General features: G+C 34.5%; 49 protein-coding genes and 1 riboswitch (1 of these 50 running past the window's edge). Of the genes, 28 read left to right on the forward strand and 21 right to left on the reverse strand.

The features are described 5' to 3' along the window. Together IQ05_RS07260 and IQ05_RS07265 are read left to right on the forward strand one after the other, a co-directional pair. Positions 1-1,316, forward strand: the 3' portion of a protein-coding gene (locus IQ05_RS07260; protein WP_144891498.1) for a carboxy terminal-processing peptidase. The gene continues 862 nt to the left of window position 1, outside the view; the window shows 1,316 of its 2,178 coding nt (coding positions 863-2,178); the start codon falls outside the window, past its left edge; it ends in the stop codon at positions 1,314-1,316. 117 nt (positions 1,317-1,433) lie between these two features. Next, positions 1,434-2,291, forward strand: a complete 858-nt coding sequence (locus IQ05_RS07265; RefSeq protein WP_244289541.1) for a DNA/RNA non-specific endonuclease — start codon at positions 1,434-1,436, stop codon at positions 2,289-2,291. Positions 2,292-2,348: 57 nt separating this feature from the next. Here IQ05_RS07265 and rodA read toward each other — a convergent pair whose 3' ends face one another. From rodA to purH, 6 genes are all read right to left on the reverse strand, one after another. Further along, the gene (gene rodA / locus IQ05_RS07270) at positions 2,349-3,584 is read right to left on the reverse strand and encodes a rod shape-determining protein RodA (protein ID WP_144891500.1); all 1,236 of its coding nucleotides are present in this window, start codon (positions 3,582-3,584) and stop codon (positions 2,349-2,351) included. Beyond that, positions 3,559-5,544 carry a penicillin-binding protein 2 gene (gene mrdA / locus IQ05_RS07275; protein ID WP_144891502.1) on the reverse strand — a complete coding sequence of 662 codons (1,986 nt, stop codon included), beginning with the start codon at positions 5,542-5,544 and terminating at the stop codon, positions 3,559-3,561. Before mrdA ends, rodA begins: the two co-directional genes overlap by 26 nt. After that, positions 5,541-6,047, reverse strand: a complete 507-nt coding sequence (mreD, locus tag IQ05_RS07280) for a rod shape-determining protein MreD (protein WP_144891504.1) — start codon at positions 6,045-6,047, stop codon at positions 5,541-5,543. The genes mrdA and mreD overlap by 4 nt, the downstream gene beginning before the upstream one ends. Beyond that, positions 6,040-6,864, reverse strand: a complete 825-nt coding sequence (gene mreC, locus IQ05_RS07285) for a rod shape-determining protein MreC (protein WP_144891506.1) — start codon at positions 6,862-6,864, stop codon at positions 6,040-6,042. The genes mreD and mreC overlap by 8 nt, the downstream gene beginning before the upstream one ends. A 102-nt stretch (positions 6,865-6,966) precedes the next feature. Beyond that, positions 6,967-7,995: a rod shape-determining protein gene (locus IQ05_RS07290; RefSeq protein WP_086454445.1), complete on the reverse strand. Its 1,029-nt coding sequence runs from the start codon at positions 7,993-7,995 to the stop codon at positions 6,967-6,969. A gap of 53 nt (positions 7,996-8,048) precedes the next feature. Further along, entirely contained in the window at positions 8,049-9,575 is a 1,527-nt protein-coding gene (purH, locus tag IQ05_RS07295) for a bifunctional phosphoribosylaminoimidazolecarboxamide formyltransferase/IMP cyclohydrolase (RefSeq protein ID WP_144891508.1), read from the reverse strand. Between the two features lie 196 nt (positions 9,576-9,771). Between purH and IQ05_RS07300 the strand changes: the two genes are divergently transcribed. Then, positions 9,772-11,022, forward strand: a complete 1,251-nt coding sequence (locus tag IQ05_RS07300; protein WP_144891510.1) for an ABC transporter permease — start codon at positions 9,772-9,774, stop codon at positions 11,020-11,022. Positions 11,023-11,154: 132 nt separating this feature from the next. On the opposite strand, the gene accD is transcribed toward IQ05_RS07300, so the two are convergent. From accD to tamL, 3 genes are all read right to left on the reverse strand, one after another. Beyond that, a complete protein-coding gene (accD, locus tag IQ05_RS07305; protein WP_086454725.1) occupies positions 11,155-12,009 on the reverse strand; it encodes an acetyl-CoA carboxylase, carboxyltransferase subunit beta in 855 nt (284 codons plus the stop codon). A 74-nt stretch (positions 12,010-12,083) separates the two neighbouring features. After that, a complete protein-coding gene (gene fbaA / locus IQ05_RS07310; RefSeq protein WP_144891512.1) occupies positions 12,084-13,151 on the reverse strand; it encodes a class II fructose-bisphosphate aldolase in 1,068 nt (355 codons plus the stop codon). Between the two features lie 61 nt (positions 13,152-13,212). Further along, complete coding sequence (gene tamL / locus IQ05_RS07315; RefSeq protein ID WP_144891514.1) at positions 13,213-15,780, reverse strand: translocation and assembly module lipoprotein TamL; 2,568 nt, start codon at positions 15,778-15,780, stop codon at positions 13,213-13,215. 38 nt (positions 15,781-15,818) lie between these two features. Between tamL and IQ05_RS07320 the strand changes: the two genes are divergently transcribed. Next, positions 15,819-16,544, forward strand: a complete 726-nt coding sequence (locus IQ05_RS07320) for a TrmH family RNA methyltransferase (RefSeq protein WP_144891516.1) — start codon at positions 15,819-15,821, stop codon at positions 16,542-16,544. Positions 16,545-16,571: 27 nt separating this feature from the next. Here the strand turns inward: IQ05_RS07320 and porT are convergent, their stop codons facing one another. Together porT and ubiE are read right to left on the reverse strand one after the other, a co-directional pair. After that, on the reverse strand, positions 16,572-17,276 hold the full coding sequence (gene porT / locus IQ05_RS07325) for a type IX secretion/gliding motility protein PorT/SprT (RefSeq protein WP_144891518.1): 705 nt from the start codon (positions 17,274-17,276) through the stop codon (positions 16,572-16,574). Between the two features lies 1 nt (position 17,277). After that, entirely contained in the window at positions 17,278-18,009 is a 732-nt protein-coding gene (gene ubiE, locus IQ05_RS07330) for a bifunctional demethylmenaquinone methyltransferase/2-methoxy-6-polyprenyl-1,4-benzoquinol methylase UbiE (protein ID WP_144891520.1), read from the reverse strand. A gap of 880 nt (positions 18,010-18,889) precedes the next feature. Between ubiE and IQ05_RS07340 the strand changes: the two genes are divergently transcribed. Together IQ05_RS07340 and IQ05_RS07345 are read left to right on the forward strand one after the other, a co-directional pair. Beyond that, on the forward strand, positions 18,890-19,993 hold the full coding sequence (locus tag IQ05_RS07340; RefSeq protein WP_144891522.1) for a hypothetical protein: 1,104 nt from the start codon (positions 18,890-18,892) through the stop codon (positions 19,991-19,993). Between the two features lie 14 nt (positions 19,994-20,007). Next, complete coding sequence (locus tag IQ05_RS07345) at positions 20,008-20,580, forward strand: DUF6705 family protein (protein WP_144891524.1); 573 nt, start codon at positions 20,008-20,010, stop codon at positions 20,578-20,580. Between the two features lie 128 nt (positions 20,581-20,708). Here the strand turns inward: IQ05_RS07345 and IQ05_RS07350 are convergent, their stop codons facing one another. Together IQ05_RS07350 and IQ05_RS07355 are read right to left on the reverse strand one after the other, a co-directional pair. After that, entirely contained in the window at positions 20,709-21,191 is a 483-nt protein-coding gene (locus IQ05_RS07350; protein ID WP_144891526.1) for a dihydrofolate reductase, read from the reverse strand. Positions 21,192-21,206: 15 nt separating this feature from the next. After that, positions 21,207-21,536 carry a 2TM domain-containing protein gene (locus IQ05_RS07355; protein WP_144891528.1) on the reverse strand — a complete coding sequence of 110 codons (330 nt, stop codon included), beginning with the start codon at positions 21,534-21,536 and terminating at the stop codon, positions 21,207-21,209. Positions 21,537-21,776: 240 nt separating this feature from the next. On the opposite strand from IQ05_RS07355, the gene IQ05_RS07360 reads away from it, so the two are divergent. Next, positions 21,777-22,073, forward strand: coding sequence for an isoamylase early set domain-containing protein (locus IQ05_RS07360; protein WP_144891530.1), 297 nt, complete (start codon positions 21,777-21,779; stop codon positions 22,071-22,073). Between the two features lie 18 nt (positions 22,074-22,091). Here IQ05_RS07360 and IQ05_RS07365 read toward each other — a convergent pair whose 3' ends face one another. From IQ05_RS07365 to IQ05_RS07385, 5 genes are all read right to left on the reverse strand, one after another. Continuing rightward, positions 22,092-22,916: a thymidylate synthase gene (locus tag IQ05_RS07365; RefSeq protein ID WP_144891532.1), complete on the reverse strand. Its 825-nt coding sequence runs from the start codon at positions 22,914-22,916 to the stop codon at positions 22,092-22,094. 18 nt (positions 22,917-22,934) lie between these two features. Next, a complete protein-coding gene (locus IQ05_RS07370) occupies positions 22,935-24,218 on the reverse strand; it encodes a metal-dependent hydrolase family protein (protein WP_144891534.1) in 1,284 nt (427 codons plus the stop codon). A 122-nt stretch (positions 24,219-24,340) separates the two neighbouring features. After that, complete coding sequence (locus tag IQ05_RS07375; RefSeq protein ID WP_144891536.1) at positions 24,341-24,964, reverse strand: bifunctional nuclease family protein; 624 nt, start codon at positions 24,962-24,964, stop codon at positions 24,341-24,343. 149 nt (positions 24,965-25,113) lie between these two features. Next, positions 25,114-26,079 carry an electron transfer flavoprotein subunit alpha/FixB family protein gene (locus IQ05_RS07380; protein ID WP_144891538.1) on the reverse strand — a complete coding sequence of 322 codons (966 nt, stop codon included), beginning with the start codon at positions 26,077-26,079 and terminating at the stop codon, positions 25,114-25,116. Between the two features lie 101 nt (positions 26,080-26,180). After that, on the reverse strand, positions 26,181-26,927 hold the full coding sequence (locus tag IQ05_RS07385) for an electron transfer flavoprotein subunit beta/FixA family protein (protein WP_144891541.1): 747 nt from the start codon (positions 26,925-26,927) through the stop codon (positions 26,181-26,183). A gap of 291 nt (positions 26,928-27,218) precedes the next feature. On the opposite strand from IQ05_RS07385, the gene IQ05_RS07390 reads away from it, so the two are divergent. From IQ05_RS07390 to IQ05_RS07410, 5 genes are all read left to right on the forward strand, one after another. Next, on the forward strand, positions 27,219-28,196 hold the full coding sequence (locus tag IQ05_RS07390; protein WP_144891543.1) for a pyruvate dehydrogenase complex E1 component subunit beta: 978 nt from the start codon (positions 27,219-27,221) through the stop codon (positions 28,194-28,196). Between the two features lie 99 nt (positions 28,197-28,295). Continuing rightward, entirely contained in the window at positions 28,296-30,782 is a 2,487-nt protein-coding gene (locus IQ05_RS07395; RefSeq protein WP_144891545.1) for a DUF5686 and carboxypeptidase-like regulatory domain-containing protein, read from the forward strand. Positions 30,783-30,920: 138 nt separating this feature from the next. Further along, positions 30,921-31,523: a DNA-3-methyladenine glycosylase family protein gene (locus IQ05_RS07400; RefSeq protein ID WP_144891546.1), complete on the forward strand. Its 603-nt coding sequence runs from the start codon at positions 30,921-30,923 to the stop codon at positions 31,521-31,523. A 106-nt stretch (positions 31,524-31,629) separates the two neighbouring features. Next, positions 31,630-32,160, forward strand: coding sequence for an inorganic diphosphatase (locus tag IQ05_RS07405; protein ID WP_144891548.1), 531 nt, complete (start codon positions 31,630-31,632; stop codon positions 32,158-32,160). A gap of 111 nt (positions 32,161-32,271) precedes the next feature. Further along, on the forward strand, positions 32,272-34,827 hold the full coding sequence (locus IQ05_RS07410; RefSeq protein ID WP_144891550.1) for a sodium-translocating pyrophosphatase: 2,556 nt from the start codon (positions 32,272-32,274) through the stop codon (positions 34,825-34,827). Between the two features lie 86 nt (positions 34,828-34,913). Here the strand turns inward: IQ05_RS07410 and IQ05_RS07415 are convergent, their stop codons facing one another. Both IQ05_RS07415 and IQ05_RS07420 read right to left on the reverse strand, forming a co-directional pair. Then, positions 34,914-35,528, reverse strand: coding sequence for a deoxynucleoside kinase (locus IQ05_RS07415; protein WP_086453323.1), 615 nt, complete (start codon positions 35,526-35,528; stop codon positions 34,914-34,916). After that, positions 35,528-36,319 (reverse strand): hypothetical protein, encoded by a 792-nt coding sequence (locus tag IQ05_RS07420; protein ID WP_144891552.1) that lies wholly within the window; start codon positions 36,317-36,319, stop codon positions 35,528-35,530. The genes IQ05_RS07415 and IQ05_RS07420 overlap by 1 nt, the downstream gene beginning before the upstream one ends. 114 nt (positions 36,320-36,433) lie before the next feature. Here IQ05_RS07420 and IQ05_RS07425 point away from each other — a divergent pair, with 114 nt between their 5' ends. Both IQ05_RS07425 and IQ05_RS07430 read left to right on the forward strand, forming a co-directional pair. Beyond that, positions 36,434-37,324, forward strand: coding sequence for a GLPGLI family protein (locus IQ05_RS07425; RefSeq protein WP_144891554.1), 891 nt, complete (start codon positions 36,434-36,436; stop codon positions 37,322-37,324). 31 nt (positions 37,325-37,355) lie between these two features. Then, entirely contained in the window at positions 37,356-40,106 is a 2,751-nt protein-coding gene (locus IQ05_RS07430; RefSeq protein ID WP_158634579.1) for a carboxypeptidase regulatory-like domain-containing protein, read from the forward strand. Between the two features lie 76 nt (positions 40,107-40,182). On the opposite strand, the gene metK is transcribed toward IQ05_RS07430, so the two are convergent. Further along, a complete protein-coding gene (gene metK / locus IQ05_RS07435; protein WP_144891558.1) occupies positions 40,183-41,433 on the reverse strand; it encodes a methionine adenosyltransferase in 1,251 nt (416 codons plus the stop codon). A gap of 806 nt (positions 41,434-42,239) precedes the next feature. Here metK and IQ05_RS07440 point away from each other — a divergent pair. The 14 genes from IQ05_RS07440 (at position 42,240) to IQ05_RS07505 (ending at position 57,528) form a co-directional block, all read left to right on the forward strand. After that, positions 42,240-42,452, forward strand: a complete 213-nt coding sequence (locus IQ05_RS07440; RefSeq protein ID WP_086453330.1) for a hypothetical protein — start codon at positions 42,240-42,242, stop codon at positions 42,450-42,452. Between the two features lie 226 nt (positions 42,453-42,678). Next, positions 42,679-42,786, forward strand: a riboswitch (SAM riboswitch). A gap of 77 nt (positions 42,787-42,863) precedes the next feature. Beyond that, positions 42,864-43,826: an alpha/beta fold hydrolase gene (locus tag IQ05_RS07445; protein ID WP_244289542.1), complete on the forward strand. Its 963-nt coding sequence runs from the start codon at positions 42,864-42,866 to the stop codon at positions 43,824-43,826. A 19-nt stretch (positions 43,827-43,845) separates the two neighbouring features. Beyond that, complete coding sequence (gene thrA, locus IQ05_RS07450) at positions 43,846-46,260, forward strand: bifunctional aspartate kinase/homoserine dehydrogenase I (protein WP_144891562.1); 2,415 nt, start codon at positions 43,846-43,848, stop codon at positions 46,258-46,260. Positions 46,261-46,369: 109 nt separating this feature from the next. Further along, positions 46,370-46,819: an OsmC family protein gene (locus tag IQ05_RS07455; RefSeq protein WP_144891564.1), complete on the forward strand. Its 450-nt coding sequence runs from the start codon at positions 46,370-46,372 to the stop codon at positions 46,817-46,819. A gap of 83 nt (positions 46,820-46,902) precedes the next feature. Further along, positions 46,903-48,075, forward strand: a complete 1,173-nt coding sequence (locus IQ05_RS07460) for a trans-sulfuration enzyme family protein (protein WP_144891576.1) — start codon at positions 46,903-46,905, stop codon at positions 48,073-48,075. A gap of 101 nt (positions 48,076-48,176) precedes the next feature. Then, positions 48,177-48,587, forward strand: a complete 411-nt coding sequence (locus IQ05_RS07465; protein WP_144891578.1) for an RrF2 family transcriptional regulator — start codon at positions 48,177-48,179, stop codon at positions 48,585-48,587. A gap of 114 nt (positions 48,588-48,701) precedes the next feature. Then, positions 48,702-49,604: a sulfite exporter TauE/SafE family protein gene (locus tag IQ05_RS07470; RefSeq protein ID WP_144891581.1), complete on the forward strand. Its 903-nt coding sequence runs from the start codon at positions 48,702-48,704 to the stop codon at positions 49,602-49,604. An 11-nt stretch (positions 49,605-49,615) separates the two neighbouring features. Further along, positions 49,616-50,356 carry a phosphoadenylyl-sulfate reductase gene (locus IQ05_RS07475; protein WP_262711536.1) on the forward strand — a complete coding sequence of 247 codons (741 nt, stop codon included), beginning with the start codon at positions 49,616-49,618 and terminating at the stop codon, positions 50,354-50,356. Between the two features lie 58 nt (positions 50,357-50,414). Then, positions 50,415-51,314 (forward strand): sulfate adenylyltransferase subunit CysD, encoded by a 900-nt coding sequence (cysD, locus tag IQ05_RS07480; protein ID WP_144891585.1) that lies wholly within the window; start codon positions 50,415-50,417, stop codon positions 51,312-51,314. Between the two features lie 153 nt (positions 51,315-51,467). Continuing rightward, the gene (locus IQ05_RS07485) at positions 51,468-52,712 is read left to right on the forward strand and encodes a sulfate adenylyltransferase subunit 1 (protein WP_144891586.1); all 1,245 of its coding nucleotides are present in this window, start codon (positions 51,468-51,470) and stop codon (positions 52,710-52,712) included. 95 nt (positions 52,713-52,807) lie between these two features. Next, the gene (locus IQ05_RS07490; RefSeq protein ID WP_144891588.1) at positions 52,808-54,898 is read left to right on the forward strand and encodes a HEPN domain-containing protein; all 2,091 of its coding nucleotides are present in this window, start codon (positions 52,808-52,810) and stop codon (positions 54,896-54,898) included. After that, positions 54,891-55,664 (forward strand): uroporphyrinogen-III C-methyltransferase, encoded by a 774-nt coding sequence (cobA, locus tag IQ05_RS07495; protein WP_144891590.1) that lies wholly within the window; start codon positions 54,891-54,893, stop codon positions 55,662-55,664. Before IQ05_RS07490 ends, cobA begins: the two co-directional genes overlap by 8 nt. Positions 55,665-55,666: 2 nt before the next feature. Next, on the forward strand, positions 55,667-56,245 hold the full coding sequence (locus IQ05_RS07500) for a precorrin-2 dehydrogenase/sirohydrochlorin ferrochelatase family protein (protein ID WP_144891592.1): 579 nt from the start codon (positions 55,667-55,669) through the stop codon (positions 56,243-56,245). 230 nt (positions 56,246-56,475) lie between these two features. Beyond that, on the forward strand, positions 56,476-57,528 hold the full coding sequence (locus tag IQ05_RS07505) for an NAD(P)/FAD-dependent oxidoreductase (protein WP_144891594.1): 1,053 nt from the start codon (positions 56,476-56,478) through the stop codon (positions 57,526-57,528). Positions 57,529-57,671 lie beyond the last annotated feature (143 nt).

Below are 57,671 nucleotides of genomic sequence, written 5' to 3' on the forward strand. Positions count from 1 at the left end.
GGCCTGCTTGGAGAGGAAAACAATTAGAATCAGGTGATCTAATTATGAAAGTTGCTCAAGGTGATGGCGAGGCAGTTGATGTTGTAGGAATGCGTCTTGATGATGTGGTTAAAAAAATTAAAGGACCAAAAGGTTCTGAAGTGCGTCTTACGATTAAAAAAGTGGACGGAACTATTAAAATTGTTTCTATCATTCGTGATATCGTTGAAATTGAAGAAACATACGCGAAGTCAAGTGTAGTTGAGAAAAATGGATTAAAATATGGTGTTATTTATTTGCCGAAATTTTATATCGATTTTGAAAATCCAGATGGTAGAGATGCTGGTAAAGATATAGCTCTTGAAGTAGACCGTTTGAAAAATGCAGGTGTTAGCGGAATCGTATTAGATGTTAGAGATGATGGAGGTGGATCGCTATCTACGGTTGTTGATATTGCAGGATTATTTATTGAGCAAGGTCCAATTGTTCAAATTAAATCGGCTGGACGTAAAAAAGAGGTTTTGTATGATAAGGATCCTAAAATTGAATGGGATGGTCCTCTTGTAATTATGGTGAATAGCTTTTCTGCTTCGGCTTCTGAGATTCTTGCTGCTGCAATTCAAGATTACAAACGAGGAATTGTAATAGGAAGTAAACAAACGTATGGTAAAGGTACTGTTCAAAATGTATATGATTTGAATACGCTTGTTCGTAATAGCGCAGTGGGAGATTTAGGAGCTATTAAAACTACTACTCAAAAATTTTATAGAATTAATGGAGGATCTACGCAACTAGAGGGTGTACATAGTGATATTGTAATGCCGGATCGCTATTCTTATTTAAAAATGGGTGAAAGGGATATTGACAACGCTATGCCTTGGGATAAAATTGACCAAACTAGTTATCAATTATGGAGTGATAATTCTAATTTTGGCCAAGTAATAATGAATAGTAAAAATAGAATTACTCAAAGCCCACAATTTCAATTGATCGAAGATAATGCAAAATGGATCGATGGCCGTAGTGAGGAAAATATTTATAGTTTAAATATTACTAAATTTAAAATTGCTCAAGCTCAAATTGAGGAAAAAGCAAAAAAGTATAAATCAATTGTTGATTACAAGAATGATTTAAGATTCAGTTCTTTACCACATGAAATAGAAGCTATGAATCAAGATAGTTCTTTGAAAGAAAAAAGAGCGAGATGGCATGAAGCATTGTCGAAAGATATCTATGTAGAAGAAGCTTTGAATGTATTAGATGATTTACAATCTAAAGCTTTTACTAACAAAGTGTTACCAGTTAAGGTAAAAAAAGATAAGCTTGTAAAGTCATAATTTGATGATAACCATTCCAAAACGCTCAAAAGTAATTTTGAGCGTTTTTTTTTATGTTCTCTTTTTAATATTTCCCTATCTTTATTTCAATAATTTTTTTAACGTTATCTAAGTTATATGAGTTTTAATAGAAGCAAAATAGTAGTAGGGTGTACTGTAATGATTGCAACACTTTTTTCTTGTAAAAAGGATATATCAAATACCCAAAAAGGTTTTGTGCCAATCGCAAATGAAAAGAGCGAATATGTAAACGGGAGTATACCTGAGGGTAGAAACCAAACAGAATTGCGTCTTACTACAAATGATTTATTACCAATATCGACGACGAATACAATTGTAAAGCACAATTATTATTCTCTTTCTTATAATGAAAATTATGAACAAGCAGAGTGGGTGGCTTATGAATTAAAGAAAGATTACATAAAGAACAATAACTTTAAACGCCCCTATTTTATTGAGGATGCTAAGGTTATAACAGGTTCTGCTGATTGGAGGAATTACAAGAATTCTAATTATGATAAAGGGCATCTGTGCCCAGCAGGAGACATGGAATTTTCAATGTCAGCGTACAATGATACTTTTTTGACCTCAAATATAGCTCCTCAGGATAAGAAATTCAATAACGGTATTTGGAATAGATTAGAGCAAAAAGTTAGGTATTGGGCAGTGAAAGAGAATGGTGTGTATGTAGTGACAAGAGGAGTTTTAAACAATTCCTTAAAAACTATTGGAAAAGAAAAGGTCGCTGTGCCTCAATATTTTTATAAAATATTAATGAATCGCTCTGGAAATAGAGTGAAAATGATAGGTTTTTTAATGTCTAATCAACCAAGTGATGAACCATTATACAAATTTGTAGTCTCTGTAGATGCAATAGAAAAACTCACGGGAATTAACTTCTTCCCTCAATTAGATTATCATTTAGAAAATCAATTAGAAGCTAACAAGGATTATAAAGATTGGAGTTTTAACTAAATCTACTACTACACATTCGATAAGGATTAAGTTAATAGTTTTAAACGTAAGCAACAATTACCATTCATTCACTTTATTCGCATCCATTTTGATGAAAATAAACAGTAGTATTGTAAAGCCCCATAGCCCTGATCCTCCGTAGGAGAAAAAAGGTAATGGTACACCAATTGTTGGGAATATTCCAGATACCATAGCAATATTTACAAAGAAGTGCGTAAATAAAATACCCGCTACGCAATACCCATAAACCCTACTAAACTTGGTTTTTTGCCTTTCGGCTAAATATATAATTCTAAGAAACAATCCTGCAAATAGCGCTATTACTACTAGTGATCCTGCAAACCCCCATTCTTCGCCAACTGTTGTGAAAATATAATCGGTATGTTGTTCTGGTACAAAGCCACCTTTTGTTTGTGTGCCTTCTAGAAAACCTTTTCCCAGCCAACCACCAGAACCGATCGCTATTTTTGATTGATTGGTATTATAGCCCGAATCTTTTAAATCTATTGCTTTGCCTAGTAGAATATTAAAACGATCCCTGTGATGCTGTTTAAAGACATTATTGAAAATATAATCAACAGAAAATATAAAACCAGTTATCAGTACAAACAAGATACTACTTAGTATTACGTTTCTATCTGCTAATCTTGATCTATAATGAACTAAAACAATAACAAGTAAAGCTGTCAAAACAACGTAAATAGGCTCAATTACTAATGTGAGTACAAATAATAAAATGGTTATGAAACCCGTCCAAACATACCAGGATGGCAAACCTTCTCTATACAGTACAATAATAAAAATACTATATATTAAAGCGCTACCAGGATCTGGTTGCGGAAGTATAAGAAGTACAGGTAAAAGTATTATAGCTAGTGCTTGAATTTGTCTATTTGGATCTTTTAAATTGATTTGAGAATCGCTTAAAAACTTTGCTAAGGCTAGTGAGGTAGCTGCTTTTGCAAACTCTGAGGGTTGAATTGTAAAACTTCCTATTGCATACCAACACCTTTGGCCAGCTATGGTTTTCCCAAATAAAAATAGACCAGCTAATGATAAAAGTGCTACAATAAAAATGATACTAGAATATTTTTCATAAAACTTACCATCAACAGATACAACAATAAAGATTAATGGGATAGTAAATAAAATGAATATCAATTGCTTCTCATAAGTGTCTTGCATAGACGATAATGAGGAGGAATAAATATTCAACCAACCTAATAGTACTAGCACCGTATAAATAATGATGCTGATCCAGTCAATATTATTTGTTATACTTTGGTTTTTCATTAGATTGAGAAGCTAGTTTTTTTTCTTTAATGGTATCAGTAGTCAACGGAACTTTTTTAGGTGTTCCTGTCTTTAATTTTTGTAACGAATCTGCTATTTTTAATTGCAGTTTAACGGTTTCCGAAAGTCCACCTAATTTGGCGTAACGACCTTGTAAACTGGTTGCTAGAATTCTTTTTTCAAGATCTACACGTGTGATTTTGTGTCTAAGGTATTTTTCAATCATCAAACTCGCAATCGGACCTGCAATAGTAGCACCATATCCTCCATTTTCTACCATTACTGCTATGGCAATTTTCGGGTTGTTCATTGGAGCAAATGCTACAAATATGGAATGGTCTTCCATTTTTACTTTTATACCGCCAATTCTAGTGGAGTTTTCCGCGGTACCTGTTTTTCCGCATATTTCAATTCCCTCCACTCGAAGTCCTCTCGCGGTACCTAGGTTGTAAACATCAAATAAACCGCTTATGATAGGTTTGAAAAACTTTTTATCAATTGTTGTGGTATGTTTAGTAGTGAACTTACTTTCAATTGGGACACCTTCTATTTTTTTTATGATGTGAGGCGTGTAATAATATCCTTCATTAGCTACTGTTGCCATCATATTTGCTAGTTGAATAGGGGTCATCAATACTTCTCCTTGTCCAATAGCGTTGGATACAATTGCAGTACTTCTCCAGCCACCATTTGGGTACATGCGTTTGTATGTTTTTGAGGTTGGTACCAATCCTCTTTTGCCAATAGGTAAATCATAACCCATAAATTGGCCTAAACCAAAACTTTTAAGGTGATTGCTCCAAACGTCAACTGCATAGGCAGGTTTAGCATACTTATTGATGGTTTTCATATAAGCAGTTGCAAAATAAGAGTTGCAAGACTCAAAAATTCCTCTATGCAATTGAAGCGCGCCTCCATGACAGTGGCATCCCATAAACCTACCTCTAGCATAGCTAAAACCTCGATTACAAAATACGGTCGTATTGTAGTCAATTACGCCTTCCTGTAAAGCAACTAGCCCTGTTAAAATCTTGAATGGCGAACCAGGGGGGTATTCAGCTAGTAAACCACGATCATATAATGGTTTAGCAATAGAGTCTCGGTATAATTTTGTGTAATTTTTTGAGCGTTGTCTACCTACTAGAATTCCGGGATCGTAAGATGGAGCTGTTACAAGTGCCAAGATTTCACCAGATTTAGGTTCAATGGCAACAATTCCACCTCTTTTATTAATCATTAACTCTTCTCCGTATTTTTGGATTTCGGCATCAATAGTAAGGTTAATATCTTGTCCTTGAACGGCTATAGTATCATACTTACCTGCTTTGTAGGGTCCTATTTCACGGTTGTGCTTGTCTTTTTGAAGATATTTTACACCTTTAATACCACGTAATAAATCTTCATAACTTTGTTCTACGCCTTGTTTTCCAATTAAATCTCCGCTGTTGTAATACGGATTTTTTTCAATTAGTTTTTCATTTACTTGTGTGATAAAGCCAAAAATATTGGCGCCAAAATTCACTTCATAATCTCGAAGAGAACGTTTTTGAAAGTAAAACCCCTCGTATTTTCGTATCTTTTCCTGAAAAGCAGCAAACTCATTTTTATTTAATTGCGATAAAAAAACAGAAGGCAACCTTGGGCTGTAAACAGTTGCTTTTTCAATTTTTTTTATGAAATCTTCTTTTGTAATGTTCAGTAATTGGCAAAACTCTAGTGTATCAGTTTTCTTTACCTCTCTGGGAATAACCATAATGTCATAAGAGGCTTGGTTAGCTACAAGTAGTTTTCCGTTACGATCATAGATATAACCTCGTTCAGGATACTCGTATTTCTTTTTAATGGCGTTGTTTTCTGATTCTAATTTTAAGGTTTCATCAACTACTTGTAAATAAAAAATCCTTACAACCAATAATAGCGTAGCAATGGTTATTAGGCCGGGCAAAAGTGCTTTTCTCATCTTTTATTAGGCTTGATTAGATAAATAATTATGATGCAAATAATTATTGTAAAGATGGTACTCAATAACACAGTAAGTAATGTGTCTAAGATAAAACTCAACTGAAAGGCTTCTAATAAAAATAATGTAAAATGATGTATGACAACCGATAGTAAGATAAATGTAAAACGTTGTGGGGTAAGTACCTCATTTAATTTTATGGTTTGGTATTCATAACTTAATCCAAATGCAAATTTAAAAAGAGTAGGTCTTACGTAAGCTAGTAATATGCAAGCTGTGGCATGTGTTCCTCCAGAATTACTAAAAAGATCCATGATGATGCCCAATAAAAAACTAGATGCCAGCAAGGCAGATTTGTTTCCATTTACAGGATACAAAATGATAAACAATACATAAGGAAACGGACTAACATAGCCCAGTAAATTCATATTGTTGAACACAATTATCTGAAGTGCTAATAAGAGAATAAATCGAAATGTGTTGACAAACAAGGTGCTATTCATCTTTTTCTCTTTTTTCTAAATTAGTAATCTCTTCCTTGTCCTTACTTTTAATAATATATACATGACCTATATTAGTCATGTCATTAAATAACTTTACGTCAAGTGTATAAAAGTTAGTTTGTGTGTCTCTGTAAATTTTTGAAATAGTACCAATATTTATATTCTCAGGAAAAATCACAGATTGACCACCAGTTACTATCGTATCGCCTATTTTTATCATTGCTAGTCTTGGTAGATCAGTCAGTTGAACAAATCCAGTACTTTTTCCGTTCCAATTTAATGACCCAAAGTGGTTTGACTTCTTAATCTTAGCATTAATTTGCGATCGTTTATTCAAGATAGAAATTACGGTCGCATAATTTTTTGAGGTGTTTTCTACAATTCCTACAATTCCTAAACTGTTGATCACGCCCATGTCAGGTTTTACTCCATCTAGCTCCCCAGAGTTTATAGTGAGGTAGTTTTCATATACATTATAAGAGTTGTGAATGACTTTAGAAACTAAAATATCACCAGGTTTTACACCTTTCAAACTGTCCATTAATTTTACGTTAGCGGTATCTTTTTTATTAAATAGTAAGCTTTTAAGGGTTGCATTTTCTTGTGCCAATGCGTCATTTTGAGCTTTTAAATTCAAATATTCATTGACATTGTTTATTTTTTCATAAACGCCACCACTCAAAAAATTAGCAGAACTTATTATTTTACTTCTATGAAAAGAGTGTGATTGAATAGTCAAGGAAAGTGATATACCCAAAAGCAGCAAAAACAGCAATCGGTTGCTGTTTTTAAAAATAAAATTAAAAATTTGCTGCATTTTCTTAAATGAATTATTTTAAAGTAAATTGAAACAAAAACTAAATCCTAATTATTAATTTAATTGGTAAGCCTATCTAGGATTTAGTTTTAAATGTTTTAATTATTTAATAAGTATACTTTTAAATTTAACTATGTTTTTCAAGGCCATACCAGTACCTCTTACAACAGCTCTCAAAGGATCTTCTGCTATATAAACCGGTAAATCTGTTTTTTGAGAAATTCTTTTGTCAAGACCTCGTAGCATTGATCCACCACCTGCAAGATAAATACCTGTATTATAGATATCAGCTGCTAATTCTGGCGGTGTTTGAGACAAAGTTTCCATTACGGCATCCTCAATTCTTTGAATAGATTTGTCTAATGCTTTTGCAATTTCTCTATAAGACACTTCTACTTGTTTTGGTTTACCAGTTAATAAATCTCTTCCTTGAACAGACATATCCTCTGGAGGTGTTTCAAGATCTTCGATTGCGGCTCCAATTTGGATTTTTATTTTTTCGGCTGTACTTTCTCCCACAAATAAATTGTGTTGTGTACGCATGTAGTATACAATATCATTTGTAAAGACATCACCAGCAATTTTTACGGATTTGTCACATACAATTCCGCCAAGAGCGATAACTGCAATTTCAGTAGTACCACCACCTATATCAACAATCATGTTTCCTTTTGGTTGCATAATATCAATACCAATACCTATTGCGGCTGCCATTGGTTCGTGAATCAAGTATACTTCTTTACCATTTACGCGCTCACAAGATTCTTTTACAGCACGCATTTCCACCTCAGTAATTCCAGATGGTATACATACTACCATGCGAAGTGCTGGAGTAAACATTCGTTTTTTTAATGCAGGTATGCTTTTTATAAACATACTGATCATTTTCTCTGAAGCATCAAAATCAGCAATTACACCATCTTTCAAAGGTCTTATTGTCTTAATGTTTTCATGCGTTTTACCTTGCATCATATTGGCCTCTTTACCAACAGCAATGATTTTTCCAGAAATTCTATCGCGTGCTACTATCGAAGGGCTGTCAATTACTACTTTATCATTATGTATGATTAAAGTGTTTGCGGTACCAAGGTCTATCGCAATATCCTCGGTCATGAAATCAAAAAATCCCATAAGTTTTTTAAGGGTTAAAAGTTATATAAAAATGCCAGACAAAGTTAAACAAATTAATGTTTAAAATGACGCGTTCCTGTAAATACCATTGCAAGATTATTTTCATTGCAATAATTAATGCTTAATTCATCTTTAATAGATCCTCCAGGCTGAATAACGGCTGAAATACCTGCCTCTTTTGCTAATGCTACACAATCCGGAAACGGAAAAAAAGCATCACTCGCCATTGAGGCACCTTGTAAATCGAATCCGAAATTTTTAGCTTTTTCAACAGCTTGCATCAAAGCATCAACTCGAGAGGTTTGTCCTGTACCCGAAGCAATAAGTGTACCGTTTTTTGCAAATACAATTGTGTTTGATTTCGTGTTTTTACAAATTTTAGAAGCAAAAATTAAATCTTTAATTTCTTGCTCAGTAGGCGCTGTATTGGTAACGGTTTTTAGATCCTCTTTAGTATCTGTGATGTTGTTTCTTTCTTGAATTAATAATCCGTTTAAACACGTACGAACTTGTTTTTGAGGCAGAGCTATTTCGTTTTGGATTAAAATAATTCGGTTTTTCTTTTCCTGTAGAATGCTAAGCGCTTCATTATCATATTCAGGAGCTATTACCACCTCGCAAAATAAAGAGTTGATTTCTTGAGCGGTTGCTACATCTATTTTTGTATTCGAAATTAATACACCACCAAAAGCTGATGTTGGGTCACATGCTAAAGCTGAAATATAGGCGTCATGTATTGTTGTTCTCGTTGCCAGTCCACAAGCGTTATTGTGTTTTAAAATGGCAAAAGTTGGACCATCATTTTTGAATTCATGTATCAAATTAACGGCTGCATCTACATCTAGTAAATTGTTATAAGAAAGTTCTTTTCCATGAACTTTTTTAAACATCGCATCAAAATCACCGAAGAAAAATCCCTTTTGATGTGGGTTTTCCCCGTATCTTAATACTTGACCATCTGCAATACTTTCCTTGTAAATGGTTTCGTCAGTGTTGAAATAATTAAAAATTGCACCATCATAATGCGAAGATACGTGGAATGCTTTGGTAGCAAATAATTTACGATCCTCTAGTGTTGTAGCTCCGTTTTGTTTAGTGATGGTCTCTAAAAATAAACTGTATTGCTCCATTGACGAAACGATAACGGTATCTTTAAAATTTTTAGCTGCGGCGCGAATTAATGATATTCCGCCGATATCTATTTTTTCAATGATATCAGCCTCACTAGCTCCTGAAGCTACGGTTTTTTCAAATGGGTATAAATCAACAATAACAAGGTCTATTTGTGGAATGTCAAATTCTTTCATTTGTTGCACATCACTCTCATTATCCTGACGGTTTAGTATCCCGCCAAAAACTTTTGGGTGTAATGTTTTTACTCTACCACCCAAAATAGAAGGGTAAGAGGTAACGTCTTCTACAGGAATTACTGGGATTCCAAGATTTTTTATAAAATCTTCAGTTCCACCAGTAGAATAAATTGTAACATTTTGACTGTTTAGTTGTCTAACGATTGGCTCTAATCCTTCTTTGGAAAAGACAGAGATTAATGCTGATTGGATTTTTTTTGTTGTGCTCATTATGTAGTTATAGTTATGAGGTGCAAAAATAGTTTTTTAATGTTAAAATTAAGCCATTTGAAAATGAGATAATTTTAATTTGTAAATCTCTTTTTTAGAGTTTACATTAAAATGAAAGAATTCATGTAACCTTTCTTATTTTTATTAGGTTTTTGAATATTATTTATAGATTTTTACTTAACACAATACACATTATATGTTAGTTTACCTTAGATTGTTACGAGAAAGTTTTGGATTTGCGATGAGTGCCTTGCGCAACAATAAATTGAGAACCTTACTTTCGTTATTGGGTGTTACCATTGGAATTTTCTCAATCATTGCAATTCTAGCTGCGGTAGATTCACTAGACAAAAAAATTAAAAAAGATTTAAGTAGTTTAGATAAAAATACGATTTATCTAATGCGTTTTTCTTTTGGTCCTTCCGAAATACCTCAATGGAAAAGAGAGCAATTTCCAGATGTGAAATATGATGAATACGAATATTTGAAAAGTTCGATGAATGATTTAGATCAAATGGCTTTTCAGTTTTTTGTTGGAAGAGAATCCTTAAAATTTGAATCGGAATCTGTAAGTGATGTTAATGTTGTCCCGGTATCTCATGAGTTTATTGATATACAAGGTCTTGAGTTTGATAAAGGAAGGTTTTACAACGAATCTGAATCTAATTCTGGAGCGGCAGTAATCGTTTTAGGTTATGATATTGCTCAGAGTCTTTTCGGTGAAAGCGAACCAATTGGAAAAAATTTACGATTGTATGGACAAAGATTCACCGTAATTGGTATGCTCAAAAAACAAGGTGCTGGAATGTTTGGGGACAGTAATGATACCTCCGTGTTTATACCGGTTAATTTTTTAAGACGTATGTATGGCGATAACAATAATGGGATGACTCCAGTAATCCTTGTAAAGCCAGAAAAAGGAGTTGATATGGATGCTTTTAAAGCTGAACTTGCTCAAAAACTTAGGAGTTTTAGAGGTATGAAAGTAGATGAAATAGATAACTTTTTTGTCAATGTACTTTCGGGATTTACAGATTTACTAGACGGAATTATTGGTGCAATGCGCGGTGGAGGTGTACTGATTAGCTTTTTCTCGTTTTTAGTAGGTGGATTTGGGGTGGCTAATATTATGTTTGTTTCTGTAAAAGAGCGTACCAATTTAATTGGGATTCAGAAATCATTAGGCGCCAAAAACAGATTTATACTTTTTCAATTTTTATTTGAAGCTATTATTCTATGCGTAATAGGGGGAACTATCGGTTTGATAATTGTGTGGTTGCTGTCTATATTACTGACAAATGTATTGGATTTTGAATTTGTTTTAAGTTTTTGGAATATTCTAATAGGTTCTGGATTATCCATTGTTGTTGGGGTAATTTCGGGAATTCTACCAGCTATTTCGGCTTCAAAATTAGATCCTGTTGAGGCTATTCGCACAGGTATGTAAAAGGTTCTTTCTAATTTTTAAAGGTTTAATAGTTATAAAAAAAGCAGCTTCTCAATTAAGAGAAGCTGCTTTTTTTATTTTAATGAATCAAAAAGTATTGAATAATATTCAGCCTATACTTTGGATTTCAATTTATCGTACAGGATTATTTTGAATCAAATCTATATACAAGTTGATCTTGTCTTTCAATTCTTTTCTTGGAGTAATAAAATCTAGGAATCCGTGCTCAAGAAGAAATTCAGCAGTTTGAAAACCTTCTGGTAAATCTTTTCCAGTGGTGTCTCTTACAACTCTAGGACCTGCAAAACCTATCAATGCACCTGGCTCAGCGATGTTAATGTCACCTAGCATAGCGTATGAAGCTGTAGTTCCTCCGGTAGTTGGATCGGTACATAATGAGATATAGGGTAATTTTGCTTCAGCAAGTTGTGCCAATTTTACAGATGTTTTTGCTAATTGCATTAAAGAGTAAGCAGCTTCCATCATTCTGGCTCCACCTGATTTTGAAATCATCAAAAACGGCATTTTGTTTTTGATAGCGTGATCTATACCTCTAGCAATTTTTTCGCCTACAACAGCTCCCATAGATCCGCCAATAAAAGCAAAATCCATACAGCAAATTACTAAATCTTTACCTTTAGATTTCCCAACGCCTGTGCGTACGGCATCTTTAAGTTTGGTTTTATCCATGACATCTTTCAATCGATCGGCATACTTTTTTGTATCCACAAAATGAAGAGGGTCTTTTGAAGTCATGTTTTTGTCTAATTCAACAAATTCATTGTTGTCAAACAAAATTTGAAAATACTCAGCGCTACCTATTCTTACGTGAAAACCATCTTCTGGACTTACAAATAAGTTGCGAGCAAGTTCATCTGCATCAATAATTTTTCCTGTAGGAGATTTATACCAAAGCCCTTTTGGAATGTCCATTTTGTCTTCAGTAGCAGTTGTAATCCCTTTTTCTTTTCTTTTAAACCAAGCCATATTTATTGTTTTTGTTGTTTCAGGTTTAAAGTTTAAAGTTTTGAAACTTTAAACCTGAAACTTTAAACTTTTTATTATAATGTATTCACGTTGTTCAAGTCAGCAAATGCTTGTTCCAATCTTGTATTGAAAGTGATTTCGCTTTCACGCAACCATTTTCTTGGATCGTAATGTTTTTTATTTGGAGCGTCAGCGCCTTCTGGATTACCAATTTGTGTTTTTAGATAATCAATATTTTTAATCATATAATCACGAATGCCCTCTGTAAAAGCAAATTGCAAATCAGTGTCAATATTCATTTTGATAACACCATAGCTAATTCCCTCTCTAATTTCTTCAAGTGTAGATCCTGATCCACCGTGGAAAACAAAATCAACGGGGTTGTGACCTGTGTTGAATTTATTTTGAACAAAATCTTGAGAATTCTTTAAGATTTTTGGAGTTAATTTTACATTTCCTGGTTTGTATACACCGTGTACATTTCCAAAAGCGGCTGCAATTGTAAAACGAGGACTTATTTTAGATAGTTCTTCGTATGCATAAGCAACTTCTTCAGGTTGAGTGTATAATTTTGAGCTATCTACATCAGAGTTATCCACACCGTCTTCTTCACCACCTGTAATACCTAGTTCAATTTCAAGAGTCATCCCCATTTTGCTCATTCGCTCTAAATAGCCTTTGCAAATTTCGATGTTTTCTTCAATTGGCTCCTCAGATAAATCAATCATGTGTGATGAATACAGAGGTTTTCCTGTTTTTGCAAAATGTGCTTCTGATGCGTCTAATAAACCATCAATCCAAGGCAATAATTTTTTTGCGCAATGGTCAGTATGTAAAATTACCGTTGCACCATAGGCTTCAGCTAGTGTATGAATGTGCAAAGCACCAGCAATTCCACCAGCAATGGCTGCCTTTTCTCCAGCATTAGATAATCCTTTACCAGCATTAAACTGTGCTCCACCATTAGAAAACTGAATGATTACGGGAGCATTTAGTTTAGCGGCTGTTTCAAGAACGCTATTTATTGTATTTGAGCCAGTTACGTTTACTGCAGGCAATGCAAATCCTTTTTCTTTAGCATAGTTAAAGATTTCTTGAACTTGATCTCCTGTTGCTACTCCTGGTTTTATGTTGTGTGCCATAGTGTTATTATTAAGTAATTTTTTTAGTTTTTAGTTCTGCAAAAATAGGAATTAAATAGTATTAGAACGGATAATTTATACCAAAATTTAAAACGGAGTTCGTAAAGTTGTACTCTCTAAACCATCTTTTATTTGTTTCATTGGCTGGGTTATAGGTTTTAAAACCCAAATCAAAACGGATAACAAAAAAACTCAAGTCATATCTAAGTCCAAAGCCAGAGCCTATTGCGATGTCCTTAAAATCTCGGTAACTGGTAAACGTAGATTTCTCATCTTCAACATTATCTAGTGCGTTCCAGATGTTTCCGGCATCTGCAAATAAAGCACCTTTTAAATCGCCAAGAACTTTAAATCGAAATTCACCGCTTATGGCAATTTTCATATTGGCTTCATTAAAATCATTTACCGCTCCACTGCTTCCTGGTCCAAGTGCATAGGGTTGCCAAGCTCTATTATCATTTGATCCTCCCGAAAAATAACTTCGTGAAAATGGGATATTGTCAGAGTTGCCAAAGGGAATAGCAATACCAAAAAAAGATCGAAATGCAATTACTTTATCTTTTGTAAGTTCCCAATGTTTGATGTAATCAAACTCAGTTTTAATGTATTCTGAATACTCTAGATTAAAGATTTCATAGTTGCCATTAGAATTTCTTTTTTGTTTTGTTGAAGATGCAAATGCAGACAATAATGTACCTGCAGATTCAATTTTGGTTTTAAATAAATAAAAGGTATTGTCAGTTATATCTTTCTTAGTAGTTTTTGAAAAAGTAAAATTTGTAGCTAGAATAAAATCATTTTCAGTTAATCTTTGTCTTCTTTCTTCAATGCTTTTTACAGATTGAAAATCAGTAGGTTCTATAGGTTTTAAAAATGTGCCACTATTACTCAATACATCATTTGTAAATCCCGAAGTTCCTCTTTCAATAAGAAGATTTTTTGATGTTGGGTTATCGTAATAAGTACTATTGGTGTTGTATTCTTTACTAATGTTATTTAAAGCATTATAGGATGATTTGTAAACATTGAAATAATTTTGAGAATTTAAATTTCGTACAAATTGTGTGTTGAGCAAATCAAATCGTGCTGTATTGTTTTTTTGTGGAGTCCAATTGTAAGATAGTGTACTCGTAAAGTTTTCTTTATCAAGTCCAATGTTTTGTTGCTTAGCAAAACCTACCGTAATCAATGTTGAAGGAATCATGCTTTTTGGGATGATTTTTTCGGTTCTGAAAGGCATAAAAATCCTTGGGATATTTAGTTTTAGATCTAAACCATATTCAGATACATTGAAAAAATTATTATTCGGATTAGCTAAATCTCGAGAGGAGCCAATGTTGCCGCGCACTGCCAGTTCTAATGTTTCGGCACCATTAAATACGTTGCGCACAGTTTCAGAGATACTAACCCCAACACCAAAATCTTGAATGTTAGAATGTGTCACATCAAGAGTGGTACCAAAACTATATTTTTTTCGTGGTGTCAAGAATACTTTAGCAATAAGAGAATGCGCAGTAGTATCTCTCTTATCAACCTCATATTGTATAGAGGGATAATTAAAGATTTTAAGATTGTTCAAATAGCGTGTTGTCAGTACGGTTTTGTTATCGGCATACAATCCTCCTTTTGTTATAAAAAGTGCATTAGTTATGGCTTTTGGTTTGTATTTAAGTTTGTTTTGACTGTAAATTGTAAAGCCATTATACGTCACGCTGTCTTTGATTTGAAACGAATTCAAATTAGGGCTGTAATCCGAAAATATTTTTACATCACTAATTTTATATAGCTTAAACGGTTCCGTTTTAGTGCTGTCATTCATTTGGTATGAATAATTTGCAACCAATAAATTGATGTTTGCTTTATTGACTTTTTTTATAGTATCTACATCAAATGTGATATAATTTGGCTGGAAATAATAAGCGCCATTGTTTCTAAAATGAGTTGTGATTCTGTTTTTTTCATTTTCAAAATCCACTGTCTTATACGTATTGCCAGCTTTAATGAAGCTTGCGCTTTTTATAGAAGTATATAAAGAATCTAGTGCAGGTGTTAATATTGTTGTTTTTATAGTATCCAGAGTATATTCTGAACCAGATATAATATTGTATTTAATTTTCCCTTTTTTTCTTTCAAGTGTGTCAATAACATATGATGCGTTTACATTGAAGAAGCCGTTATTAAAAAAATAATATTTCAATCTGAATAACGATTTATCTGCTTTTTCTTTGTCTAAAATAACGGGCGCCTCTCCGGTAGTTTTTAAAAAATCATGAATGCCATGGTACCAGAAAGATTTACCTAATCGGTCAACTTGTTTTGCAGAAAGCCATTTTGATTTACGATTGTACTTGTTGGGATTATTGGTAAATTTAGCTTGATAAGTTGAATCAGGATTTAAATTTGCAATAGAGTATAAATTAAGTCTTAATCGGTATCCTAGTAAGGTGCTATTTGGTTTTTGATACAATTGATTGAAAATAGTTTCATCAGAAACATTTTTATCATTCACCGTTATTTCATTCTTTGTAAGCAATAATTTGCCCTCAGGAACTCTTTTTACAGCGTTACAGGCACAAATAAGTATTGCAATTAGAATAAATGCAGTTATTTTTGTAGAAATTTTTTTCAAGAGGTCTTAATATATTTAATTCAAAAGTACATTTTTTTATGGTTAGTAAAAACCAAATAAAACTTATAACGAGTTTACAGCAAAAAAAATATAGAATAGCCCATCAATTATTTTTTGCCGAAGGGGTAAAGGGTGTTCAAGAGCTAATAGATTCAAATTTTGAGTTAGTTCATTTGTATACTACCTTAAATGATTTTGAAAATGTTTCTCCTGCCATAAGAACGATGTTACAAGATCAAGACTTGAAGAAAATCTCAGCGCTAGCTACTCCTAATTCTTGTTTAGCAGTATTTAAAATGCCCATAGAAAAAGAAATTAAAACCTCGGGTTTGATTTTGGCATTAGATACTATTAGAGATCCAGGAAATCTGGGAACTATTTTAAGATTGTGTGATTGGTTTGGAATTCAACAAGTACTTTGTTCAAAAGAAACAGTTGATCTTTATAACCCAAAGGTGGTTCAAGCCACAATGGGATCTATTTCAAGAGTAAATGTGAATTATGTTGACTTGAATTTGTTCTTATCTCAAACGCAATTACCAGTTTACGGAACATTCATGAATGGCGAAAACATTTATCAAAGTGCCTTGCCTAAACAAGGTATCATAGTAATGGGTAATGAGGCTAATGGAATATCACAAGAAATAGAATCTAAAATTACAAGTAGACTCACAATACCAAGATTTGGAGCTGTACAAAAAACAGAAAGTCTTAATGTAGCAACGGCTACAGCAATTGTTTTGAGTGAATTTTGTAGAGGCTAATAAGAGACTTTTGGGCTTGAAGTTTTTTTAATGAAATGTAAAATTGATTAAAATTGCTCGAGACTTCAACGATTCAATATTACTAGTCCACGGGCTATTTGGGTCATTGTCTCTAATTAACTCATCGTTAATTCCAAAAACACCTCGAATGGAAGGGGAGAAGATAAAGTATTCTGAAAATACATCAATCCCAAATCCTAATTCGTAATTTGTAGTCCAGCTTTTTACCCTAAACCGTTGCTGTAAGTTATCGTCCATTAATTTGGAATTACTGGATAAGTTGAGCGTCGCAGATAACCCGCCGAGTGCATAAGGTCTAATGTTCCCTGTTCTTAAAGATGAGAATTTTAATAAAAGAGGGAAGTGTATGTATGTGCTGTTTACTTCTCTTAATGCATCACTTGGATTAGAAAAATTAGGGTAGTTTAAATCCCTTTTAGAATAATACAATCCTGGTTCAAAACGCAGATTGATATATTCATGTAGTTTATAATCCCCTATAATACCAACATTAAATCCTGTGGTCTTTTTCACAAGAATATCAGGAGTTTCTGTCTTATAGTCTATTTTAAAATCGAAAGTATTAAAACCCAAGAAAAATCCAAAATACACCTTTTTTTGTTGAAAATTTTCAAGATTTATAATGGGGTCTTTGCTGAAAATACCTTTTGAATTCTGTGCATTTCCAGTAATAATTCCAGTTAAAAATAGGGCAATAATTATTTTTTTCATATTATTTTTTAGATGCTGAATAAATGGTAGCAACCCCAAAAGTTTGTGGTAAAGCTACAACATCTATAAACCCAGTTTTTCTTAAAATATTGTTTAAGGCTTCGCCATATGGGAAAGCTGCTGCAGATTCTGATAAATAGCCGTATGCTACGTTGTCTTTTGAGAATAATTTTCCTATTAGTGGTAGTATGTTTTTACTGTAAAAGTTGTAGCCTTGTTTATAAGGAGTTTTCACGGGAACTGATGTTTCTAAAATAACAAAAACGCCATTAGGTTTTAGTACTCTCAAAATCTCCGAAAGTCCTTTCTCAAGATTTTCAAAGTTTCTTACTCCAAAAGCAACAGTTATGGCATCAAAATAATTGTCCTCAAAGGGCATGTTTTCTGAATCGCCTAAAACCATATCTATAGTTTTAGTCAAATTCTTATCAGCAATTTTACGTTCGCCCACTTCAAGCATTCCTGCAGATATGTCTAGGCCAATGATTTTTTCAGCTTGAGTTTGAGCCATTAGTATTGCAAGATCTCCAGTTCCTGTTGCAATATCTAAAATTTTATTAGGCTTTGACTGGGCTACTATTTGCAAAACTTTTTTGCGCCATTTGATGTCTATTCCAAAAGAGATAACACGGTTGAGACTATCATAATTTCCTGATATGGTGTCAAACATTTGAGCTACTTGTTCTTTTTTACCTAGAGAAGAATCCTTGTATGGAGTGATTTTTTGTGACATTTTTTTTGTTTGTACAAATATAATACAATCTAAATGAACTAGTAATGTGTTTCTATAATTTGACTCAAGATTTATTTTTTTAACGTATTGAAAAAAGATTCTTTCATTTTTTTACAAAAAAATCAAAATATCACTAAAAGTGGGTATTGTGGAGGTGAATTTTAATCTACACATTTGTACCGAAGAAATAAGCATAATAAATGGTTAAAAGACAAATGGTGGACCAAAGCAAATGGATAGTTCTTGCGTTACTTATCTCGTTTGTTCTAGTTAGATTTTTTGAGCGTACTGTTCTACAAAGCAGTATAGAGGTTAAAACGCAACATACGTTCTTAGGATTAAATTTGTTTTTGGAAATTTTAATTTTTTTCGTCTTTAGTACCTTCGTGGTATTTGGTATTAAAGGCTACTTTGAGATGTACTCTCAAAGGTTTTCAAACATTATTATTGCCATATCTGGTATATTATTAATGTTTGTAATTTTTATTTTATGTTATCAGATACTCTTTCTAGAGTAGTTCACCACTTTTAACCAATTGCTAAAAAAAAACATCCTGAAAAGGATGTTTTTTTTTAACTTAAACAATAAAATTCATAATAGAATTAGCATATTTACCAAACTATGAAAAAAAAATAGACCAAAACTACTAAGTTGCTTCTTTTTACTTTAGCTTTAATACTAACTAATTGTCAGGTTGAAGAAAACACATTTAGACAAGGAAGTCAAGTCCAAACGGTAAGCAAATAACAAGCTATTGATTTTATTAAATCAAAAACTACCAATCCGGTTGCAAAATCCTCAAAAATAAATTATGTAAAGCCTAATGTTGAAAACGTAACCCAAGAGGAAATTATAAATAGTAATGAGTCGCTTACTATAATGACCGCATATACCATCCATAAAAAGCATTATAGCAGAATACTTTTGCTGAAAATAGATAATGAAATACAGAGCGTTGTTTTTAGTATGTATTCTAATAATAATGCACGTAATGAACACTTTAATGGCGAAATTTTGATAACTGATTTGAATGGGGTTTTCTTAAATGGATATCGGATTACTAATGGAAATGTAATTTCGCAGTTTATGAAAGGTAATTTTAAAAGTCCATCATCATTAAATAAGTCTTTCTCTAATAATTGTGAAATTCATTCCGATGATGATTCTAATTGCATCTTAAATATACAATCTTTAAATGAAATTGTAATCCCTCCAAAGTCAGGAGGAATAACTTATCTTACTCTAGCAGACCTTTATGGGGACCATGGAGGAGGTTCTTCTAGTACTTGTGAAGTAAATTGTAATTCGTGGAATTATGGTGGAGCTGGTGATTATAGTCCAGTCGAAACAGACCCTTGTGATGAAATAAAAAGCCAGACCACAAATCCTGACTATAAAGCTAAAATTGAAATCCTAAAAGGGAAAACTGGATTAAAAATGGAGACTGGTTTTTCTGAAAAAGCAGACGGAACATTCTCAGAATTGCAAAATGGAAGCGGAGGGACTAACTCAAATTCAATGAGTTTTACAATTGATTCTAATACGGTCGGTTACATGCATACACATGTTGATCCATATGAATCAGGTAGATATAATTCAGATGGAGAGCCTGAATTGCTAGCCCCAATAAAAATGTTTTCTCCTGCCGATGTTGGTAGGTTTCTTGAATTATTGGTTAACGCACAAACTAACAATATTTCAATCGCCGAAGTTTATGGCACAATGATCTCTAGTTCTGGGACTTACAACTTGCGTTTTGATGGAAATATTACCGATGTAAGAACTGATTTTAATTGGAAAGAATTAAAATCATCATATGTAAAAGCTATTGAAGATTATGGTTTAGAAAAAGGATTTTTAAAATTCATAAAAGAAAATGTAGGGGTAAATGGCATATCTTTGTATAAAATAAAGACAAATGGAGCAATCGAAAATAAAACATTAGACCTAAATTCTAAATTAACAACAATCCCATGTCAATAATTAAAAATAACAAAATGAAAAAAATAATAATTATAGGATTTATAATCATAACAAATTTATCGTGTAATGCGCAACAAATTATACCTATTGAAAAAATTATAGATTATAGAAGAACAGAGACAGGATTACCTGAGGGATTGATTTATCTAAAAGATGTTAATAATCTTTTAGATAAATACGTGGGAATTTGGAAAGGAACTTATGATACTAAAAAGTATGAGTTTAGAATAACAAAATTTACTGAAACTAGGGAAAGAGTTAAGGAAGATATTCTTTTGATACGTTATATAATTACTGAAGCAAACGGAACAGAAATAGAAAACACTACAATGTTGCCTGATAATAATTATTTGGTAGTAAGAGGGGATTATATCGATAGATCAAGTTATCTATTAACATATATTGGTAAAAAAGGGAACTGCGGTCAGTCAGGTACAATATTTATTTCAACTTCAATAAAGAGCAATTATAATCAAATGCTACTGTCTTTAGAACCTGAGCAAATGTTGATTTCTGCCAAAGATTGTCCAAACGGTGGAGCTGCTCAAATTATACCAAAAAGCCAAATTACATTAACAAAACAGTAGAATTTTATAACAAAACCCAAATTTTATTTTTTTGGGAATCTTGAAATCTTTTTTTTAATATAAATTGCAGTTTATAAAGTAATGAAAATAAAACAAAAAACATACTGAAAGGGATGTTTTTTTTTGTTTTAAATTCTAATGTATGTTTGATATGTGAATGCGTATTGGTGTTTTTCGTCGGGAGCATGATATTCGGTTGCACTTATTTTCCAGATGTTTAAATCTATTTCTGGAAAGTAAACATCTGCTTCAAAGTCATGATGTACTCTTGTAATGTCAAGTTGATCTGCGTATTGAAGTCCTAGTTTGTATATTTCTCCTCCACCAATAATATATTTGTCTGCATTTTCGGGGCAATGATCTAATGCTTTTTCAAGACTATCTACAATAATACAGTCATTTGCTTCGTATTTTTTGTCTCGGGTAATAATGATGTGTTTTCTATTGGGTAATGGTTTAGGAAAACTTTCAAATGTTTTTCTACCCATTATAATATGATGACCTGATGTTAGCGCTTTAAATCTCTTAAAATCATCTGGTAAATGCCACAGTAAATCGTTGTTTTTTCCTAAAGCATTGTTATCTGCAACGGCAGCAATCATTATGATCATAATGTTATCAGGTTATTATTGTTCGTTATTATTAATTTGAGTTTGTAATTGGTCTATCTTCTTTTTTTGTAAGGCAACCAATCTGTCAATTTGTTCTCTTTCCCAACTTTTATTCATAAAACGATCTGTGATAAATATTTTTATAAAATGTAGCGTAAATAAAAATAACCATACTGTAATGATGTACAAGTACCAATTTGAAATAAAAGAATTCTCAAATAAATGTTTCAAAGTAAATAACAATAAACTACTTAGCACAAAGAGAACAAAATGAAAGTAAAGTCGTTTTTTTTGCTTGATTCTGCGTCTTGCATATTCGTATTGTTCGTGTATTTCTCGTTCCATTTTTTAAGCTTTTAATGTATAAAGATAAAGTTTATTTCTTAAAATGAATCAATTGGAAAACGTATAATTTTGAACGCAATCGATTCACGATTTTTGAATTCAAAATTTTATGCCTGTAAAAATATAAAAAAGTTTAAAAATTAACACTGTTTCAAGCATTTTAGAAATTCTAATAATGAGCGTTTGTATGTTCGTTAATTTTTACTTACTTTGTTGTATAAATCTATAAATGAAATAGTTATGTCTGTTAAAAAACAATTCATCAAAGCTAAACCTGTCTGTAAAGTTACTTTTTCTTTCCCTGCTAAAACAGCTCAACAAGTGGCTGTTGTAGGTGATTTTAATAATTGGGATCCTACGCAAGGTAGTTTAAGTAAATTAAAGAGTGGCATCTTTAAGGGAGTCTTTGATTTGAATAAAGATGCTGATTATGAATTTAAATATCTAGTAGACGGAAACTATGTCAATGAGCCCGAAGCTGACTCCTACCGATGGAATGCCTTTGCTGGAAATGAAAACAGTGTTCTAGTTGTTTAAACCATAACACTGTTGTTATTATACTGCAACACTTCCTTTTATACTGTCATGAGGATCATAGCCTTCTAAAGTGAAATCTTTAAATTCAAATGCAAAAATGTCTTTTATTTCTGGATTTAAGATCATTTTTGGCAATGGTCTTGGACTTCTTGATAATTGTAATTCTAGTTGTTCAAAGTGATTGTTGTAGATGTGCGCATCACCAAAAGTGTGAATAAATTCGCCTGCTTGTAAATTACAAACTTGTGCAATCATCATTGTTAGAAGTGCATAAGAAGCTATATTGAAAGGAACCCCTAAGAAAATATCAGCACTGCGCTGGTATAATTGGCAGGATAGCTTTCCGTCAGCTACATAAAACTGAAAAAAGGCATGACAAGGAGGCAATGCGGCTTTATTATTGGCAACATTTTCGTCAAATGATTTTGTTGTATCTGGCAAAACGGAGGGATTCCATGCTGAAACTAACATTCTTCGGCTATTTGGATTCGTTTTTAATTCCTTTATCAACTCAGCTATTTGATCAATTTCTTCATTATTCCAGTTGCGCCATTGTCTTCCATATACAGGTCCAAGATCACCGTTGGCATCAGCCCAAGCATCCCAAATTTTCACTCCGTTTTCTTGAAGATATTTGATATTGGTATCTCCTTTTAAAAACCATAGCAACTCAAAAATAATCGATTTTAAATGAAGTTTTTTTGTGGTCACCATAGGGAAACCTTCGTTTAAGTCAAAACGCATTTGATACCCAAAAACACTTTTTGTACCCGTTCCCGTGCGATCTCCTTTTTGACAACCGTTTTCCATAACGTGTTGTACCAAGTCTAAATATTGTTTCATGTTTAGTGTTTCAAAACGTTAGTTTTTGTAAATTTTACCGTCTTTCATTACAAAAACTATTTTTTCAAGTGTTTTTATTGTTGTAATAGGACTTTCGTCAACTGCTATAATATCTGCAAGAAAATTTTCTTTTATTTGACCTACAGTATCAGCTATTCCTAATAAGGATGCATTTGTAATTGTGGCGGCTTGTATTGTTTCTAGCGCGGGCATTCCGGCTTCTACCATATAACCAAATTCTTTTGCATTATTCCCATGGGTAAAAACACCTGCATCGGTGCCAAAGGCAATTTTAACGCCCTTTTTATATGCTTTTGCAAAAGTTGCTTTCAGTTGAGGACCTACTTCTCTTGCTTTTGGGACTACAATTTCAGGATAGTACCCATTTATTTCAGCATTTTTCTCTACTTCTTTTCCCGCAGTTAAAGTAGGAACAAGATAAGCGTCGTATTTTTTCATCAACTCCATCGTTTCCTCACTCATAAAAGTACCGTGTTCAATGGTTTTAATTCCGCCAATGATTGCTCTTTGCATACCTTCGTCACCATGAGCATGCGCAGCAGTTAGCATATTATAATCCTTAGCTGTTGAGGTGATTGCTTTTATTTCTTCTAAAGTGAATTGAGGATTTTTGCCGCTTTTTGCAACGCTTAACACACCGCCAGTTGCAGTTATTTTAATCACATCGGCACCTTCTTTATAGCGCTCTCTAACTGCTTTTACGGCTTCTTCTGGTGAGTTTATTACCCCTTCATGTGGTCCAGGATCACCTACAAGCTTGCGATTACTACCGTTTGTTGGGTCGGCATGACCGCCTGTAGTAGCTATAGATTTTCCTGCTGTAAAAATACGTGGTCCTTTTACAATGCCTTTATTAATCGCGTTTCTAATTGATATATTAACTCCAGTTCCTCCTAAATCTCGTACGGTTGTAAACCCTGAAAGTAAGGTTACTTCGGCACAACGAACAGCTTGAAAAGCAATGTCTGCTTCGTTTTCTAGATACTTAGACATATAGCTTTTAGTGTCGTGTTCGCCCTCAATATGAACGTGAAGATCAATTAATCCTGGTAAAACGTACTTTTTCTTAAGGTCTATTTCGATATCATTTGGTTGAGATTTCGATACAAAACCTTCCTGAATCTTTATAATCTTATTTTTGGAAACAATTACGGTGTGGTTTACCAGTTCTTTTCCAGTTAAGGTGTTTAATATTTTTCCACAATGCAAATAGATGTCTTGGCAAAAAGCATCAGTGCTGCATCCTAATACAAGTAGGAGTAAGGCAAGTTTTGTTTTCATAGTTTGATTTATAGGTAATTGTAATCAAATATAGGATTTAATAAAACAGTTTTCTAATAAATGTTTCACTGTTTTAGTATTGCCAATTCTAAAAAATTAGGATCCTTTATGGATTTCTTGTTTTATCGTTTTGAAATTTCATCACGTATTTTAGCCGCTTTTTCATAATCTTCGTTTGTTACAGCTTGATCTAGTAAATCATGAAGTTCTGGCAAAGTATGTTTAGAATAGGTATCTCCGGCTTGATTAGATTCGTCCTCATGACCAAAAGTGTCTGGATTTGATAATACATCGTCTAGGTCTTGATTGTCTTTGTTGGGATCAAGTGGATTTGTTTTTAAGAAAATACCAGCTTTGTCTAAAATGTTTTTATAAGTAAAAATAGGAGCTTTAAAACGCAGAGCCAGCGCTATAGCATCAGATGTTCTAGCGTCGATTATCTCCTCAATTTTGTCTCTTTCGCAAATAATGCTTGAATAGAAAACACCATCTACAAGTTTGTGAATGATTACCTGTTTTACTACAATATCAAAGCGTTCTGCAAAATTTTTAAATAAATCATGAGTCAAAGGACGTGGTGGTTTTATTTCTTTTTCTAATGCAATGGCAATGGATTGGGCTTCAAAAGCACCAATTACAATGGGTAGTTTTCTTTCGCCGTCAACCTCGTTCAAGATTAAAGCGTAGGCTCCGTTTTGAGTTTGACTGTATGAAATTCCTTTTATAGATAGTTTAACTAAGCTCATAATTGTGTTGATGGAAAAGTACAAAGTACTTTTTTTTAAATTAAAAGTAAGTGGCATTTCCTTTAAAAAGAAATGCTACTTAAAAGCAAAGATACAAATATCTTGATTTAAGTAGCATTTAAAATGTTGTAATGATTTCTTTTTCCTTATTAGTTTTGCGCTTTAAAGGCTTTGAATTTTTCAATTAATTGAGGTACAATTTCAAAGGCATCACCTACAATTCCGTAATCAGCAACTTTAAAGAAAGGTGCTTCAGGATCGCTATTGATCACTACCTTAACTTTAGAAGAGTTAATTCCAGCAATGTGCTGTATAGCACCTGAAATTCCAATAGCAATATATAAGTTAGTGGCTACTGGTTTTCCTGTTTGTCCTACGTGCTCTCCGTGAGGTCTCCATCCTAGATCAGAAACTGGTTTAGAACAAGCTGTTGCAGCACCAAGTGTTGTTGCTAGTTCTTCGATCATTGCCCAGTTTTCTGGACCTTTAAGTCCACGTCCTGCCGAAACTACAATGTCAGCATCAGCTATAGAAACTTTTCCAGAACCTTTTTCAACAGATTCTACTTTAACCCCAAAATCATTTTCACCGATTGCTGGGCTGAAGTCTACTTCGGTTGCTGCAACTGGACTTTCAAAAATACCATACGAATTCTTAGCTAAGCCTAAAATCTTAACATCGGTATCTATTTGTGTGAAATTGAAAGCTTTGTTTGAAAAAGCAGTTCTTTTTACTTGAAAAGGGCTTGTAGAAACTGGTAAACCTACCACGTTTGATGCAAATCCAGCCTCAAGTGCAACTGCAACTAGTGATGATAAGTAAATACTGTCTGTAGTGCTAGATAATAAAACTAGTTTTGAACCTTCTTGTTGTGCAGCTTGCTTAATAACGTCAGCGTAAGCTTTTGCAGTAAAACCAGATAATTTATCATTGTTTACTTTAAGAACTTTGTCTACTCCGTATTTTGCTAATTCAGATACATCACTTGCATTAACAGTAACAGCTGTAACTGTTGTTCCTAGCGTTTCAGCCACTTTTTTTGCGTAAGAAGCTAGTTCGAATGCTACTTTTTTGAATTTTCCTTCTGCGTATTCCGCGTATATTAATATTGACATAATTTTTTATTTTAGTCTTAAGGTTTTAAAGTCTAAAGTCATAAAGGGAAGTTATTGTTACTTTCTTTCCTTTCGACTTTCGACATTCGACTTTATGACAGTTAGATTACTTTTGCTTCGTTGTGTAATAAGTTAATTAACTCATCTAAATTATCTGCAGATACCAGTTTCACAGCTGATTTAGGAGCAGGTTTTTCAAACTTAACTGCTTTTGTGTTTACAGTAGCGTCTACTGGTTCTAGGATAGTCAAAGCTTTTGTTCTTGCAGTCATAATTCCTCTCATGTTTGGAATACGCAAGTCTTTTTCTTCTACTAATCCTTTTTGTCCACCAATAATTAATGGTAATGTAGTGGCAACAGTTTCTTTTCCACCATCAATTTCACGTACTGCTTTTACAGCAGTTCCGTCAACTGTTAAGTTAGTACAAGAGTTTAGGAAATTATAACCTAAAATTCCAGCGATCATTCCAGGTACCATTCCGCCGTTATAGTCTAATGATTCTTTTCCAGCGATAACAATATCGTATCCTCCGTTTTTGATTACTTCGGCTAATTGTTTAGCCACAAAAAATCCGTCAGTAGGCGTTGCGTTAACACGAATAGCTTCGTTCGCACCAATTGCTAAAGCTTTTCTTAAAGTAGGTTCAGTATCAGGACCTCCAACATTTACAACAGTAACAGTAGCACCTTGTTGCTCTTGAAACCAGATAGCACGTGTTAGACCAAACTCGTCATTTGGGTTAATTACATATTGAACACCGTTTGTGTCAAATTCAGAATCTCCATTGACAAAGTTAATTTTTGATGTAGTATCAGGAACGTGACTGATGCAAACTAATATTTTCATACCTATATTTTTTATTAATCTTAATTTCTTTTACAAATTTAAAATATTAATTTGAATAATATACTATGCGTGCATAATATTTTTTTAAAATTACAACGTTTTCGTAGCCCGGATAGTAGCGGCATCCTTCTTGTGGCTCCTTTAGCCACAGGAAGATACAGCGTAGAGCCGGAAAAAGCTCCTAAAAATCATCCGTGTAAATCCTGAATTAATTTAGTATGTTTTATGCTTTTAAGTGATTTAAAATATTTATTTTTGCTTTTCGAAAATTAGATACATACAACATATAATATGAGAACGATACAATTTAGAGAGGCTATTTGCGAAGCGATGAGTGAAGAAATGCGTCGCGATGAGTCCATATACTTAATGGGTGAAGAGGTTGCTGAATACAATGGTGCTTACAAGGCGTCAAAAGGGATGCTTGCAGAGTTTGGTGAAAAAAGAGTGATTGATACTCCTATTGCAGAGCTTGGTTTTTCAGGTATTGCAGTGGGATCAGCAATGAATGGTTGTAGACCAATTGTAGAATATATGACTTTCAACTTTTGCTTGGTTGGGGTTGATCAAATTATAAACAACGCTGCCAAAATGCGTCAGATGAGTGGTGGGCAATTTAATGTGCCTATTGTTTTTCGTGGACCAACAGCTTCTGCTGGGCAATTAGGTGCAACGCACTCTCAAGCTTTAGAAAACTGGTTTGCAAACACTCCAGGTCTTAAAGTTGTAGTTCCATCTACAGTTTATGATGCAAAGGGATTATTAAAAGCGGCTATTCGTGATAACGATCCTGTGATTTTCATGGAATCTGAGCAAATGTATGGTGACAAAGGTGAAGTGCCAGATGGAGAATATGTTATTCCACTTGGAGTTGCTGATATTAAAAGAGAAGGTACTGATGTGACAATTGTTTCTTTTGGTAAAATTATCAAAGAGGCTCATATTGCTGCTGACGAATTAGCAAAAGAAGGTATTTCCTGTGAAATTATTGATTTAAGAACAGTACGTCCGATGGATTATGAAACGATTTTAACTTCGGTTAAAAAAACGAATCGTTTGGTAGTACTTGAAGAGGCTTGGCCTTTTGCAAGTGTGGCTTCTGAGATTACGTATATTGTTCAAGAGCGTGCTTTTGATTTCTTAGACGCACCAATTCAACGTATCACAACGGCTGATACTCCTGCGCCTTACTCTCCGGTTTTATTGAAAGAATGGTTGCCTAATGCTGGTGACGTTGTGAAAGCGGTAAAGAAAGTAATGTATAAATAAAATGTAATGTACAACTCTTGTTGATGGAGTTGGTATTTATAATTTTTAACCTTAATAACTTCATCAATGGTTTCTATTGGTGAAGTTTTTTTATTTGTTATGAAAAAGTATCTTTTAATTTTGACTTTGTTTTTTTGTGGTGTATTCCATAACGTATTGGCGCAAACCAAAATAAGCGGTATTGTAGTAGACAAACAAAACCAGCCGATTCCGTTTGCTAATGTGGTTTTTAAAGGATCAAGTGAAGGAATCGTTACAAATGAAGATGGGAATTTTTATTTGGAATCCCAAAAGACGTATACCGTTGTGTTGATTTCCTCAGTAGGTTTTTCGGAAAGAGAAATTACCTTAGAAAAAGCAGTTAACTATAATTTTAAAATCACGCTTAATGAAGCTGAAAGTTTAAATGAAGTTGTGGTTTTTGCTGGTAAGACTTCAAAGAAAAACAATCCTGCGCTAGATATATTGAGGAAAATTTGGGAACGAAAACGTAAAAACGGTTTGTACCAGTTTGATCAATACCAAATGGAAAAGTACGAGAAAATAGAATTTGACATGAACTCCATTGATAGTGCTTTCATGAAAAATAAAATTTTCAAGGGCATGGAGTTTATCTTCAATCAAATGGATACATCAAGAGTTACGGGTAAAACGTACTTGCCTATTTTTATTAATGAATCTCTTAATGATGTTTACGGAGATAATGTTTTAAAGAAAGTAAAAGATAAAATTAAAGCCAGTAAAACATCGGGATTTAATGGCAATCAGCAAATATTAGCTTTTGTTAAAGATTTATATTCGGATTATAACATTTACAACAATCACTTAACTTTTTTTGACAAGAGTTTTACGAGTCCATTGTCTAAAACAGGAATTGATGTGTATAATTATGTACTGCGAGACAGTGCCTATATTGATAAAAAATGGTGTTATAATATTGTTTTTTATCCAAGAAGAAAAAACGAATTGACTTTTAAAGGAGATTTTTGGGTCAATGATTCTACTTATGCTATCAAGAAAATTAATATGGCAGTGACAAAAAGTGCTAATATTAACTGGGTAAAAGACATTTATATTGAACAAGAATTTGAGGTAGTTAGTGACTCCGTTTTTTTATTGACAAAGGATTATTTAATGTCTGACTTTGCCTTGAATAAAAAAGAAGATTCAAAAGGAGTCTATGGAAAACGAACCACATATTTTAGAAATCATCAGTTCAACAAACCCTTACCGGCATCTTTTTACAAAGACGAAGTCAATTATATGGATGATGAAGTCTATAACAAATCAGAAGAATATTGGGACGACAACCGATTTGAGAATTTAAGCAAAGACGAGTTAGGGGTATACAAAATGTTAGACACCCTACAAACAGTCAATAAATTCAAACGCTTGTACAACCTAGTTTCTATACTTGGTAGCGGCTATGTCGAATTTAAAAATTTTGATTTTGGTCCTGTTTTTTCATCCTTTGGATTCAATGAAGTTGAGGGAATACGATTGCGTGCAGGTGGTAGAACGTATTTTGGACCTAATGATCCTTGGCGACTTCAAGCTTATACCGCGTACGGTTTTAATGATAATAAATTTAAATATGGCGTTTCGGGAAAATGGATGGTCGATAAAAAAAACCGAATCATTATTTCGGGAGGAAACAGGCGTGACATTGAGCAAATAGGCGCGAGCTTAACCACAACCAATGATGTTTTGGGGCGTAGTTTTGCCTCGTCAGCTGTTTTTTCATCCGGAAGTAATGGGAAGTTAACTAACATTAACTTAACCAATATTGCACTAGAGATAGAACCTATTAAAAACGTAGTGATTCAGGCTGGTGTTTCGTATCGTACTCTTGAGTCGGCGTCTTCTACTTTTAGTTTGGATTATTTTACAGATAGTGCAAATCAGGTGACCAAAAGTGATGTAAAACAATCTGAAGCCAACCTTCAAATTGAGTTTTCTCCAAAACGTAAAACAATTGGTTTTGGCGTAGAGCGTAGTATTGTTGATAGTCCATATAGCCGCTTCTTTGTCAATTACAGCCATGGTTTTAAGGGGCTTTTAGACAGTGATTTTAAATATGATAAGTTGCAATTGTATTACAAGCAGCCGATCATTATTGGCCCACTAGGAAGAACAAATTTAATCATGGAAGTAGGGAAGACATTTGGAGAAATTCCGCTTGGTTTGTTGAGCGTAATTCCAGGAAATCAAACGTATTTTACTATCGAAAACACTTTTAGCAATCTTAATTTCTACGAGTTCGTTTCAGATGAGTACATAACCTTACAATGGAATCACAACTTTAATGGCCGTATTTTTTCTAGAATTCCGTTTATGCGCAAGCTCAATTGGAGAGAAATTATAGCAGTGCGTGGAGTATATGGTTCTGTTACTGATGGTAATAGAGCAATAAATGCATCTGGCTTGGTTTACAATGCGCCAGAAAGAGGTTACTGGGAATACAGCGCCGGTATTGGAAATATTTTTAAAGTATTCCGTATTGATTTTGCTTGGAGAGGTAATTATCTCAACACGCCAGGGGCCAATAATTTTACGGTAAAAGGCTCTTTTGGATTTAATTTCTAGGAGCTATTCAGGCTATTCGTTACAATCTTTTATCTCGTTAAAAAACGAGATAAAAGGATTTTCACTTCAAACGAAGTTCACTGAACTCCTATTAAAAATAGATGTTAAGTGAAGTAATCCGGGCTAAAAAATCAAATTATGCAAGAAGCCATCGACTACCTTTTAGAAAAAGATGCCATTTTTAAGTCAATTATTGAAAATTACGGATTGCCAACTGTTCCCAAAAGACCACAAGGTTTTGAGACTTTGGTATTGTTAATTTTGGAACAACAAGTTTCTATTGATTCGGCGAAAGCCACTTTTTTGAAAATAAAAAGTACTCTAGAAACGATGGCACCCGAAATTCTTCTTGATGTGTCTGATGTCGATTTTAGGAATCTTGGCGTAAGCCGACAAAAAACGTCTTATATCAAAGCTTTGGCGACAGCGCTATTAAATAAAGAGCTTGATTTAGAAAGTTTGCCAAATAAGACCACTCAGGAAGTTCGGGAAGAACTCATCAAAATCAAAGGCATAGGAAACTGGACCATAGATATTTATTTAATGTTTTGCTTGCAGGCACCAGATGTTTTGCCACTTGGTGATATAGCAGTAGTCAATACTTTAAAAGAATTACTAGACATTCATGACAAAGAACTTATGTATGCACACGCACAGCAGTGGAGTCCATATCGGTCCTATGCGACTTATTTATTGTGGCATCATTACTTGAAGAAACGAAATAGAACCATTACGTATTAAAAGTAGGTTTTTTTAAAATTTATTGAAGAGATAACCTTTAATTTTCATTGCAAAAACGTATCGTTTGATTACTTTTGCAGGATAATTATAGATAAGAAAAACTAAAATGACTGCAGACAAATTAACAACTTTCGATGTCTTAATCGAAATACCAAGAGGAAGTAGAAATAAATACGAATATGATTTCGAAATAAAAAGAATGCGTTTTGATAGAATGTTATTTTCTTCAATGATGTATCCAGCTGATTACGGATTTATCCCTGAAACTTTAGCATTAGATGGAGATCCATTAGATGTATTAGTTTTGGTAAACGAACCAACTTTTCCTGGTTGTGTAATGGAAGTAAAACCTATTGGAGTATTTCACATGGCTGATGATAAAGGACCAGATGAAAAAGTAATCTGTGTGCCTGTTTCTGATCCAATCTGGAATTCATTAGAAAACCTTTCGGACATTAACCCACACTTATTAAAAGAAATAGAGCACTTCTTTCAAGTGTACAAAGATCTTGAAAACAAGAAAGTAGATGTTGAAGGTTGGGGAGATGTAAATGAAGCATACGCTATCATCAAAGAATGTACAGAACGCTTTAATGCTATCGAAAACAAACCAGAAGGTTTATTTAGCATTAAGTAATAATTTAGCATAATAATTGTAAAAAAAGCAATATTCCGTTTGGAGTGTTGCTTTTTTGCTTAAATTCGTTTGGTTACACAATAAGTATTAACTATAAACCAAACCAAAATTATGAATACAATTATGATTTATTTGCCAATCGCCATGGCATTCATTGGACTGGCATTTATGTTTACAAAACGAGCATGGGTTTTAAAACAAGATCCAGGTGACGGTAAGATGAAAGAGATTTCAGATTACATTTACGAAGGCGCTTTGGCTTTCCTCAAAGCAGAATATCGATTATTGACTTTCTTTGTTATTGGAGCCAGTATTGCATTGGCTGGTATTTCGTTTATTGTTCCCACAACACATATATTAATAGTAGTTGCTTTTATTTTTGGTGCATTCTTCTCTGCTTTGGCAGGAAATATGGGAATGAAAATAGCGACCAAAACAAATGTTAGGACTACGCAGGCTGCTCGAACGAGTTTGCCACAAGCTTTAAAAGTATCTTTTGGTGGTGGAACCGTAATGGGACTTGGTGTTGCAGGTTTAGCAGTATTAGGTTTGACTACTTTCTTTATATTTTTCTTTCATTTTTTTATGAATGGTGTCTGGACTTCAACAGAAGATATGACCATTGTTCTTGAAACATTAGCAGGTTTTTCACTTGGAGCGGAATCAATAGCATTATTTGCAAGAGTTGGTGGCGGTATTTACACTAAAGCCGCCGATGTAGGTGCCGATTTAGTAGGTAAAGTAGAAGCAGGAATCCCAGAAGATGATCCTCGTAATCCAGCTACAATTGCAGATAATGTAGGAGATAATGTAGGAGATGTTGCCGGTATGGGTGCTGATTTATTTGGTTCTTATGTAGCCACCGTTTTAGCAGCAATGGTGCTCGGGAATTATGTAATTAAAGATATGGGTGGAAGTATTCAAGATGCTTTTGGTGGTATTGGACCCATTTTATTACCCATGGCAATTGCCGGTTTTGGAATTTTATTTTCGATAATCGGAACTATGTTGGTGAAAATCACAGATGACAATGCCAAAGAAGCGCAAGTACAAAAGGCTTTGAATATTGGTAATTGGGTTTCGATAGGTTTGACTTTAGTAGCTTGTTACTTTCTAGTGCAATACATGTTACCAGAAACTATGAAGATGGATTTCTTTGGCGAAGGAACAAAAGAGATCTCGTCCATGCGCGTTTTTTACGCAACAATTGTAGGTTTGGTTGTAGGTGCGGTTATTTCATCGGTTACGGAATATTATACGGGATTGGGTACAAAACCAGTAATGGCAATTGTACAAAAATCAAGTACGGGAGCCGGTACCAACGTAATTGCTGGATTAGCAACCGGAATGATTTCAACTTTCCCAACGGTTTTATTATTTGCAGCAGCAATTTGGTCTTCGTATGCGTTTGCAGGATTTTATGGAGTGGCTTTGGCGGCATCAGCAATGATGGCAACCACAGCGATGCAATTAGCAATCGATGCTTTTGGACCTATATCGGATAATGCGGGCGGAATTGCAGAAATGAGCGAATTACCTAAAGAAGTACGTACCAGAACCGATATTTTAGATTCAGTAGGCAATACAACAGCAGCAACTGGGAAAGGATTTGCTATTGCTTCGGCAGCATTGACATCACTAGCCTTATTTGCAGCTTATGTAACATTCACAGGAATTGACGGAATCAATATTTTCAAAGCGCCAGTATTGGCCATGTTATTTGTTGGTGGAATGATTCCTGTAGTGTTCTCGGCGCTAGCCATGAACTCAGTTGGAAAAGCTGCTATGGATATGGTGTATGAAGTACGCCGTCAGTTCAGAGAAATTCCAGGAATTATGGAAGGTACCGGTAAACCGGAATATGCAAAATGCGTTGATATTTCGACGAAAGCCGCTTTACGCGAAATGATGTTGCCAGGTGTTTTGACTATTGGTTTTCCAATTGCGATTGTACTTTTAGGCAAGTTAGTGTATTCAGATAACAACCAATTAATAGCAGAAATGCTTGGTGGTTATATGGCTGGAGTTACGGTTTCGGGCGTTTTGTGGGCTGTTTTCCAAAACAATGCTGGAGGTGCTTGGGATAATGCCAAAAAGTCTTTTGAAGCGGGTGTGATGATTAATGGTGAAATGACCTATAAAGGATCTGATGCGCACAAAGCAGCGGTTACTGGAGATACAGTTGGTGATCCGTTCAAGGACACTTCGGGACCATCTATGAATATTTTAATCAAATTGACTTGTTTGATAGGTTTGGTTATTGCTCCAATTTTAGGAAATGGTCATTCAGATGTAGCTACAGTTAAGTCTTGTTGCGCTGCTCATTCTAAGACAGAAATGGTTTACAGTATGGGCAAATGTGACCCTTCAAAAATGGCTAACATGACTAAAGCAGAATGTGAAGCGATGTGTAAAGAAAACGGATGTACACCTGAACAAACAGCAAAATGTTTAGCAAATTTTGATGCCAATGGTAAATATAAATTTCAAAAAACAGATTGTTTTGATACTAGTAAATACGAGAAAAAAACCGTGAATGTTAGTATCTCTTCTACAAATGGAAATACTGTTGGGAAAGTAACTAAAATAGTAAACGGAAAAACAACAACAGAAGTTTTTGAAGGTACAGAAGCTGAAGTAAAAGCCAAAATTGATGCTGTGAAGTAAAACAGCATATCATATAATAAAAAAATGCCTTGCAATTTTGCGAGGCATTTATGTTTTATAATATTAGGTTATCTTTTTTTGTGATTCTAAAACAACCCATTCAATTCGGCATCAATTCGGTTGAAAATGTTTCCTAAATCCTCTGGATTGTCCACAAAATTGATATTGTCTACATCAATGATCAATAATTTTCCTTTGTCATAGGTTTGTATCCAGCCTTCGTATCGCTCGTTCAAACGGCTTAAGTACTCAATTGATATGGAGTTTTCGTATTCGCGGCCACGTTTGTGTATTTGTCCCACTAAATTAGGAATAGAACTTCTTAAATAAATCAGTAGATCGGGTGCTTTAACAGTAGATTCCATCAATTCAAATAAAGAAGAATAATTTTGAAAATCACGATTGGTCATTAAACCCATCGCATATAAGTTGGGAGCAAAAATGTGCGCATCCTCATAAATGGTTCTGTCCTGAATGATTTTTTTACCGCTTTCGCGAATTTGCATCACTTGACGAAAACGACTGTTCAAGAAATAAATTTGTAAATTAAAGGACCAACGTTCCATTTGATGATAAAAATCATCTAAGTACGGATTGTCAACTACATCTTCAAAATGCGGTTCCCACTTAAACTGTTTCGCTAATAATCGGGTTAAAGTTGTTTTTCCTGAACCTATGTTTCCTGCTATTGCTATGTGCATTACGGTATTGTGATTTTATAATTACTAATTCCTGAGGTTGTAAAAATAGATAAAATTTGGTCTTTGTAATGAAATTTGACAAACGTTTTTTCGGAAATTACCAACTGTGTTTTTTGTTCTTTTGCTACATCAACAAAGTATAATTCTCCGCTTTTAGAATAAATGTATTGGGTGTAATATAAAAGGGCAATACAATCAAAATCAGGTGTGCTATGTATTTTTTTTATTTTTCCAAAAATATCACACGCGTACCAGTTGTTTGTCGCATCAATCCATTGGAACAAATTGAAATCAGTACTGTAAAATATAATGTTTTCACTTAAGGGTGTCGCCAGTGTTTTGTAATTTTGATTCAAATAATCGTACAAGCCTATTTGTTGATTCATGCTGTTATAAACCCAAATCTGGTTTTGAGAAGCTATACCTACTGCTGTTGCCACTATTGGTATTGGATTTTCTGAAAAATTTATTTTTTGCGTTTCATTTAGTTGATTGTCAAGAGTAATAACCGTATTGAAATTTTCGTAAAATAAAACTAATTTGAGAGGGTTTTGTAGATCGATCTTTGTGATCTTCCCCAATGAAATGTTTTTGTAATCCAATCTTTCGCTCCCATTAATTTTTGAAAAAACATCATTTTTAAGGGTGTAATAAAACCCAAAGGAGTCGTATCCTAAAAAATCATCAGCATCCACAGCAATCGTGTTCAATTTTGTAACAGTTGGTTTTTGATCTTGACAAAAACCTATTGCTGAACAGTAAAATAGGGTCAAAAAAACTAATTTTTTCATAATGGTAAAATTACAATTAAACCAAAAGCGTAATTGATTGTCTTAGTATTTATTTAACATTATCATTGTAACAAAAATAGTAATTTTCACACTTATCTATTAAAAACCATCAAGATGCAAAAATTAATTTACACTGTAGTAATTGCTATCGCCTCTTTTATAGGGGTACAAGCTCAAGAATTTCAAGGTATGGCTGTTTATGAGTCAAAAACTAGCACGTCAGATTTTAAATCTAGAATGCAAGGCAACAAAGAGATGACTCCAGATATGCAGAAAATGATGGAGGAACGTATGAAAAAAGCGTTCGAAAAAACATTTATTCTCAATTTTGACAAATCGGCTTCAGTTTACAAAGAAGAAGAAAAACTAGATGCTACAGGTCAAGGTAACGGTGGAATGAGAATGATGATGTCTTTTACAGGCGGTGGCGGAACGTATTATAAAAATGTCAAAGAAAAATCATTTACAGTGGATAAAGAGTTCATGGGAAAAGAGTTTTTGATAAAAGATTCATTGCCTAACTTACAATGGAAAATGGAAAGTGAAACACGTGTAATAGGAGGTTATAATTGTTTTAAAGCCACAGCTGTAAAGCCAGCAAGTAAAACAGATTTTAGAAATTTTAGACCTAGAAGAGAAGAAACTGCTACTGCTAAACCAGCAGATGGTGCTGCTAAAACAAGTCTTTTGGATAATTTAGAAATGCCAAAAGATATTGTAATTACGGCGTGGTATACTCCCGAAATTCCAGTGAGTCAAGGTCCTGAAAACTACTGGGGATTGCCAGGTTTGATCTTAGAGGTAAATGATGGTAGAACTGTTATTTTGTGTTCTAAAGTTGTTTTAAATCCAAAAGTCAAAACCGAAATCAAAGCATCTACCAAGGGGAAAGTAACATCACAAAAAGATTTTGACGATGCTGTTACAAAAAAAATGGAGGAGTTTAGAGAAATGAATCAAGGACGTGGCGGAAATGGCAATATGCAAATGCGCATTGGAAATTAATACCAACTATAGTAGTTTATACCCAATTAAAATGAGAAAAATTTTAGTTTTTATCGCCTTTATAGCGGTATCAATTTCTTTTGCACAAAATATCCGTTTGGAAGGATTGGTTCAGGATAAAATAAAACTGCCGTTGGAAATGGCCAATGTGATGGCGGTGAACCAAACCACTAAAGCGATGGATGCGTACGCCATAACTACCGATAAAGGAAAGTTTACCTTAAATCTTAAATCCAACACAACTTATGTAATCAAACTAAGTTATTTGGGTATGCAAAATAAAGAAGTCACTGTAACTACACTCGCTGAAAATATGGTTCAAAATATCACCATGGAAACTGGTGGCATCGAGCTTGATGGTGTAGAAATTGTGCGCGAGATGCCTGTTTCTATAAAAGGGGATACCATTGTGTACAATACTGATTCGTTTAAAACCGGAGAAGAACGCAAGTTAGAGGACGTTTTTAAAAAACTACCAGGTTTTGAAGTAACGGGCGATGGTCAAGTGCAAGTAGAAGGAAAAAAAGTGACCAAACTTTTTGTAGACGGAAAACCGTTTATGGAAGGCGATACAAAATTGGGTTCAAAAAACATTCCATCTGATGCGGTCGATAAAGTGCAGGTACTTCGTAATTTTAACGAGGTGTCGCAAATGAAAGGCCTTGAAAACAATAATGATGATATTGCAATTAATATCAAACTTAAAAAAGGTAAAGATAAATTTTGGTTTGGTGACGTAAGTGGTGGTTTGGCAAATGATAAAGGATATATCTTCAATCCGAAGGTGTTTTATTATTCGCCTAAAACTAGCATTAACTCTATTGTAAACTTTAATAATATTGGTGAAGTTTCATTGACTTCGGCTGATTTTTTCAGAATTAATGGAGGAGCACGAAACACGATTGGTCGAAGTGGAACTTCTCTTACCTTAAACCGAAATTTCTTTGGACTTTCTGGTGGTGATAATGTAGCCAAGGCGAGTGATAAATTTGGGGCGTTAAATTTGAATCACTCCGTTTCAAAAAAATGGACTCTATCTAGTTTTGCAGCCTATTCTTCTACGTTTAATCAGTCTATTACCAATTCAGAACGTGGTATTTTTGAACCGAACACGACCAACATTGCTACTTTAGAAAATAGAAAAAACAGAACAGATTCCAAAAACAATGCTTTCATTGCCAAATTTGGTTCGAAGTACAAGGCCAATGATAATTTTCAATTGGATTATGACGCGTTCTTTAGAAAAAATGACCAGCAAGATGTAGACAACAGTCAAACTAATTTCACTTCTACTTCAAACGGAAATACAATAACTAATAATAATACGGTGATTGCTTTTCAAAAACAAGCACCAGCCTCTTTCAACCAGAGTTTGAATATGTTTTATACCCAAAATCCAAAATCGACTTGGGTGTTAGAAATGCAACATCAGTACGAGGATGAAGATCCATTTTACAATCCGCAACTTTCGGTAAATCCGTATCAAAATGCAAATTCAACAAATCCGAACGATCCAAGTGCTGTTTTTGTAAATGAAAATGCGCTGAATATCGAGCAATCTCGTTTTGTTAAAACCAATAAACTAGATGCTAAAATCGATTATTTTTATCAAATTTCGAACAAAAGTATATTGAATGTAACAGCGGGAAATACGAATGCTTTTCAATCGTATAATTCGAGTATCTTGCAAATTCTTCAAGATAATTCAGTAAATCCGGTAGAGCAAGCGGCCTATAATAATGATGTGCGTTATCATTTTAACGATGTTTTTTTAGGGTTGCATTATAAGTTTATTAGAGGTAAGTTTACCTTTAATCCTGGATTTTCTGTGCATCAATACAATACTTCTAATGAGCAATTTGAAAACCCTTTCAAGCTTAATTTCACTAGAGTATTACCAGATATGTTTGCCCGTTGGGATTTAAAAAAATCTGAAAATTTGACCTATAACTTCAATGTTCGAAACGGTTTTAACGATGTAAATGCCTTGGTTGAAGGTTTTATCTTTACCAATTTTAACAGTTTATCACGAGGAAATGCAAAATTAGAAAACTCACTTATTACCAGCCATCGATTGAATTATTCTAAGTATAACTTGTATAATTTTACTACGATTTTTGCAAACATCAGTTATACAACGACCAAAGATCCAGTAGTCAATGGAGTTTCTTTTCAAAGTATTTATTCTACATCAGACCGTTTGAATTTGGACGCTGAAAATGAAAACTTGAACGGAAATGTTTTTTACTCTAAAAGTTTTAAAAAGTACTATAAATTAACGGCAGGAGTTAATGCAAGTTGGAGTAAGAATTTTGTTTTGAACAGAAGAGTTAGTAACGGAGCAACTCAGGAATTTATTCAAGGGATAGAAAATGTAAATCACGGATACAACCTAGCTTTTGCAACACAGTTTAAAAAATATCCTAATGTAGATTTGGGTTATCGTATTAATTTTTCGGAGCAAGCTGCCAATCGGTTTACAACTCAAACTCCTACAGTAAAATTAAATTATTATTTCTTGAATGGTTTAAATGTCAACTGGGATTATGCATTTAATCGTTTTAAAAATGAAACCAATGGCATTACAAACGATTTCAAAATCATGACGGCAAGTTTGAATTACATCAAAAAAGACTCGAAATTTGAATATCGAATTCAAGCAAACAATTTATTAAACACCAGATCTAGATTGAATAACTCTTTTAGTGTGAATGGTTTTAATGCGAATGAAAGTAGAATTCTGCCTCGCTTTGTAACTTTCATAGTAAAGTACAATTTGTAAGCTTCATTTAGCTTAAAAAGCAAAGGGGATTTAGTTGTATCTAAATCCCCTTTTTTATATACTTTGTTTTGATTTTTTACAATCCAAAAGCAGTTTTTACTTGATCTACAAAATCTAATTTTTCCCAAGTAAACAATTCTACTTCAACTGTTTTTGTTAATCCACCTGGAGCAGAGAAAGTCTTCGTTACGGTTTCAGGAGTACGTCCCATGTGCCCGTAAGCAGCAGTTTCACTATAAATTGGGTTTCTTAATTTCAATCGTTGTTCGATGAAGTACGGACGCATATCAAAAATAGCTTCTACTTTTTTAGCGATTTCACCATTGGTCAAATTCACTTTCGCAGTTCCATAAGTATCAATAAAAATACCCATTGGCTTAGCCACACCAATAGCGTACGAAACTTGAACCAAAATCTCATCGGCAACACCAGCTGAAACTAAGTTTTTAGCAATATGACGTGTTGCATAAGCAGCAGAACGGTCTACTTTACTTGGGTCTTTTCCAGAGAAAGCCCCACCACCGTGAGCTCCTTTTCCGCCATAAGTATCTACAATGATTTTTCTTCCTGTAAGTCCAGTATCTCCGTGAGGTCCTCCAATTACGAATTTTCCTGTTGGGTTAATATGGTATTGAATTGCATCATTAAATAAATGAGCATGCTCAGGATTTTTAGTAATAATTCTTGGGATCAATATCTCAATAATGTCTTTTTTGATTTTAGCAAGCATAGTAGCTTCTTCGTCAAAATCATCGTGTTGTGTAGAGATAACAATCGCATCAATACGAGTTGGTTTGTTATCGTCGCTGTATTCTAAAGTTACTTGTGATTTAGCATCAGGACGCAAATACGTAATTTCATTGTTTTCACGTCTTAAAACAGCTAGTTCTTGCAATAATTTGTGAGACAAATCAAGTGCCAATGGCATGTAATTCTCCGTTTCATTGGTTGCATAACCAAACATCATTCCTTGGTCACCAGCGCCTTGCTCTTCTTTGCTTGCTCTGTCAACACCTTGATTGATATCAGCAGATTGTTCGTGAATAGCCGAAAGAATACCGCATGAATTGGCTTCAAACATGTATTCACTTTTGGTATAACCAATTTTTCGAATCACTTCACGTGCAATATTTTGCACATCTAAGTATGTATTTGATTTAACCTCACCAGCCAAAATAACTTGACCGGTAGTTACTAAAGTTTCACAAGCTACTTTTGATTCAGCATCAAATGCTAGAAAGTTATCAATTAATGCGTCTGAAATTTGATCTGCAATTTTATCTGGATGTCCTTCGCTCACAGATTCTGACGTAAATAAATAGGCCATAAGTTTTATTATTTTATAAAATTAAGCGAGAAAAAATAATTGCTGAAAAGGTCTAAAGGAGAGTTCCTGCTTTAGCATTTTTTTACTGAAAATTATTCAGTATTCACAATGAATTGATTTCATTATGAAGAGGTTGCAATCAGTTCAAATTTTTCCTCTTGTATTTGGGTGCAAAGGTATGAAACCATTTTGAATTGCATATTAATCTTAACTTTTTTTTACTGTTTTATCTTTCGGAAATATTTTTTAAATCAAAAACAAAATTAGCGACATAAAAATTTTGTACTTTAAAAAACATTTGCGATATTTGATAATCAAAATAAGTAATCATGAAATCATTTATTTGCAATATGTTAAAGGTCGCACAGGGAAATTCCTGAGGGTTGCTTATTGCATAATTTGAACTAAATTATATAGTAAAGCTTCCCAGTATTTGGGAAGTTTTTTTTTTGAAATACCACTAAGAATAAAAATTTATGAATACACTAAAATGCCAACAAAAAATGTATGCAATAGCGCCTATTTGTGCTGTTGTACTATTTGATATATCGTGACCCCGAAAGGACAGGTTGATAAAACTAAACCCCTTTTGGATTCGTATCTAAAAGGGGTTTGTTGCTTTTAGCAATACTGCAATTTTTAGAGAATAAAAAAAATAGCATTTGATGAAAGTTTTTTTCAAGATTAGGAACAAAAAAGGATAAAAAAATACAATAAAAATTAAATCATAGTAAAAACTGGTATTGAAGTTGATACTAAAAAGGAAAAATAATCATTACACAATTAATAACTTAAAATGAACAACAATGAAAAACAACAATTATTTTAGTAAAGCAATCCTTTTAATAAGGCAAGGATTATGGGGGTCAAAAAAAAGTAACACTACTGCTCCAGTGGTAAATGAGCTAGTTCATCCTAGATTTGAGATGGATACAAATGATGACATTGCACTAAAGGCAGTGCCAAATTCATTACTTTTTTTAATGTATTCTAAGGAAAATGATGTCCTTTTTATCTAGTGATTGCAAATGTATTTTAACTTGTGAGGAAATACATTTTAAATTAGGATTGCTGTTTTAACGGAGTTTTGGTCTAAAATGCCATATTTCTTTGTTAAAACAGCTTGCTTTTTGCATACTTTTGCGAATATCGCAAAATTAATTCAGTCTAAACTTTGCAGAAAAATTTGCTCAGAATAAAAATTAGTGCTTTATTTGCACTATTAAAGTTCACAACAGTATTGAAATGTTATAAAGAAAGGCAGAGGGATTAGACCCGATGAAGCCTTAGCAACCCTTCGATTTATCGGAGAAGGTGCTGCATTCTACCACGCCCATCGTGGAAAGATAACACTAAGAATTTGTCTAGATAACACCTAGCTTTCTTTCTAATATTTCCAAACACAAGTCATAATTATAACAGATTTGAAATTGGAAAATAAACCAACAACAATTACATTACACAATTTCACCACGGAGTCAGGTGTAATTTTTAATGCTCTAAACTTAAGTTATCAAGTTTTTGGGTCGCCATTACATACAGCTCCCATCGTTTTGGTCAATCATGCGCTAACCGGAAATTCACAGGTTGTGGGCGATAATGGTTGGTGGAATGACCTGATTGGCACCAACAAAACTATTGATACTACAAAATATACCGTACTTGCTTTTAACGTTCCTGGAAATGGATTTGATGGAGTTGTAATTGAAAATCATCTTGATTTTACAGCAAGAGATATTGCTAGAATTTTTATAAAAGGCATTCATTTACTTGAGGTTACAAGACTATTTGCCATTATTGGGGGTTCTGTAGGTGGCGGAATTGCATGGGAAATGGTCGCATTAGAACCAACAATAACGCAAAAATTAATTCCTATTGCGACCGATTGGAAAGCTACCGATTGGCTTATTGCCAATTGTTTTTTGCAAGAACAAATTCTGAATAATTCGTCTAAACCCATTCAGGATGCCCGTACGCATGCGATGTTATGTTATAGAACTCCAGAATCATTTGCGGCAAAATTTCAGCGAACAATTAATGAGGATTTAGCCATTTTTAATGTTGAAAGTTGGTTGTTGCATCATGGCGAAAAATTGCAACAGCGTTTTCAATTGTTGTCCTATAAAATGATGAATCAATTATTGAAAACCATTGATATCACTCGCAATAAGTCTTCGTTTGAAAATACAATCGAAGTTGTAACGGCAGAAATTCACATCATAGCCATCAATTCGGATTTGTTTTTTACAGCCAGTGAAAATAAAGCGACTTTTGAGCAACTACAAAAAATAAATAAAAAAGTTAGTTATCAAGAAATAGTTTCCATTCACGGACACGACGCTTTTTTGATAGAATACAAACAATTACACAATTTGCTTCAAGATTTATTCTAAGCTACAAACAAACAACACAATGAAAATATTAAAATTTGGAGGTAAATCGTTATCAAATGGTGACGGATTAAATAAGGTGGTTGCCATAATAACAGACAAAGTAAATCAGGGCGAGAAAATTGCAGTTGTGGTTTCGGCACGTGGCAATGCTACGGATGAGTTGGAACAAATTTTAACTATTGCTTCTCAAAACGGAGATTACAAGCCACTTTTTGAAGATTTTAAAAAATACCAGCAAGACGTTTATGAAGCTGTTGATTTGTCTGAGGAGTTTACTATTTTAGAAAAATTGTTTGAAGGTGTCAGTTTGATTGGCGATTACAGCAAAAAGATCAAAGACCTTATTTTGTCTAAAGGTGAATTGCTTTCGGCAAAATTACTGACGGCCATCCTCATAGAAAATGGAATTCATGCTCGTTTTACAGATACGCGTGAATTGATAAAAACCGATGCTAAATTTGGTGATGCACAACCCTTAGAACAACTTTCGAAGAAAAATGTGGTTGCTTTTTTTAAGCAAAACACTGAAAATACAGTAAGTATAATCACAGGTTTTATTGGCTCTACGACCAATAATGATACTACAACTCTAGGAAGAAACGGTAGTAATTACACCGCTTCCTTGATTGCGAATTATTTAAATGCCGACGAATTACAAAATTACACACATGTTGACGGAATTTATACTGCCAATCCTGATTTAGTGGTAGATGCTAAAAAAATTGACCATCTATCATTTAATGAGGCGAATGAGATTGCTAATTTTGGAGCAACTATTTTGCATGCCAAAACTATCATTCCATTATTAGAAAAAAACATTCCGCTTCGAATTTTAAATACTTTCAATTATGAAAATAAAGGAACTTTAATTACTTCCAATTCTAATAAGGAAGGAATAAAAACGCTTTCGGTTCTTGAAAATGTGGCTTTGGTAAATCTGGAAGGAAGAGGTTTGCTTGGTAAAACAGGTGTCGATGCTCGAATTTTTAGAGTAATGGGCGACAACAATATCAGTGTGAGTATCATTTCGCAAGGTTCATCAGAGCGCGGAATAGGATTGGTTGTGGCTGCTGACAAAGCTACTACGGCCATGATTGAATTGGAAAAGGAATTCGAAAATGATTTCTATTCAAAGGATGTCAATAAAATAACTGTGGCTGATGATGTAGCTGTCATCTCTATTATTGGCCAGGATTTAAGCACTTTTCACAAACCTTACACGGCTTTAATCAAGAATAAAATTGTTCCGATTCTTTTCAATAATACGGTGACGGGCAAGAATGTTAGTTTGGTTGTTAAAAAATCACAATTGCACAAAGCCTTGAATGTCATTCATGGGGAGATTTTTGGCGTAGCCAAGAAGATAAATATAGCTGTTTTCGGTCACGGTTTGGTGGGCGGTACTTTGATTAATCAAATTTTAGAATCGGCTGCAGCCATTGAAAAAAGAAAAGATATTAAATTGAATGTATTTGCTATTGCGAATTCTAAGAATGTGCTCTTGAATAAAAACGGCGTGACACCTAACTGGAAAAACGAGATTCAAACCAACGGATTCTCGTATACAATTGATGATGTGATTGCCTACGCAAATGAGCATCATCTAGAGAATTTAATTGCTATTGATAATACTGCAAGTACTGATTTTGTTACGAATTACATTTCGTTAGTAGAAAATAGTTTCGATTTGATTTCGTCAAACAAAGTGGCCAATACGTTGAGTTATAGTTTTTATAAAAAATTGAGAAAAGTTCTGGCAGAAAACCAAAAGACGTATCTTTATGAGACCAATGTTGGAGCAGGATTGCCGTTGATTGATACCATTAAATTGTTGCACCTTTCTGGCGAAAATATCACAAAGATTAAAGGCGTTTTCTCGGGAACATTGAGTTATTTGTTCAATAATTTTTCGGCTAAAGACGCGCCGTTTAGCGAGATTTTAAAAGAAGCCATCGATAATGGATATACGGAGCCAGATCCAAGAGAGGATTTATGCGGAAATGATGTAGGACGAAAATTATTGATTTTGGCTAGAGAATTAGACTTGCAAAATGAGTTTGAAGAAATTGCGATTCAAAATTTAATTCCAGAACATTTGCGTAGTGGAGATGTGGGAGAGTTTTTGAATAAATTGACGGAGTTTGATCCTATTTATGCAAAAATAAAAGCAGATCAAAAGCCCAATCACGTGTTGCGATATATAGGAGAATTATCAGGTGATTTGCAAAATGACAAAGGAAATCTAGAAGTAAAATTAGTTTCGGTGCCATCAGATACGGCTTTGGGCGGATTGAAAGGTTCGGATTCTTTCTTCGAAATTTACACTGAATCGTACGGAGACCGACCAATTGTAATTCAAGGCGCAGGCGCAGGATCAGCGGTAACAGCTAGAGGTGTTTTTGGCGATATTTTAAGGTTGTCTGATAAGGGCTAATCGACGTGTACAGTTTTCAGTGAGCAGATTTCAGTAATTAGTATTTAAATATAAATTAGTTGACTTCGCGTGAGAAAATCCGCGTCATCAGCGTTCAAAAAAGATAGTAATGAAAATAACATTAAACAGAGTAAACGATAATTTCTATTTCGAATTAAAAAATGAAAGAGGGCATTTGGTAAACGTAGATAGCCGTCCTGAATATGGAGGAAATGATATGGGTGCCAGTCCAATGGAATTAGTATTGATGGGAGTTGCGGGGTGTAGTGCCATTGATATGATTTCAATTTTGAAAAAACAACGTCAAGAAATCACGTCTTTCAAAGCTGAAGTTGAAGGCGAACGCGTACAAGTTGGAGAAGCAAAACCTTTTAAAAATATCCATGTGGTGTTTTATTTAGAAGGTGATATCAAGGAAGACAAAGCCGCAAAAGCCGCACAACTTTCTTTTGAAAAGTACTGCTCGGTTTCCAAAACATTAGAACCAACGGCAACCATACATTATAAGGTAGTTTTGAACGGAAGCCCCCTAACCCCCGAAGGGGGAACTAGCAACTAATAGTTGTTGGATAAATATTAAATTTAGTAACAAACAAATCAACCCCAACACAATTCCCCCTTTGGGGGTTAGGGGGCTTATTTATGGAAAATGATAATTTTGGTTTCGAAACCCAAGCCATACGCAATCAGTTAGAAAGAACACAATATTTAGAGCATTCGGTGCCGTTGTACCTCACGTCTAGTTTTGTATTTGAAGATGCCGAAGACATGCGTGCCTCATTTGCAGAGGAAAAAGACAGGAATATTTACAGCCGTTACAGCAACCCAAATAACAACGAATTTATTAGCAAAGTATGCGCTATGGAAGGTGCTGCAGCTGGTTTTGCCTTTGCATCAGGTATGGCTGCGGTGTATTCAACATTGGCTGCTATATTGAATTCTGGAGATCATATTGTCTCTTCGAGCAGTGTTTTTGGAGCTACGCATTCGTTGTTTATTAATTATTTTCCAAAATGGAACATACAAACCTCGTATTTTGACATCAATCAACCCGAGACTATTGAAGGTTTGATTACGCCTGATACAAAAATTATTTTCGCAGAGTCACCAACCAATCCTGCTGTTGATATTATTGATTTGGAATTGCTAGGAAATATTGCCAAAAAGCATAATTTAATTTTAATAATTGATAATTGTTTCGCAACGCCTTATTTGCAACAACCAGTTAAGTGGGGAGCGCATTTAGTGGTGCATTCTGCTACCAAATTAATGGACGGTCAAGGTAGAGTTTTGGGCGGAATAACAGTTGGTGATACTGATTTGATTCAGAAAATCTATTTGTTTTCCCGACTTACAGGACCTTCTTTATCTCCTTTTAATGCCTGGGTATTGTCTAAAAGTTTAGAAACATTAGCCATTCGATTGGACAGACATTGCGAAAATGCCTTGAAAGTAGCGGAGTTTTTAGAGAATCATCCGCAGGTAAATAAAGTGAAATATCCTTTTTTGAAATCGCATCCTCAGTATGAAATTGCAAAGAAGCAAATGAAGTTGGGCGGAAATATTGTTGCTTTTGAAATAAAAGGAGGATTAGAAGCTGGAAGAGCTTTTTTGGATAAAATTAAATTGTGTTCGCTTTCGCCAAATTTAGGAGATACCAGAACCATTGTTACGCACCCAGCCTCAACAACACACAGTAAATTATCTGTCGAAGAGCGTTTGGCGGTAAGTATTACCGATGGTTTAGTGCGTGTTTCTGTAGGTTTAGAAACCGTAACTGATGTAATTGCCGATTTGGAGCAGGCGCTTTCGTAACGGATAGATTTGGGATTAACGATTTTAGATTGTAGTTTTGGTTCAAACAAAGCAATGTTTCATACTTGCGAATCTTTTTTATACAATTCTAAAACAGTAAAATGCTCTCAAAAAAAACAAAATACGGTATAAAAGCATTGACCTTTTTGGCTCGCCGAGAAGACCAAACTCCTGTTGCGATTGCGGATATTGCTAAATCTGAAAACATCTCGCTCAAATTTTTAGAGAGTATTTTATTGTTGTTGCGTCATTCCGGTTTTCTGGGAGCCAAAAAAGGAAAAGGCGGCGGTTATTACTTGATAAAAGAACCGAAAGACATCAGCATGGCCAAAGTGTATCGCATTCTGGAAGGGCCAATTGCTTTGTTGCCGTGTGCCAGTCATAATTTTTATGAGCCTTGTGACGATTGTACCGATGAAGCCACTTGTGCAGTTCGTAAATTAATGACGGAGGTGCGTGATAATACGCTTATGGTTTTGGAAAATAATAGTTTAGCAGATATTGCATTTTAAGTTTTAATTAGAAAAAATGTTTTGTAATTAAAGTAAATATATTATTTTTGCACAATAATCTAGTAACCCGATAGGGTAATAGTTTTTAAATTGAATTTTGTTGAATTGAAAGGAATGGATAAAGAATTAAAAGTGAATAATAATACCGAAAGCCCTGCTACAAGTTTTGTAGAACGATTATGGGTTCTTGTTCCTGCAATTTTATTGATAGGATTATTGGCAACGTTAGTGTACAACCACCATGATGAATTTTCAGTGGATGGCTTGATAGCTGGCTTTGATCAAGAGTTTTTAATTTTTTTCTGTATTGGCGTATTTGCACAATTAGTTGATGGAACTTTAGGGATGGGTTATGGAGCTACTTCAACTTCATTTTTATTAGCTTACGGAATTCCACCTGCCATTAGTAGTACAGGTGTTCACGTGGCTGAAATGTTTACAACAGGAGCTTCGGCAATTTCGCATCATCGTTTTGGAAACATCAATAAAAAACTAGTAAGACATTTGTTAATTCCAGGTGTTTTAGGTTCTATTACAGGTGCCTATTTGTTGTCGGATGTCATTGATGGAGAAGTAATAAAACCATTTATTGCTTTGTATATGATTGGCTTGGCAGTAATCATTATTAGGAAGGCATTAAAAAAGAATCTAGTAAAAAAGAAAACAAAGAAATTAGGTATTTTGGCAACTTTTGGAGGTTTTATGGATGCTGTAGGAGGCGGAGGTTGGGGTCCGATAGTGACTTCTACTTTATTAGGAAATGGACGAAATCCAAGATATACAATTGGTTCGGTGAATGCAGCAGAGTTTGCAGTAGCTTTTTCAAGCGGAGTGACATTTATGCTTTTTGGAGGTATTCAAGGATGGCAAGTAATAATTGGATTGATTTTAGGAGGCGTAATGGCAGCTCCATTAGCAGCATTTTTAGTGAATAAAATTCCAAGGAAATCAATGATGATATTAGTGGGCGTTTTAATTATTCTTTTGAGTTTAAAAACCTTATCAAAACTGCTGTAAAACGAAATAAGATTATGAGTAAAGAATTAGTAGTGGCATTAGTAGAGCATACAAAAAACCTTAGTTTAGAGGAAACGTTTGTTTATTTAGCTGCAGAATATAAAGATAAAGTGGTTTTTTCGACCTCTTTTGGTCAAGAAGACCAAGTGATTACAGCAATAATTGCTGATAGTGGTGCTGATGTTCAAATTTTTACATTGGATACAGGTCGATTGTTTCAAGAAACGTATGATGTTTTTCATAAAACCCAAAAAAAATACAATCAAAATATTAGAGTGTTTTTTCCTGAGGCAGCTGCGGTTGAAAATTTATTGGGAACTAAAGGACCTAATAGTTTTTACGAATCAGTTGAGAATAGAAAAGAATGTTGTTCCATCCGTAAAGTAGTGCCTTTGCGCAAAGCCTTAAATGGAAATTCGATTTGGATCACTGGCTTAAGAGCGGAGCAATCCGAAAACAGAAATGATTTGGCACTTTTTGAATACGATGCACATTTTGAAATTATTAAGTTCAATCCTCTGTTAAAATGGACCTTGCAAGAAGTAGAAGATTATTTAGAAAAAAATAATGTACCACAAAATGCATTACACAAAAAAGGGTTTGTAAGCATTGGTTGTGCGCCGTGTACGAGAGCCATCACTCCAGATGAAGACATCAGAGCCGGAAGATGGTGGTGGGAATCCAGTCATAAAGAATGTGGGTTGCATAGCCCCCTAGCCCCCAAAGGGGGAATTAACGAAGTGAAAAATTAATAATAACAAAATAAATACCCCAACAGTTCCCCCTTCGGGGGTTAGGGGGCCGATAGATATGAGTGCACAATTAAAAACAAACGCCTTAGAAAGCGAAGCGATATATATTTTCAGAGAGGTAATTTCTCAGTTTGACAAACCAGTTTTACTTTTTTCGGGTGGAAAAGATTCGATTACGTTAGTTCGTTTGGCGCAAAAAGCTTTTTTTCCTGCTAAAATTCCGTTCCCGTTGTTGCACGTAGACACTGGGCATAATTTTCCGGAAACCATTGAGTTCAGGGACAAATTGGTTGCTGAACTAGGATTAGAATTAATTGTGCGCAATGTACAAGATGCGATTGATCAAGGAAAAGTGGTTGAAGAAACCGGAAAATATTCAAGTAGAAACAGCTTGCAAACCACAACACTTTTAGATGCTATCGAAGAATTTAAATTTGATGCGTGTATTGGTGGAGCACGTCGAGACGAGGAAAAAGCCAGAGCCAAAGAGCGAATCTTTTCGGTGCGTGATGATTTTGGTCAATGGGACGAAAAAAATCAGCGTCCTGAATTATTCGATTTGTTGAACGGAAAAATAGAGAACGGTCAAAACGTACGCGTTTTTCCAATTTCGAATTGGACCGAGCTAGACGTGTGGAGTTATATCGAACAAGAGCAAATTGAAATTCCGTCGATTTATTTTTCGCACAAGCGTAAAGTATTTTTACGAGATGGAATGATTTGGTCGCATTCTCCATTTGTGTACCAAGAAGAAAACGAAGAAATCGTGGAACGCATTGTTCGTTTTAGAACGGTAGGAGACATGAGTTGTACGGCAGCAGTTGATTCTTACGCAGCAACAATTTCTGAAGTAGTGGGCGAAATTAGATCTTCAACAATTTCAGAAAGAGGCGCTAGAATTGACGACAAACGTTCAGAAGCAGCGATGGAAAAAAGAAAACAACAGGGATACTTTTAGAAAAGAATTATAAATTATGAATTATGAATTTTTCAAAAGTTCCTAGAATTTATAATTCAATATTTAAAATATAAAAATCAAATTTAAAAGTGTGGATAGGATAATTTGAGGAAACTTGAAACCTTAAACTTTTAAACTTTAAACAAAATTCAGATGGAAGTTTTAAAAATAGCAACAGCAGGAAGTGTAGATGACGGTAAGAGTACCTTAATTGGGAGATTATTGTATGATACGCAATCGTTGACAACAGATAAATTAGAAGCAATAGAAAAAAGCAGCAAGCAAAAAGGATATGATTATTTGGATTTTTCTTTGGCTACAGACGGTTTAGTGGCCGAAAGAGAACAAGGAATTACCATTGATGTGGCGCATATATATTTTTCTACTGCCAAAAAAAGTTACATTATTGCTGATACTCCTGGTCACGTTGAGTATACGCGAAACATGGTTACAGGAGCTTCTACTTCGCAAGTATCGATTATTTTAATTGATGCTCGTAAAGGCGTAATTGAGCAAACTTACCGCCACTTTTTCATCAATAATTTATTGAGAGTAAAAGAAGTTATTGTGGCGATCAACAAAATGGATTTGGTGGATTATTCGGAAGAAGTTTTTAATAAAATCAAAGCGGATTTTGAAGCCTTAAATGCTAAAAGTACTTTCAAAGAACAAAACGTTAGTTACATTCCGTTAAGTGCTTTGACAGGTGATAATGTAGTAGAATCATTAGGAGGAATGCCTTGGTACAAAGGACAAACCATTTTGGAGCATCTGGAAGCGTTAGAGCCAGCCGATGTTTATGAAAAAGGAAAAGCGCGTTTCCCTGTTCAAACCGTAATCCGACCAAAAACAGAAGAATACCACGATTTTAGAGGTTATGCCGGAAAATTGTATGGGAATAATATCAAAGTGGGTGATGCGGTAACGGTGCTGCCTTCTTTAACAGAATCAGTGGTGACAAATATTCACTTTTTTGACAAGCAATTTGAGGAAGCAGCTGTGGGCTCTTCGATTACCATCGAATTAGAAAATGATATCAATGTGACTAGAGGTGACATGATTGTAAAATCATCTGAATTGCCAAAAGTAGAGAAAGACATCAACACCACCGTATGCTGGATGGACAGTAAAAAGCTAGTTCCTGGTGCTAAATATTTTGTACAACACAATACCAACAGAGTTTTGGCTAAGATTGATAGTGTGAAAAATGTGATTGCAACTGACTTCTCAGGAACAACAGAAGCCTCTCAACTAGCCATCAATGAAATTGGAGAAGTAAATATTAAGTTAAGCAAAGCCATTTATTTTGATGCGTATAACGATAATAAATCAAACGGCGCCTTCATCTTAATTGATGCAACAACCAACACAACAGCAGGAGTAGGATTTATAAAATAACCTTTAGCTATTGGCTTTAAGCCTTCAGCAAAAATGTAAAATGAATTTCATAAACAGCTAACAGCCCAAAGCTAATAGCTAATAGCTTATAACAAATGGAAAGTTTTAGAACCGAAATTGAAGATCCGATTGTTCAAAAAGACATAATCGATTTAGAAAGAAAAATTGCTTTATTCCGTGACGGAAAAATTGATGACGAGCGTTTTCGTAGTCTCCGTTTGGCACGAGGTGTTTACGGGCAGCGCCAGGAAGGCGTGCAAATGATTCGTATCAAATTGCCTTTTGGGAAAGTGACTAGCGAGCAACTCGTGCGCATCACAAAAGTTTCTGATGAGTATTCAACAGGACGTTTGCACATTACAACGCGTCAGGATATCCAAATTCATTACGTGAGTTTAGATCGAACTCCACAACTTTGGGCTGAGTTAGAAAAAGACGATGTTACCCTGAGAGAAGCTTGTGGAAATACGGTTCGAAATATTACCGCTAGTGAAACAGCAGGAATTGATCCAGAGGAACCTTTTGATGTGTCTCCGTATGCGCATGCGATGTTTCAATTTTTCTTGAGAAATCCGGTTTGTCAAGAAATGGGACGTAAATTCAAAATGTCATTCTCGTCATCAGATAAAGATACCGGTTTGAGTTATTTACACGATTTGGGTTTTATTCCAAAAATTGTAGACGGTGTAAAAGGTTTCAAAGTAATGTTAGGCGGAGGTTTAGGTTCGCAACCGAGTCATGCTGAATTGCTGACAGAGTTTATTCCGGCCAATCAAATCATTCCAACTACCGAAGGAATTTTAAGAATTTTTGACCGCTACGGCGAAAGAGCCAAACGTTTAAAAGCACGATTGAAATTTTTGTTGAAAGAAATAGGGAAAGACGAATTTTTACGATTGGTAGACGAAGAGAAAAAAGCCTTGTCACTGCATACAGTCGAAATTGACACCACTGCTTTTGAGGGAGCTATTGCAGCGCCATTATTAGAAGTTCCAAAAGTCGAAATTGAAGATACAGCAGCTTTTGAAGCGTGGAAAAAATCAAATGTAATTCCGCAAAAACAAGCGGGTTATGTGGCCATCGGAATCAAAGTACAATTAGGTGATTTTTATACCGATAAAGCGAGAGCATTAGCGTATTTGATCAAAAATTATGCAGCCAACGAATTGCGTTTTACGTTGCGTCAAGATATTTTAATTCGTCACGTAAAAGAGGAAAACCTTCCTTTCTTTTACCAAGAATTAGCCAAATTAGATTTTGTAACCACAGGCTACAACACGATTGCTGATATTACAGCTTGTCCAGGTACCGATACGTGTAACTTGGGAATTGCGAGCAGTACCGGAATCGCGGTAGAGTTAGAACGCGTTTTAACTGCTGAATATCCGCAGTACAGCAACAACCGTGAAATTACCATTAAAATTAGTGGTTGTATGAACGCTTGCGGGCAACACAATATGGCCGAAATTGGCTTTCAAGGAATGTCAATCAATGCGGGTAAATTAGTAGCCCCAGCCTTGCAAGTTTTATTAGGAGGAGGAAATTTAGGAAATGGATCTGGAAGATTCTCTGATAAAGTAATTAAAATCCCAAGCCGAAGAGGACCAGATGCTTTGCGATTGATTTTAAATGATTTTGAAGCCAATGCCAACGGACAATCGTTCTTGAATTATTATGACGCTCAAGGCGAAAAATATTTCTACGAATTTTTGAAACCATTAGCCGATGTAACCAATCTTACCGAAGCTGATTTTATTGACTGGGGAAATGCAGATAATTATGTAAAAGCAGTTGGTGTAGGAGAATGTGCAGGAGTTGTAATTGACTTGGTTGCAACCTTATTATTTGAAGCGAAAGAAAAATTGACTTTTGCTCAAGAAGCTTATGAAGATGCAAAATGGTCGGATGCTATTTATTTGGCGTACGCCGGATTTGTCAACGGAGCCAAAGCTTTATTACTGGCTGAAAACCAAAAAACAAATCACCAAGCGGGAATTATCGACTTGTTTGATACCGTTTTTCTGGCTACAAATACAATTCAATTGCAATCTTCTTTGCGTGAACTTGTGTATCAAATCAATCAAAATGAACCTTCTGCTGAATTTGCTAAAAAGTACATTCAAGATGCCATTGTGTTTTTTGATGCCATCGAAGCGTATAGAAATAAAGACTTAGCTGATGCTTAAAAAGAAACAACCCATCGTAACATTAGTTGGTGCGGGTCCTGGAGATCCGGATTTACTGACGATCAAAGGAGCCAAAGCATTAGCAGAAGCGGATGTGGTATTGTATGACGCCTTGGCCAACGAGGAGATTTTGACATATGCTCCCAAAAAATCCATTAAGATTTTTGTAGGCAAACGCAAAGGCTGTCATGAATATTCGCAAGATCAAATCAACCAATTGATTGTAGACAATGCCTTAACGTACGGGCATGTAGTTCGCTTAAAAGGAGGTGATCCATTTATTTTTGGACGTGGAAGTGAAGAAATTGACTTTATAGAAAGTTTTGGCATACCGACATCGGTGGTGCCTGGAATTTCATCCTCGATTGCTGTTCCGGCTTATCAAGGGATTTCATTGACCAAAAGAGGTGTTTCTGAGAGTTTTTGGGTAATTACGGGTACAACTTCTGACAGGAAATTGTCAAATGATGTGGCTTTGGCTGCACAATCATCAGCAACGGTGGTTATTTTGATGGGAATGAGCAAACTCTCTCAGATTATCGATTTGTTCCAAAAGGAATCTAAAGGTGAAACACCGGTTGCGATTATTCAAAACGGAACGACTGCTCAGGAGAAAATTGGGGTTGGAACCATCAACACCATTGAGCAAGTGGTGGCGCAACAACAATTAAGTTCACCTGCTATTATCGTCATTGGTGAGGTGGTTAAAGAGAGCAATAAATTAAAAGGCTTTTACGAAGAATTCATAGCCAAAGAATTGAAATAACTGTGGAAAGAAACGAATTATATCCTATTTTTTTAAAATTACACAACCTCAACGTGCTCATTGTGGGTGGCGGTAATGTGGGTTTAGAAAAACTATCGTTTCTGTTGAAATCCAGTCCCAATGCCAATGTTGAGGTAGTGGCACCTTGGTTTTTACCAGAGTTAGAAACCTTGGCGGCAAGCCATACAACAGTGAAGTTGACTTATAAAAAATTCAATCGCTGGATGCTCCGTAAACGCCACATGGTGATTGCCTGCACCGATGATTTGAAGGTGAACAAGAGGATTTATGATTTGTCTCGAAAAAGATATTTGATTTGCAACATTGCTGATACACCGCCTTTGTGTGATTATTATTTGGGCGGAATTGTAACCAAAGGGAATGTGAAAATTGCCATTTCAACCAACGGGAAATCACCCACTACAGCCAAACGATTGCGAGAGTTTTTTGAAGAAATAATTCCAGACGATATCAATAAAATGGTCGAAAACTTGAATGAATACCGAAAAACGCTGAAAGGAAATTTTGAGGAAAAAGTTCAAAAAATGAATGAAATCACAGAGACGCTCAAAGCAAAGTAAGCACAAGACAGAATCTTAAGTTCATAGAAAAAAGCTAAGATGTAATAGTTCTTAATAATCAGTTTCTGTTTTTTTAACTAAACAGAATGGTGATATTTGTACTCAATTTAAAATAAAAGTATTGAGCTCCTAGGTTCAATACGATAACATATATAAACACAATTAACAATTTCCATTACAGCCTACAATTACAATTGGAAGCAAAATAAAGGATACTAAATTAAATCAAAATGATTAAAACAGACATACTCATTATTGGCGCGGGGCCAACAGGTTTATTTGCAGTTTTTGAAGCAGGATTATTAAAATTAAAATGCCATATATTAGATGCCTTGCCACAAGCAGGTGGGCAGTTATCAGAGTTATATCCTAAAAAACCTATTTATGATATTCCTGGATTTCCAGAAGTATTAGCTGGTGATTTAGTAGATAACTTAATGGAGCAAATCAAGCAGTTCGAACCAGGGTTTACCTTGGGTGAACGTGCTGAAACCATCGAAAAACAAGAAGACGGAACATTTATTGTGACTTCAAACAAAGGCAAGAAATTCCATGCGCCAGTTATTGCTATTGCTGGTGGATTAGGCAGTTTTGAACCAAGAAAACCATTGATTGAGGACATCGAATTCTACGAAGACAAAGGAATTAAATACTTTATCAAAAATCCAGAAAAATTCCGTGACAAGCGTGTGGTTATTGCTGGAGGTGGTGATTCGGCTCTAGATTGGAGTATCTTTTTGTCAAATGTAGCTTCAGAAGTGACTTTGATTCACCGTCGCAACGAGTTTCGTGGTGCTTTAGACTCTGTAGAAAAAGTACAAGAGTTAAAGACTTCTGGTAAAATAAAAATGATTACTCCAGGTGAAGTAGTAGGTTTAAAAGGAGCTGAGCATCTTGAGGCAGTTGTAGTCGAGGAAAATGGCGCACAACGCACCATCGAAACCGATTATTTTATTCCGCTTTTTGGTCTTACGCCAAAGTTGGGGCCTATCGGCGACTGGGGATTAGAAATCGAAAAGAACGCCATCAAAGTAAATAACTCTTTAGATTACCAAACCAATATTCCGGGAATTTTCGCTATTGGTGACGTAAATACCTATCCAGGAAAATTAAAATTGATCTTGTGCGGATTCCACGAAGCTACTTTAATGTGTCAAGCGGCCTACCAAATCATTAATCCAGGTAAGCGCTATGTTTTAAAATATACTACCGTTTCAGGCGTAGATGGTTTTGACGGAACTCGTAAAGAAGCTCCAAAAGCGGTTGTAAAAGCAATCGTGTAAATAAAGTTGCTAAGTCAAAAAGGTTCTGAGTTGCTAAGGTTGGTTAAAATCTTAGTAATTCAGAACCTTTTTTATTTTAAAGTTTTGCAACAAACTAAGCTACAATCTTTAAAAAAAATACTTGCAATTGTTAGCGCTATGTC

Source organism: Flavobacterium tiangeerense (assembly GCF_007830355.1).
Lineage (GTDB): Bacteria > Bacteroidota > Bacteroidia > Flavobacteriales > Flavobacteriaceae > Flavobacterium > Flavobacterium tiangeerense.

Bases quoted from the DNA above. Each gene is read 5' to 3' on its own strand.
- IQ05_RS07370 (WP_144891534.1), bottom strand. From the start codon at position 24,218: ATGAAAACAAAACTTGCCTTACTCCTACTTGTATTAGGATGCAGCACT.
- IQ05_RS07440 (WP_086453330.1), top strand. From the start codon at position 42,240: ATGAAAAACAACAATTATTTTAGTAAAGCAATCCTTTTAATAAGGCAA.
- IQ05_RS07320 (WP_144891516.1), top strand. From the start codon at position 15,819: ATGGTTAGTAAAAACCAAATAAAACTTATAACGAGTTTACAGCAAAAA.
- mrdA (WP_144891502.1), bottom strand. From the start codon at position 5,544: ATGAGAAAAGCACTTTTGCCCGGCCTAATAACCATTGCTACGCTATTA.
- IQ05_RS07380 (WP_144891538.1), bottom strand. From the start codon at position 26,079: ATGTCAATATTAATATACGCGGAATACGCAGAAGGAAAATTCAAAAAA.
- IQ05_RS07405 (WP_144891548.1), top strand. From the start codon at position 31,630: ATGACTGCAGACAAATTAACAACTTTCGATGTCTTAATCGAAATACCA.
- IQ05_RS07355 (WP_144891528.1), bottom strand. From the start codon at position 21,536: ATGGAACGAGAAATACACGAACAATACGAATATGCAAGACGCAGAATC.
- IQ05_RS07365 (WP_144891532.1), bottom strand. From the start codon at position 22,916: ATGAAACAATATTTAGACTTGGTACAACACGTTATGGAAAACGGTTGT.
- IQ05_RS07360 (WP_144891530.1), top strand. From the start codon at position 21,777: ATGTCTGTTAAAAAACAATTCATCAAAGCTAAACCTGTCTGTAAAGTT.
- IQ05_RS07340 (WP_144891522.1), top strand. From the start codon at position 18,890: ATGACCGCATATACCATCCATAAAAAGCATTATAGCAGAATACTTTTG.
- IQ05_RS07490 (WP_144891588.1), top strand. From the start codon at position 52,808: ATGGAAAGTTTTAGAACCGAAATTGAAGATCCGATTGTTCAAAAAGAC.
- IQ05_RS07345 (WP_144891524.1), top strand. From the start codon at position 20,008: ATGAAAAAAATAATAATTATAGGATTTATAATCATAACAAATTTATCG.
- mreD (WP_144891504.1), bottom strand. From the start codon at position 6,047: ATGAATAGCACCTTGTTTGTCAACACATTTCGATTTATTCTCTTATTA.
- fbaA (WP_144891512.1), bottom strand. From the start codon at position 13,151: ATGGCACACAACATAAAACCAGGAGTAGCAACAGGAGATCAAGTTCAA.
- IQ05_RS07290 (WP_086454445.1), bottom strand. From the start codon at position 7,995: ATGGGATTTTTTGATTTCATGACCGAGGATATTGCGATAGACCTTGGT.
- IQ05_RS07460 (WP_144891576.1), top strand. From the start codon at position 46,903: ATGGAAAATGATAATTTTGGTTTCGAAACCCAAGCCATACGCAATCAG.
- mreC (WP_144891506.1), bottom strand. From the start codon at position 6,864: ATGCAGCAAATTTTTAATTTTATTTTTAAAAACAGCAACCGATTGCTG.
- thrA (WP_144891562.1), top strand. From the start codon at position 43,846: ATGAAAATATTAAAATTTGGAGGTAAATCGTTATCAAATGGTGACGGA.
- IQ05_RS07375 (WP_144891536.1), bottom strand. From the start codon at position 24,964: ATGAGCTTAGTTAAACTATCTATAAAAGGAATTTCATACAGTCAAACT.
- IQ05_RS07300 (WP_144891510.1), top strand. From the start codon at position 9,772: ATGTTAGTTTACCTTAGATTGTTACGAGAAAGTTTTGGATTTGCGATG.
- IQ05_RS07390 (WP_144891543.1), top strand. From the start codon at position 27,219: ATGAGAACGATACAATTTAGAGAGGCTATTTGCGAAGCGATGAGTGAA.
- IQ05_RS07505 (WP_144891594.1), top strand. From the start codon at position 56,476: ATGATTAAAACAGACATACTCATTATTGGCGCGGGGCCAACAGGTTTA.
- IQ05_RS07470 (WP_144891581.1), top strand. From the start codon at position 48,702: ATGGATAAAGAATTAAAAGTGAATAATAATACCGAAAGCCCTGCTACA.
- IQ05_RS07400 (WP_144891546.1), top strand. From the start codon at position 30,921: ATGCAAGAAGCCATCGACTACCTTTTAGAAAAAGATGCCATTTTTAAG.
- cysD (WP_144891585.1), top strand. From the start codon at position 50,415: ATGAGTGCACAATTAAAAACAAACGCCTTAGAAAGCGAAGCGATATAT.
- IQ05_RS07455 (WP_144891564.1), top strand. From the start codon at position 46,370: ATGAAAATAACATTAAACAGAGTAAACGATAATTTCTATTTCGAATTA.
- rodA (WP_144891500.1), bottom strand. From the start codon at position 3,584: ATGAAAAACCAAAGTATAACAAATAATATTGACTGGATCAGCATCATT.
- IQ05_RS07410 (WP_144891550.1), top strand. From the start codon at position 32,272: ATGAATACAATTATGATTTATTTGCCAATCGCCATGGCATTCATTGGA.
- ubiE (WP_144891520.1), bottom strand. From the start codon at position 18,009: ATGTCACAAAAAATCACTCCATACAAGGATTCTTCTCTAGGTAAAAAA.
- IQ05_RS07350 (WP_144891526.1), bottom strand. From the start codon at position 21,191: ATGATCATAATGATTGCTGCCGTTGCAGATAACAATGCTTTAGGAAAA.
- IQ05_RS07430 (WP_158634579.1), top strand. From the start codon at position 37,356: ATGAGAAAAATTTTAGTTTTTATCGCCTTTATAGCGGTATCAATTTCT.
- cobA (WP_144891590.1), top strand. From the start codon at position 54,891: ATGCTTAAAAAGAAACAACCCATCGTAACATTAGTTGGTGCGGGTCCT.
- IQ05_RS07385 (WP_144891541.1), bottom strand. From the start codon at position 26,927: ATGAAAATATTAGTTTGCATCAGTCACGTTCCTGATACTACATCAAAA.
- IQ05_RS07395 (WP_144891545.1), top strand. From the start codon at position 28,296: ATGAAAAAGTATCTTTTAATTTTGACTTTGTTTTTTTGTGGTGTATTC.
- IQ05_RS07265 (WP_244289541.1), top strand. From the start codon at position 1,434: ATGAGTTTTAATAGAAGCAAAATAGTAGTAGGGTGTACTGTAATGATT.
- IQ05_RS07485 (WP_144891586.1), top strand. From the start codon at position 51,468: ATGGAAGTTTTAAAAATAGCAACAGCAGGAAGTGTAGATGACGGTAAG.
- IQ05_RS07420 (WP_144891552.1), bottom strand. From the start codon at position 36,319: ATGAAAAAATTAGTTTTTTTGACCCTATTTTACTGTTCAGCAATAGGT.
- IQ05_RS07425 (WP_144891554.1), top strand. From the start codon at position 36,434: ATGCAAAAATTAATTTACACTGTAGTAATTGCTATCGCCTCTTTTATA.
- IQ05_RS07465 (WP_144891578.1), top strand. From the start codon at position 48,177: ATGCTCTCAAAAAAAACAAAATACGGTATAAAAGCATTGACCTTTTTG.
- porT (WP_144891518.1), bottom strand. From the start codon at position 17,276: ATGAAAAAAATAATTATTGCCCTATTTTTAACTGGAATTATTACTGGA.
- accD (WP_086454725.1), bottom strand. From the start codon at position 12,009: ATGGCTTGGTTTAAAAGAAAAGAAAAAGGGATTACAACTGCTACTGAA.
- purH (WP_144891508.1), bottom strand. From the start codon at position 9,575: ATGAGCACAACAAAAAAAATCCAATCAGCATTAATCTCTGTCTTTTCC.
- IQ05_RS07415 (WP_086453323.1), bottom strand. From the start codon at position 35,528: ATGCACATAGCAATAGCAGGAAACATAGGTTCAGGAAAAACAACTTTA.
- metK (WP_144891558.1), bottom strand. From the start codon at position 41,433: ATGGCCTATTTATTTACGTCAGAATCTGTGAGCGAAGGACATCCAGAT.